Source organism: Amycolatopsis sp. NPDC004625 (genome assembly GCF_040609695.1).
Lineage (GTDB): Bacteria > Actinomycetota > Actinomycetes > Mycobacteriales > Pseudonocardiaceae > Amycolatopsis.
In genome coordinates, this window is sequence record NZ_JBEXKX010000054.1 from 1 (window position 1) to 53,193 (window position 53,193).

Annotated in this window: 45 protein-coding genes; 26 read left to right on the forward strand and 19 right to left on the reverse strand. The window is 71.2% G+C overall.

Going from position 1 to position 53,193, the window contains the following annotated elements:
- Positions 1-124 precede the first annotated feature (124 nt).
- Positions 125-256: a hypothetical protein gene (locus ABZW17_RS39475; RefSeq protein ID WP_354825846.1), complete on the reverse strand. Its 132-nt coding sequence runs from the start codon at positions 254-256 to the stop codon at positions 125-127.
- 156 nt (positions 257-412) lie between these two features.
- Between ABZW17_RS39475 and ABZW17_RS39480 the strand changes: the two genes are divergently transcribed.
- A complete protein-coding gene (locus ABZW17_RS39480; protein ID WP_354825849.1) occupies positions 413-4,201 on the forward strand; it encodes an AAA family ATPase in 3,789 nt (1,262 codons plus the stop codon).
- 43 nt (positions 4,202-4,244) lie between these two features.
- Here the strand turns inward: ABZW17_RS39480 and ABZW17_RS39485 are convergent, their stop codons facing one another.
- From ABZW17_RS39485 to ABZW17_RS39505, 5 genes are all read right to left on the reverse strand, one after another.
- Positions 4,245-5,867 (reverse strand): alkaline phosphatase family protein, encoded by a 1,623-nt coding sequence (locus tag ABZW17_RS39485; protein ID WP_354825851.1) that lies wholly within the window; start codon positions 5,865-5,867, stop codon positions 4,245-4,247.
- 44 nt (positions 5,868-5,911) lie between these two features.
- Positions 5,912-7,105: a Dyp-type peroxidase gene (locus tag ABZW17_RS39490; protein ID WP_354825853.1), complete on the reverse strand. Its 1,194-nt coding sequence runs from the start codon at positions 7,103-7,105 to the stop codon at positions 5,912-5,914.
- Positions 7,102-8,304 (reverse strand): EfeM/EfeO family lipoprotein, encoded by a 1,203-nt coding sequence (locus tag ABZW17_RS39495; RefSeq protein ID WP_354825961.1) that lies wholly within the window; start codon positions 8,302-8,304, stop codon positions 7,102-7,104. Before ABZW17_RS39495 ends, ABZW17_RS39490 begins: the two co-directional genes overlap by 4 nt.
- 168 nt (positions 8,305-8,472) lie before the next feature.
- Positions 8,473-9,249, reverse strand: coding sequence for a metalloregulator ArsR/SmtB family transcription factor (locus tag ABZW17_RS39500; protein WP_354825856.1), 777 nt, complete (start codon positions 9,247-9,249; stop codon positions 8,473-8,475).
- Positions 9,250-9,327: 78 nt separating this feature from the next.
- The gene (locus tag ABZW17_RS39505; RefSeq protein WP_354825859.1) at positions 9,328-9,690 is read right to left on the reverse strand and encodes a hypothetical protein; all 363 of its coding nucleotides are present in this window, start codon (positions 9,688-9,690) and stop codon (positions 9,328-9,330) included.
- Here ABZW17_RS39505 and ABZW17_RS39510 point away from each other — a divergent pair.
- The 3 genes from ABZW17_RS39510 (at position 9,671) to ABZW17_RS39520 (ending at position 12,961) form a co-directional block, all read left to right on the forward strand.
- Positions 9,671-9,925 (forward strand): hypothetical protein, encoded by a 255-nt coding sequence (locus ABZW17_RS39510; RefSeq protein ID WP_354825862.1) that lies wholly within the window; start codon positions 9,671-9,673, stop codon positions 9,923-9,925. The genes ABZW17_RS39505 and ABZW17_RS39510 overlap by 20 nt on opposite strands.
- A gap of 349 nt (positions 9,926-10,274) precedes the next feature.
- Positions 10,275-11,066, forward strand: coding sequence for a hypothetical protein (locus ABZW17_RS39515; protein ID WP_354825864.1), 792 nt, complete (start codon positions 10,275-10,277; stop codon positions 11,064-11,066).
- Entirely contained in the window at positions 11,063-12,961 is a 1,899-nt protein-coding gene (locus ABZW17_RS39520; RefSeq protein ID WP_354825867.1) for a serine/threonine-protein kinase, read from the forward strand. The genes ABZW17_RS39515 and ABZW17_RS39520 overlap by 4 nt, the downstream gene beginning before the upstream one ends.
- On the opposite strand, the gene ABZW17_RS39525 is transcribed toward ABZW17_RS39520, so the two are convergent.
- Positions 12,939-13,361: a hypothetical protein gene (locus tag ABZW17_RS39525; protein ID WP_354825870.1), complete on the reverse strand. Its 423-nt coding sequence runs from the start codon at positions 13,359-13,361 to the stop codon at positions 12,939-12,941. The genes ABZW17_RS39520 and ABZW17_RS39525 overlap by 23 nt on opposite strands.
- A gap of 273 nt (positions 13,362-13,634) precedes the next feature.
- On the opposite strand from ABZW17_RS39525, the gene ABZW17_RS39530 reads away from it, so the two are divergent.
- From ABZW17_RS39530 to ABZW17_RS39545, 4 genes are all read left to right on the forward strand, one after another.
- A complete protein-coding gene (locus ABZW17_RS39530; protein ID WP_354825873.1) occupies positions 13,635-14,267 on the forward strand; it encodes an AAA family ATPase in 633 nt (210 codons plus the stop codon).
- A 374-nt stretch (positions 14,268-14,641) separates the two neighbouring features.
- Positions 14,642-16,411 carry a glycoside hydrolase family 18 protein gene (locus ABZW17_RS39535; RefSeq protein ID WP_354825876.1) on the forward strand — a complete coding sequence of 590 codons (1,770 nt, stop codon included), beginning with the start codon at positions 14,642-14,644 and terminating at the stop codon, positions 16,409-16,411.
- Between the two features lie 46 nt (positions 16,412-16,457).
- Positions 16,458-17,192: an IclR family transcriptional regulator gene (locus ABZW17_RS39540; RefSeq protein ID WP_354825964.1), complete on the forward strand. Its 735-nt coding sequence runs from the start codon at positions 16,458-16,460 to the stop codon at positions 17,190-17,192.
- Positions 17,193-17,264: 72 nt separating this feature from the next.
- Positions 17,265-18,416 (forward strand): 4-hydroxybenzoate 3-monooxygenase, encoded by a 1,152-nt coding sequence (locus tag ABZW17_RS39545; protein WP_354825877.1) that lies wholly within the window; start codon positions 17,265-17,267, stop codon positions 18,414-18,416.
- On the opposite strand, the gene ABZW17_RS39550 is transcribed toward ABZW17_RS39545, so the two are convergent.
- The 3 genes from ABZW17_RS39550 to ABZW17_RS39560 form a co-directional block, all read right to left on the reverse strand.
- Positions 18,395-20,158, reverse strand: coding sequence for a HAMP domain-containing sensor histidine kinase (locus ABZW17_RS39550; protein ID WP_354825879.1), 1,764 nt, complete (start codon positions 20,156-20,158; stop codon positions 18,395-18,397). The genes ABZW17_RS39545 and ABZW17_RS39550 overlap by 22 nt on opposite strands.
- On the reverse strand, positions 20,148-20,843 hold the full coding sequence (locus tag ABZW17_RS39555) for a response regulator transcription factor (RefSeq protein WP_354825881.1): 696 nt from the start codon (positions 20,841-20,843) through the stop codon (positions 20,148-20,150). The genes ABZW17_RS39550 and ABZW17_RS39555 overlap by 11 nt, the downstream gene beginning before the upstream one ends.
- A gap of 301 nt (positions 20,844-21,144) precedes the next feature.
- Positions 21,145-23,736: an exo 1,3/1,4-beta-D-glucan glucohydrolase gene (locus ABZW17_RS39560; protein WP_354825884.1), complete on the reverse strand. Its 2,592-nt coding sequence runs from the start codon at positions 23,734-23,736 to the stop codon at positions 21,145-21,147.
- Between the two features lie 532 nt (positions 23,737-24,268).
- On the opposite strand from ABZW17_RS39560, the gene ABZW17_RS39565 reads away from it, so the two are divergent.
- Positions 24,269-25,501 carry a pentapeptide repeat-containing protein gene (locus tag ABZW17_RS39565; protein ID WP_354825887.1) on the forward strand — a complete coding sequence of 411 codons (1,233 nt, stop codon included), beginning with the start codon at positions 24,269-24,271 and terminating at the stop codon, positions 25,499-25,501.
- Positions 25,502-25,505: 4 nt separating this feature from the next.
- Here ABZW17_RS39565 and ABZW17_RS39570 read toward each other — a convergent pair whose 3' ends face one another.
- Positions 25,506-25,982 carry an Lrp/AsnC family transcriptional regulator gene (locus tag ABZW17_RS39570; protein ID WP_354825967.1) on the reverse strand — a complete coding sequence of 159 codons (477 nt, stop codon included), beginning with the start codon at positions 25,980-25,982 and terminating at the stop codon, positions 25,506-25,508.
- Positions 25,983-26,116: 134 nt separating this feature from the next.
- Between ABZW17_RS39570 and pdhA the strand changes: the two genes are divergently transcribed.
- The 7 genes from pdhA (at position 26,117) to ABZW17_RS39605 (ending at position 32,430) form a co-directional block, all read left to right on the forward strand.
- The gene (pdhA, locus tag ABZW17_RS39575) at positions 26,117-27,187 is read left to right on the forward strand and encodes a pyruvate dehydrogenase (acetyl-transferring) E1 component subunit alpha (RefSeq protein ID WP_354825889.1); all 1,071 of its coding nucleotides are present in this window, start codon (positions 26,117-26,119) and stop codon (positions 27,185-27,187) included.
- The gene (locus ABZW17_RS39580; protein ID WP_354825892.1) at positions 27,187-28,182 is read left to right on the forward strand and encodes an alpha-ketoacid dehydrogenase subunit beta; all 996 of its coding nucleotides are present in this window, start codon (positions 27,187-27,189) and stop codon (positions 28,180-28,182) included. Before pdhA ends, ABZW17_RS39580 begins: the two co-directional genes overlap by 1 nt.
- Positions 28,175-29,356, forward strand: a complete 1,182-nt coding sequence (locus ABZW17_RS39585; RefSeq protein WP_354825895.1) for a dihydrolipoamide acetyltransferase family protein — start codon at positions 28,175-28,177, stop codon at positions 29,354-29,356. The genes ABZW17_RS39580 and ABZW17_RS39585 overlap by 8 nt, the downstream gene beginning before the upstream one ends.
- Before the next feature lie 55 nt (positions 29,357-29,411).
- Complete coding sequence (locus ABZW17_RS39590; protein ID WP_354825898.1) at positions 29,412-29,960, forward strand: hypothetical protein; 549 nt, start codon at positions 29,412-29,414, stop codon at positions 29,958-29,960.
- On the forward strand, positions 29,957-30,931 hold the full coding sequence (locus ABZW17_RS39595; RefSeq protein ID WP_354825900.1) for a hypothetical protein: 975 nt from the start codon (positions 29,957-29,959) through the stop codon (positions 30,929-30,931). Before ABZW17_RS39590 ends, ABZW17_RS39595 begins: the two co-directional genes overlap by 4 nt.
- Positions 30,932-31,018: 87 nt before the next feature.
- A complete protein-coding gene (locus ABZW17_RS39600; RefSeq protein WP_354825903.1) occupies positions 31,019-31,564 on the forward strand; it encodes a hypothetical protein in 546 nt (181 codons plus the stop codon).
- Positions 31,561-32,430 (forward strand): hypothetical protein, encoded by an 870-nt coding sequence (locus ABZW17_RS39605; RefSeq protein WP_354825905.1) that lies wholly within the window; start codon positions 31,561-31,563, stop codon positions 32,428-32,430. The genes ABZW17_RS39600 and ABZW17_RS39605 overlap by 4 nt, the downstream gene beginning before the upstream one ends.
- Here ABZW17_RS39605 and ABZW17_RS39610 read toward each other — a convergent pair.
- The 6 genes from ABZW17_RS39610 to ABZW17_RS39635 all read right to left on the reverse strand — a co-directional run bounded on the left by ABZW17_RS39610 (position 32,420) and on the right by ABZW17_RS39635 (position 39,323).
- On the reverse strand, positions 32,420-32,917 hold the full coding sequence (locus ABZW17_RS39610) for a putative immunity protein (RefSeq protein WP_354825908.1): 498 nt from the start codon (positions 32,915-32,917) through the stop codon (positions 32,420-32,422). The two genes, ABZW17_RS39605 and ABZW17_RS39610, sit on opposite strands and share 11 nt — an antisense overlap.
- Before the next feature lie 37 nt (positions 32,918-32,954).
- Complete coding sequence (locus ABZW17_RS39615; protein ID WP_354825910.1) at positions 32,955-34,085, reverse strand: FAD-dependent oxidoreductase; 1,131 nt, start codon at positions 34,083-34,085, stop codon at positions 32,955-32,957.
- A complete protein-coding gene (locus ABZW17_RS39620; RefSeq protein WP_354825913.1) occupies positions 34,082-34,402 on the reverse strand; it encodes a bifunctional 3-phenylpropionate/cinnamic acid dioxygenase ferredoxin subunit in 321 nt (106 codons plus the stop codon). Before ABZW17_RS39620 ends, ABZW17_RS39615 begins: the two co-directional genes overlap by 4 nt.
- Positions 34,403-34,585: 183 nt before the next feature.
- A complete protein-coding gene (gene betA, locus ABZW17_RS39625) occupies positions 34,586-36,244 on the reverse strand; it encodes a choline dehydrogenase (protein WP_354825916.1) in 1,659 nt (552 codons plus the stop codon).
- Positions 36,245-36,252: 8 nt separating this feature from the next.
- On the reverse strand, positions 36,253-37,821 hold the full coding sequence (locus ABZW17_RS39630) for an amino acid permease (protein WP_354825920.1): 1,569 nt from the start codon (positions 37,819-37,821) through the stop codon (positions 36,253-36,255).
- 35 nt (positions 37,822-37,856) lie between these two features.
- Positions 37,857-39,323 carry an aldehyde dehydrogenase family protein gene (locus ABZW17_RS39635; protein ID WP_354825922.1) on the reverse strand — a complete coding sequence of 489 codons (1,467 nt, stop codon included), beginning with the start codon at positions 39,321-39,323 and terminating at the stop codon, positions 37,857-37,859.
- A 40-nt stretch (positions 39,324-39,363) separates the two neighbouring features.
- Between ABZW17_RS39635 and ABZW17_RS39640 the strand changes: the two genes are divergently transcribed.
- Entirely contained in the window at positions 39,364-39,951 is a 588-nt protein-coding gene (locus ABZW17_RS39640; protein WP_354825925.1) for a TetR family transcriptional regulator, read from the forward strand.
- A gap of 97 nt (positions 39,952-40,048) precedes the next feature.
- Positions 40,049-41,170, forward strand: coding sequence for an aromatic ring-hydroxylating dioxygenase subunit alpha (locus ABZW17_RS39645; protein ID WP_354825928.1), 1,122 nt, complete (start codon positions 40,049-40,051; stop codon positions 41,168-41,170).
- Here the strand turns inward: ABZW17_RS39645 and ABZW17_RS39650 are convergent.
- The gene (locus ABZW17_RS39650; RefSeq protein ID WP_354825931.1) at positions 41,167-41,814 is read right to left on the reverse strand and encodes a GntR family transcriptional regulator; all 648 of its coding nucleotides are present in this window, start codon (positions 41,812-41,814) and stop codon (positions 41,167-41,169) included. The two genes, ABZW17_RS39645 and ABZW17_RS39650, sit on opposite strands and share 4 nt — an antisense overlap.
- A gap of 56 nt (positions 41,815-41,870) precedes the next feature.
- Between ABZW17_RS39650 and ABZW17_RS39655 the strand changes: the two genes are divergently transcribed.
- The 7 genes from ABZW17_RS39655 (at position 41,871) to ABZW17_RS39685 (ending at position 51,148) form a co-directional block, all read left to right on the forward strand.
- Positions 41,871-43,082, forward strand: a complete 1,212-nt coding sequence (locus tag ABZW17_RS39655; RefSeq protein ID WP_354825934.1) for a sarcosine oxidase subunit beta family protein — start codon at positions 41,871-41,873, stop codon at positions 43,080-43,082.
- A 10-nt stretch (positions 43,083-43,092) separates the two neighbouring features.
- Positions 43,093-43,371, forward strand: a complete 279-nt coding sequence (locus ABZW17_RS39660; RefSeq protein ID WP_354825937.1) for a sarcosine oxidase subunit delta — start codon at positions 43,093-43,095, stop codon at positions 43,369-43,371.
- Positions 43,368-45,905, forward strand: a complete 2,538-nt coding sequence (locus tag ABZW17_RS39665) for a 2Fe-2S iron-sulfur cluster-binding protein (protein ID WP_354825940.1) — start codon at positions 43,368-43,370, stop codon at positions 45,903-45,905. The genes ABZW17_RS39660 and ABZW17_RS39665 overlap by 4 nt, the downstream gene beginning before the upstream one ends.
- Positions 45,895-46,362, forward strand: a complete 468-nt coding sequence (locus tag ABZW17_RS39670; RefSeq protein ID WP_354825943.1) for a sarcosine oxidase subunit gamma family protein — start codon at positions 45,895-45,897, stop codon at positions 46,360-46,362. Before ABZW17_RS39665 ends, ABZW17_RS39670 begins: the two co-directional genes overlap by 11 nt.
- Complete coding sequence (purU, locus tag ABZW17_RS39675) at positions 46,359-47,201, forward strand: formyltetrahydrofolate deformylase (protein ID WP_354825947.1); 843 nt, start codon at positions 46,359-46,361, stop codon at positions 47,199-47,201. The genes ABZW17_RS39670 and purU overlap by 4 nt, the downstream gene beginning before the upstream one ends.
- A gap of 13 nt (positions 47,202-47,214) precedes the next feature.
- Positions 47,215-49,641 (forward strand): FAD-dependent oxidoreductase, encoded by a 2,427-nt coding sequence (locus ABZW17_RS39680; protein ID WP_354825950.1) that lies wholly within the window; start codon positions 47,215-47,217, stop codon positions 49,639-49,641.
- A gap of 157 nt (positions 49,642-49,798) precedes the next feature.
- Positions 49,799-51,148: a trypsin-like peptidase domain-containing protein gene (locus ABZW17_RS39685; protein ID WP_354825953.1), complete on the forward strand. Its 1,350-nt coding sequence runs from the start codon at positions 49,799-49,801 to the stop codon at positions 51,146-51,148.
- Here the strand turns inward: ABZW17_RS39685 and ABZW17_RS39690 are convergent.
- On the reverse strand, positions 51,145-51,519 hold the full coding sequence (locus tag ABZW17_RS39690; protein WP_354825955.1) for a MarR family transcriptional regulator: 375 nt from the start codon (positions 51,517-51,519) through the stop codon (positions 51,145-51,147). The two genes, ABZW17_RS39685 and ABZW17_RS39690, sit on opposite strands and share 4 nt — an antisense overlap.
- An 85-nt stretch (positions 51,520-51,604) precedes the next feature.
- On the opposite strand from ABZW17_RS39690, the gene ABZW17_RS39695 reads away from it, so the two are divergent.
- A complete protein-coding gene (locus ABZW17_RS39695) occupies positions 51,605-53,062 on the forward strand; it encodes an MFS transporter (RefSeq protein ID WP_354825958.1) in 1,458 nt (485 codons plus the stop codon).
- Positions 53,063-53,193 lie beyond the last annotated feature (131 nt).

Sequence of the window (53,193 nt, forward strand, 5' to 3'; positions counted from 1 at the left end):
CGGGGTCTCGGTGCGTGCGGGGTTGCTGCTCTCCGCGCCGCTCGCGCCGTCTCTGGGGGATTTTTTCTTCTGCTTCATCTTCAAATTCATCACTACCCCCCCACGGCCGCGGCGGCCATGCCTCTCAGGATCGCCGGCGAGCGCGTTTCCGGCGGCGGGCCCGCCACAGCCGGGTGCTCGCCGAGCCGAGCTTGACGGCGAGGTCCAGGCAGGCGAGTGCCTGCGCCGCGATTTCGAGGTGGTCACGGATTCCCATGCCGGTCACATCCTTCGTTCGGGTAGCGATGTATCCGGAGTACGGGCAACGGGCGTTGTTCGGGGCGTTCGCCGAACGTTCGCCGAACGCGGCGCGCCGGCGGCCGGGCCGGGCGTTCGTTCGACGTTCGGCGGCGAACAGGCGAGGGCGGGATTGGTGAAGGGCAACAGACTCGACCCGGTGGACCCGAACGCCCCGCCCGCGATGCAGGAGCTCGCGCACGGGCTGCGCCGGGCCATGGCCGACGCCGGCTACACGGTGCTCGGGGTACTGGCCGAACACGCGCGACTGGCCAAGTCGACCGTTTCGAACGCCCTGAGCGGGAAGATCGTGCCGACCTGGCGCACGACCCAGATCCTCCTGAGGACCTGCGACGTCGAGCCGGACGCCGAGTGGTACCGGATCTGGCAAGCAGCGGAAGACGCCGGAAAGTCGCTGGGCGGCTCGGTCGCCGACGAACCGGAGCAGCGCGAAGCCGTCGTCGCCCGGCCGCCCGGGGCTTCGATCAGGCCGCCCACGGGCACCCTCCCGGCCCGGGTGCGGGGCCGGGACGCGATACTCGCCCACCTGACCGGGCTGGTGGCCGAGCCGAAGCCGATGTTGCAGGTCCTGCACGGTCTTGGCGGCTGCGGCAAGACGACCATCGCCCTGGAGACGGCCCGGCTGGCCCGGGAGGCCGACTGCCCGGTGTACTGGGTGTCGGCCGCCGAACGCGGTGGGCTCACGGCAGGCATGCGGGAGATCGCCCGGGAGCTGGGCGTCCCCGCCGACGAGCTGGAGCAGCCGTGGACGGGCCGGGCCGCCGTGATGGACCTGCTGTGGCGGCACCTCGATGCCGCGCGCCGGCCGTGGCTGCTCGTGGTCGACAACGCCGACGAGCCCGACATCCTGGCCGCGCCCGGCGCAAATCCCGGCGACGGGACGGGGTGGGTCCGGCCGAGCCGCTCCGGGACCACGCTGCTGACGTCCCGGGTCGGCAACCCGGAGGTCTGGGGCAGCCAGGCCGAGCGGCACCAGATCGGCGTGCTGGCCGACGAGGACGCCGCCGACGTCCTCGTCGATCTCGCCGGCCACGCCGGTGACCGGGCGCAGGCGCAGGCCCTCGCCGAACGGCTCGGCGGCCTGCCGCTGGCGCTGCGCTCGGCGGGGAGCTACCTCGGCCGCACCGCGCGCGGGGCGGGCCTGCTGCGCGGGCCGGCCCGCATCGCCACCTTCGCCGCCTACCGCCAGGCCCTCGGTGACATCGGCACGGACCTGCTCGACGAAGGCCTGCCGCGGCCGAGCGAAACCGACCGCCTCGAACGCCTGCACCGCGTGCTGATCAGCCGCACCTGGGAGATGAACCTCGATCTCCTCGACAGCCAGGGAATCACTCAAGCACGTCCGCTGATGCGGTTGATCTCCTGCTTCGCGCCGGCGCCGCTTCCCGCCGAGCTGCTGGTGCAGGACGAGCCGGGCGCGCCGTCGGTGGACGACCTCGAACGGGCGCTGGAGGCGCTCGTGGACCTCCTGCTGCTGGCGGTGCCGCGAAGCCAGGGGACGGACGCGGACGTCCTGGCCACCAGCTGCGTCGTCGTCGGCCACCGGCTGGTCCTGGAAGCCACCCGGAGCCGGCTGCTCAAACTGCCGCCGGCGGAGCAGCGAAGCACCTGGCGGGCGGCAGCGCGGCTGATCACCAAGGCGGCCGAGCCCGCGCCGGAGTCACCGGCGAACTGGAACTGGTGGCGGCTCGTCCTGCCGCACGTGGCCGCGCTGGTGGCCGTCGTGCCCGGCACGGACGAGGACCTGCTCGTGGAGGTGCTGCGGGCCGGGGTGCGCGGGTACGCGTACATGTCGTTTTCGGGCACCTTCGACGGCGCGACGGCCTACGGCGACCTCGTGCTGAACCGGGCCCTGGCGCTGCCGGAAAACCACCCGGTCCGGCTCGCGGCCCGCCACCGCGCCCTGCTCAGCGGGGCGGCTTCGAACGACCGGCTGGTGCGGGAGTTCACGGACATCCTGGCCCGGCAGGTGGCGGTGCTCGGCCCGGACGACCCCGACACCCTCATCACGGACCACCAGCTGGCGGGCGCCCTTTCGGAGACCCTGGGCAAGGCGGTGGGCCTGCGGGAGATGCGGAGGGTGGCGGCACGGCGTGCGGAACTCTTCGGTCCGGCGGACCCCTACACACTCGTGTCGCAGGGCGAACTCGTCTCCATCCTCTTCGCGCTGGATCGCGGGGACGAGGCCGAAGAGCTGCTGCGTGCGGTGGTGAACGACTGCCGGCGCCTGCTCGGCGAGCCGGACCACTACACGATCATGTGGACGGCCCGGCTGGCCCGGGCCCTCATCCGGCGTGGTGCCCCCGACGCCGACCTGGAACAGGTGCTGCAGGGGTACGACCGGCGGGCCACGCCGCCGGCCGCGCGGATCGAGGTCGCCGAGGTGATGGGCCTGCTCGGACGGCTGCCGGAGGCGGAACGCGAGTACCGCGAGATCCTCGGCCGGCTCCGGACGGCGGGGCTGGAGGGGACCGACCAGTTCCGGACGACCCTGCGGGCGCTCGCCAGGAACCTGATCGAGCAGGGCCGGGAAGCGGACGGCCTCGAACTGCACGCCCGAGCCGTCGAGGCATCCGGTGACCTCAAGTTCGCCCTGCGCTTCGACCACGCCGTGCTGCAGGGGGACACCGAGCGGACGGACGAGGCCGAGCAGGGGTTCCGCGCGCTGCTGGCGGAAGTCGCCGACGTGGCGGCCGAAGACCCCTGGTGGGAGCTCGAGATCCGCGAAAAGCTCACCTCGATGTTCCTGGGGCAGAACCGGAACGTCGCCGCGGAGCGGGAAGCGCGCATCGTCGTGGAGCAAAGCGAGCAGGCGTTCGGTTCGGCGCACTTGCGCACCCGCACGGCTCTCTGGAACCACGCCCGCTGCCTGGAACGGGTGAGCCGGCCCAGAGCGGCTCTCGACGTCTACCACGACTGCGTTCGCGCGGAATCGCAGGTGCTTCCCGCCGACGACCGCGACCTGCTCATCAGCCGGTCGAAGATCATCAGGCTGCAGGTCGAGCTGGCGGAAGTCGGCGCCGAACGGGCGCTGGCCGGCTTTTCCGCCCTGGCGTGGGGCGAAAAGCACGAGCTGCGCGAAAACCACCACCGGCAACTGGTGGTTGCCATCGCCCATGCCCACACGCGCGCCGGGAACCCGGAGGCGGCGGTGCGCTGCCTCGACGAGCTCGAGACTCGGTACCGCGAACGGGGTGCGACCGGCGCGGACTCGCTGCGCAAGTTGTTGTGGGCCTTCGTACTGCTGCTGGAAGACCTGGACCGCCCGGCGGAAGCGCTCGCCAAGTGCCGTGAGTACCAGGATCTCCTGGCGGCCCTTCCGGAACGCAAGGCGAGCAGCGAACTGCTCGCCGCCCGGCATGCCGCCGGGCTCCAGCTGCAGCTCGGGGAAATCTCCGACGAGGAGGGCGTCCGGCGGTACGAAGACCTGCTCGCGGGGTACCGCGACGAGTTCGGGCCGTTCGGGAACGCCGTGCTGCAGCTCCGGCGGCGCATCGCCCGGCTGCGGGGCGACGTCGAGCGCGCCGAGCGTGAACTGCGCGAGCTGGTCGGAACCTGCCGCGAGCGGCATGCGCCCGAGGACACCGTGAGCCGGGCGATGTCCTGGCACCTGACGGTCTTCCTGATGGAGCACGAGCGGTTCGAGGATGCGCTGGCCGTGCTCGAGGAGTGTCACGCCACCTGGCTGGCCACCCTGGAAGACGCCAAGCACGTGGACATCCTGCGGGCCAGGCAGCGTCTCATCCTGTGCCGGACGAAACTGGGGCTCCTCGACGCCGGTGCCGCGGCCGGCGAGTACCGGGAACTCCTGGCCGACCTGGTCGCCGCCGGTGCCGAAGTCGCCAAGACCGCCGACAAGGTGCGGGCGGCGTTGCGGGACCTGGACGAACAGCCGGCCGCCTGAGCGGCGGGGCGGGCCCGGACCGTGCCGGACCCGCCCCCCGGACTCAGCTGTGCGTGACCGCTCCGGACTTCGGGTCGAGCGTCACCTTCCGGGCCTTCGGCCACCAGAAGTCGAACATCCCGTTCAACGACCCCGCGCGCGCGTCGAACGACGAGTCGCCGATGCGGCCGGCGAACCAGTTGTCCTCGATGAACTTCAGCACCGAGGTCTGGTCCGTCAGCGTGTGGTCGACGTGGTTCACCTTGCTGAACGGCGAGACCACCAGCAGCGGCAGCCGCGGGCCGTAGCCGCAGCGGTCCGCGTACGCGCCCACCGTCGTCGCCTTGGCCGTGCAGACCGGCTGGTCCTGCGCGGCGTCGTGGGAACCGTTGAGGATCGGGGACTTCTGGTGGTCGTACCAGCCGTCCGAGTCGTCGTAGGCCAGCACGACCGCCGTCGAGCGCCAGTCGGGGGACTGCTGGATCTTGTTGATCTCGCTGACCACGAACTGCTGCTCGTCCAGCGGGTCCGAGTAGCCGGCGTGGCCGTCCTGGTACTCCGGGGCCTTCAGGAAGCTGACCGCGGGCATCGAGCCGGCCCGCAGCGCGTCGTCGAAGTCGCTGATGTCGTACTGGTGGTTCGCGCGGTCGGTCTGGCCGATCGCGTGCACCGACGACGGCGGCAGGTGCTTCGGGTTCGCCGTCGACGGGTAGTACTGGAACGGCTCGTGGTGCGGGCTGTAGTCGACGACCGCGTTGCCGCCCACGTTCGTGTGCTTCTGGCCGCACACCGCGTAGCCACCGGCCTCGCCGGTCGGGCGGAAGCCGCCCTGGAACCAGCCCCACGTCACGTGGCGCTGGTTGAGCAGGTCACCGACGTTGCGGCCGTGCATGGTGGCCAGGTTGTCCGTGCTCGTGTGGTTCTTGTCCGAGCAGTCGTCCCACGCCGGGTCCGGGTCGTTGATGACCGTGCCGACGCCGGTGGAGTCCGGCGACTGCACCGCGTAGGCGTCGCTGACCGGCTTGTGCGTCACCGGGTCGACCGCCTGGGCGCCGTGCGTCTGGCCCGAGATCAGGTTGAGCGCGCCCGGCGTCGACGGGCCGAAGACGGTGTTGAACGAGTTGTCGTTCATCGCGTAGTGCTGGGCGTAGTTCCACATGCCCGTGACGGTGTTGCCGTCGTAGTAGTCCATCACCAGGCCGGGCTCGCCGAACAGGATCGGCTGGCCGGTGCATTTGTCCGTCTCGGTCTTCTCGACGAACTTGTCCATCTTGCCGCCGTCGAACGCGGCCTGCTCGGCGCCGTAGTTGTGGTTCTGGTCGCAGGTCATCGCCTGCTCGTGCGTCAGCCGCTTCGGGTTGTACGCGTTCGGGTTGGCGGTCAGCAGCTTGTGGTCGAGGCCGTTGACCTTCGGGGTGCCGTGCGCGGCGGTGAACGGGGTGCCGTCGGTGCCGGCCGCGTCCGGGTAGGTGCCGAAGTAGTGGTCGAACGAGATGTTCTCGCCGAAGATCACCACGACGTGCTTGATCGGGGTCGCCGTGGGGATCCACTGCGCGGGGAACGGGTGCAGCGGCTGGGCTTCCGCGGTGCTCGCCGCGGAGCCGGTGACGACGGCCAGGACGGCCACCGAGGCGAAGGCCCCGGCGCCGAGCAGGCCACGCCGTCGCCGGCGGGTTCTGGTGTCCACTGTGGATTCCTTTCGTGGTGGGGCGGAGATGTTTCGAGAGCGGCTCAGGAGAGCAGGGATCGACCGAAGTGGTCGTCCGGGCCGGTGACGCCCGGCAGCGCGAAGAAGTAGCCGCCGCCGAACGGGGAGATGTAGTCGGTCAGGGGTTCGCCGGCCAGCCGCGTCTGGACCGCTTCGAACTGGCGCTCGAGGTCCTGCTGGTAGCAGACGAAGAGCAGGCCCATGTCCAGGTTGCCGTTGCTGTCGACGCCCCGGTCGTAGTTGACGGCGCGGCGCAGGATCCGGCTGGCGGCCGTCTCCGGCGTGCGCGGGTTGGCCTTCCGGATGTGGCTGGTCAGCGGGATGACGGTGCCGATGGGATCGTCGGCGTAGCGGGGGACGTCGGTCTCGGCGGTGCCGTCGAGCGGGGCGCCGGTGTCGCGGCGGCGGCCGAACATGTTCTCCTGTTCGGCCAGCGAAACCCGGTCCCAGAACTCCACCAGCATCCGGATCAGCCGGACCACCTGGTAACTGCCGCCGGCGGTCCACGCGGGTTCGCCGGTCGTCCACACCAGACTGTCCACTTCGGACCCGGTGGGGTTCGCGGTTCCGTCCTTGAAGCCCATCAGGTTCCGGGGCGTGCCCTCCGGCCGCGGCGGCGAGCTGAAGCCGTTGAGCTTCCAGCGCAGCTGCATCCCGCCCCGGGTGGCGCGGGTGATGTCCCGCAGCGCGTGCAGGACGGTGTCGGTGGAGTTGGCGGAGAGGACGAGGCTGAGGTCGCCGTGGCACTGGGCGGGGTCGAGGGCGTCGTCCGGGAACGTCGTCATCGGCTTCAGCTTGGCGGGCTTGAGCTTCGCGAGCCCGTACCGGTCGTCGAACAGGCTGGCGCCGACACCGAAGATGACACCGAGGTCGCCGCCGGGCACGACGGGCCCGAGCACCCCGGAATCGGCGGGCGGCGCGGTGATGCCGAGCGAGGCCGGGGCCCCGCCGGAGGTGAGGAACCGGGCCCGCTCGGTGACGGCGCGGAAGAGGTCGGCGAGCTCGGCTTTGGACGAGGCGACGGAGTCGAAGGAGGCGACGACGGTCTGGGTGGGCGGCTTGCGCAGGATGGCGGCCTGGTTCCTGCCGTGGAAGGGAACGGGCGAGGTGCTGTCGGTGACGGCGGAGGAGGCCCCGAGCCCGGCCCCGGCAGCAACGGTGAGACCGGCGCCCATGGCGGCCCGGCGGAGGAAGGAACGACGGGGGAGGCCGGTCACGAGGTCCTCCTCGGCTCGGCGATCGCCGCGATCGGGGCCAGCAGCTCCGTCAGCTCGCTCACGTCCGCGTTCAGCTTCTGGCGCTCCGGCCGGCTCAGCTCCGCCGGCCGGACCCACGTTCCGTCCGCTCGGTGCGCCGCGTCCAGCGCCGCCTGGGTCCGGTTCAGCCAGCTGTCCACCTTGGACAGGTCCGGGTACCTCGGCGCCAGCAGCGGCCGCAGCACCTCGAGCACCGCGCGGGTGCCGTCGAGGTTGGCTCGGGCCGTGGCCAGGTTCGTGCCGCTGCCGTAGTCGGTGCGGGCCGTCAGTTCGAACTGCAGCGTGTTCTCCATGATCTCGTGCGCGCGCAGGGCCAGGTCGTTTCCGTCGACCTGGCTGCTGCCGAAGGACGTCTGCAGCGCGTGGGCGTCGGTGTCGAGCTGGTCGGCGACCGCGGCGAGCGCGCCCAGGTCCTCGCCGTGCCACAGGCCCTGCTCCAGGCGGTGGAAGCCGGTGAAACCCGGGTCGGCCGGGCCGGCGGGGAGGCCGTCGGCCGTTCCGTTGAGGGCGCTGTCGGAGTCGCCGAACGCGTCGTACGCCGCTCCGAGCCGCTCGTACGTCAGGTGGGCCGTCAGCCAGGCCGCCTGGCTCGCCGCGCGGTCGCCGCCGTGGACCCGGTCCTTCAGCGCGCCCGTGTTCGCGACCAGCTCGGCGAGCCCCGTCGTGACGTGCTGCTGGTAGGCCTTGAGCGGGCCCAGGAGGTCGTCGCGCGTCACCGGGGCGACGCCCGGGCCGGTGCGCTCGGCGCCGCCGGTGACCTGCACGGCCGGGCCGACGATCGCCGCCGCGTCCTCGGGCAGGCAGCGGAACGCGTAGCTGCCGTTGCCCAGGTTGACCTGCAGCGGCCGGGTCGTCGCCGGGCCGAGGCCCTCGACCTCGCCGTAGACCACGCCGGTCGCCGGGTCGATCAGGTCGACCTCGGCGGTCACCGACCCGGTGTTGTGCAGGCGGAAGGTCTGCGGCCCGGCCTTCGGGTCCGCCCAGCCGGTGCCGCACGCCGAACGCGAGACCGCGATCTCGGGGTCGCCGGCGGCCGCGCTGTCCGGCAGGAACACCACGACGGCACCCGCCCCGGCCGCGAGCAGCACCACCGCGCCCACGATCCAGCGAGCACGTACTGACCCCGGCACACGCACTCTCCCGTCACTCGATCGGACCATCATCGGTCACGGATTATGCGAGCCTATCGCCCGGAAAACCGCATCGGATCCGATCGAAAGAGGGAAGTTCACCCGGACTTCAGCCGGCCGAACACGAAAGAGGGAGAATTCAGACGTAACACTGTGCCAGTTCTGTCTCGTTCGGGATGTTCGACCGGTTTGGCCAGGTCACGGCAGCGGGACGCCCGTCTCGAGCAGCGTCTTCAGGCTGGACAGCAGCGCGGGCCAGCCCTGGCTGCACATCGCCAGCGTCGTGCTGTCGTCGTCGAAACCGTCGTGCAGCACCGTCAGCTTCACCATTTCGCCCTGCGGTTCGAGGGTGAACGTCACTTTCGTCCGGCTTTCCCGCTGCAGTTTCTCGAGCGTTTCCGCGTCGATGTGGTTGGCATTCGCCCACTCGGCCGTGAAAGTGTGCCAGGTGTACGACAGCTTGCGACAGGGGTCCGATTCCAGGACCACCTGCTCGGGGTGTTCCGTTTTCGCGCCGCGCTCGGCCCAGGTCATCGGCGAGCCCGCGGTCCAGTCCGTTTCGAAGGAAACGCCCCAGTACTGGCGGGTGAAAGCCGGATCGGTAAGCGCTTGCCAGAGCTTTTCCGGTGTCGTGTTGATGTAGGTCGTGTAGGCGAATTCGTTCATCGGTGCGGACTCCAAAGCTCGTTTCAGGTCGGCCAGCGCGCCGGCCCGCCGCCGGTCGTAGCGGGTCATCCAGCGCTCGGCGATCGCGTTGATCGGCGCGGCGTCGAGGTGGTGCAGCTTCTCCCGGCCGCGCCAGGTGGTCGTGACCAAGCCCGCCGCTTCCAGTACGCCCAGGTGCTTGCTGACCGACTGGCGCGCCATGGCCAGCCCCGCGCACAGCTCGCGCAGGGTCTGCCCGTTGCGCTCGTTGAGCACGTCCAGCAGCTGACGGCGGCTGGGGTCGGCCAGCGCCTTGAACACCTCGTCCATCGCGCCTCTCCGAAAGACATGCAGCCATCCGGCTGCCTTTCACGATAGGCAGCCGCCTGGCTGCATGTCAACCGGGGGTCACCGGAAGCGGATCACCGTGATGCCGGCGAGGACGAAGAAGACGAGGAACACCAGCGTGCCGGTCTGCCCGCCGGACGAGCGGGTGATCACCTGGTCGACGGCGCCGGTCAGCCGCACGCCGCACTCGGCGACCACGGTGTGCCGCCCGGCCTCGATCCGGGTGAACTCGACCGGTGCGGTGAAGGCGCCCGAGCCGTCGGTGATGGCCGAGCCGACCTCGGTGCCGTCCGACATCAGCGTCACCATCCGGTCCGGCAGGCAGCCCTTCCCGGACGCCGAGAGCGTCTCGCCGGGCTTGATGCTCGGGCGGTCGAGCACCAGTTCGCCGGGTTTCGGCGGGGTGCTCGACGTCGTGGGCACGCCGGGCGTGTCCGGCGTGGTCGTGGTCGGCGGCGCGCTCGAAGTCGTGGCCGGCGGGGTGGTGGCCGGCGTCGTCGGGGTCGTGGTGGTGCCCGGCCGGGTCGGGCGCGTGGTCACCGGCGGGGGCGGGGTGGTCGTCGTCGGCGGCGGGGGTGTGGTGGTGGGGGTGCCGGTGACGACGAAGGTGCCGCTGGCGGTCTGCTTCTGGCTCGTGCAGGTCGCGGTCACGGTGTAGGAGCCCGGCTTCGCGTCGGCGGGGACGGTGGCGGGGAACTGCCCGCTGGTCGCCGGCGCCACCTTCGAGCCGATGCCGGTCCCGGCCCAGAAGAAATTGATGATCCGGCAGGCCGGGAAACCGTTCCAGGAAATGGTGAACGCACTCCCCGCCGGTCCGGTCGACGGTTTCAAACCAACCGACGGCGGAACCTGTGCGTTACCCGTGCCCACGGCCGCGAGCAGAAGCAACGTTCCGGCCACGGCGCCGAAAAACAGCCGAACCACGAATCGCATTGGGACGTCCCTCCCCGGTGTGTGCTCGCTGTAGCATTCCGGACCAGTCGGATAACGCAAGTAGGGGATGCCCAATGGGACGTGTCATCGCGGCGGGGGTTGCGTTGGGTTTGTGCGCGGTGCTGCTGGGTGCGCCGCCCGCCTCGGCGGAGTCCGGCTCGCTCCAGCTCCAGGTGTCGATCGACCGGCGCCCGATCGAGGACGCCACGGTCCCGGTCGACCCGGCGAACCAGGTCGAGCTGCAGGTCGTGGCGACCAACACCGGCACCGCGCCGGTGAAGGTCCGCAGCGTCCGGCTCTCGGGCGTCGCGCTGGCCCTGACGTTCTTCGCCTACGACACGACCGCGCCGTTCGAGGTGCCGGCGCGCGGCTCGGTGTCCCGGACGTTCGTGCTCGACCTCGGCGACCTGAGCGGCCAGGCGACCGGCCTGCTGCCATCGTCGGTCGAGCTGCTCGACGCCCAGCGCGGCACACTCGGCGAAGCGACGACGGTCGCCGACGTCCGCGGCTCCTTCTGGTCGGTCTACGGCGTCTTCGGCCTGGCGATGCTGGTGCTGACGGTGCTGGCCTGGCTGACCGCGCTGCTCGCGCTGGCCCGGCACCGGCTGGCGCCCAACCGCTGGCGCCGCGGCCTGCGGTTCCTGCCCGCCGGGTTCGGCACCGGCCTGGTCGCGGTGATCAGCCTGTCGGTGCTGCGGCTGGTCCCGCCCGAGCCGGCGGTCGAAATCCCGGTGGTGCTCGGCGCCGCGGCGATCGCGTTCCTGCTCGGCTACCTGACACCCCACCCGGCGGCACCGCCGGCGGTCGCGGAGAGTGACGCCACGGTCCGGTTGCCGCTGCCGTCCACGCAGGAATTCACCCGATGAGCGCACCGGCCGAGCTGGTCGCCGCCCTGCCGCAGTACGAGATCGGCGCGTCGATCGGCGAAGGCGGCATGGGAGTCGTGTTCGCCGGCGTGCACCGGACGCTCGGGCGCAGCGTCGCGATCAAGCAGCTGCCGTGGGACGTGCTCAACCACGCGGCGAGCAGCGAGCTGTTCGACCGCGAGGCGCGGGTGCTCGCCAGCCTGGACCACCCGCACATCGTCCCGGTGTACGACTACGTCCGCACCGGCCGCGAGCACCTGCTGGTGATGGAACGCCTCGACGGCGGCACGGTGCACAGCCGGTTCCACGGCGGCGGCGTCAGCGGCGAGCAGGCGTGTGCGATCGGGCTGGCGATGCTGGCCGGGCTGCACGCGGCGCACCGGGCGGGGGTGCTGCACCTCGACGTCAAGCCGCGGAACCTGCTGTTCAGCACGCAGGGCGTGGTGAAGGTGGCCGACTTCGGCATCGCCAGGGTGATCAGCGAGGGCGCGACCCTGGTGACGCACGGCGGCGAGATCCTGGGGACACCGGCGTACATCGCCCCGGAGCAGGCGATGGGCAACGCGCTGAGCCCGGCGGCGGACGTCTACGCGGCGGGCACGGTGCTGTACGAGCTGCTGTCGGGCCGCCTGCCGTTCGACAACACCCGCGGCGCGATCAGCATGATGCGCCAGCACATGTTCACCGACCCCCGCCCGATCGCGGGCGTGCCGACCCCGATCGCCGCGGTGGTGATGCGGAGCCTGGCCCGCGAGCTGGACGCGCGCTACCGGGAGGCGGAGTCGTTCGCGGCGGACCTGGCCGCGGCCGCGACGGCGGCGTACGGGCCGGGGTGGCTGGAGCGGTCGGGGGTGCCGGTGCTGCACCTGACACCGCGGGTGATCGCGGGCCTGAATTCGCCGACGGCACCGCCCGCGGAGGCCCGGACGCGGCCGGTGGCCCGCCCGGGCGCCACGCTGGTGGGGACGCCGGCGGAGGTGGCGGATCCGGGCCGGCCCGGCGGCGGGCCGGGGATGGCCGGCGCCGGGCGGGCCGGTGGTCAGGCCGGTCCGGGTGCGGACGCGGCGGGCGCCGGGTGGTCCGGCGGTGCCGGGCCGGGCGGCGAGGCGGCGGGCGCCGGGTGGTCCGGTGCTGCGCCGGGTGGTGAGGCGGCGGGGTCCGGGTGGCCGGGTGGCCCGGCCGATTCCGCGTCCGCTTCTCAGGCCGCGGTGCTCTGGCTGCGGCTGGCCGCCGCCGCGGCTGCGGTCGTCCTGGTCGTGCTCGCCCTGCTCAACCCCGCCCGGCTGCCGCACGATGCCCCGGCTGCGCTGAACCTCGGTGGGGCCTCCGTTGCCACCCCCGTCGAGGTCGATCTCAGCAAGCCGCTCACGCTCACCGGGCCCGGCAATCCCGGGCGCGTTGCGCTCGACCTGTCCGCCGCCGGGATTCCGCTCGGGTCCGCCGCCGCCGAGGCCAAGCCCGACGGGAACGGCTTCACCGCGCAGCTCACCCTGCCCGCCGTCGCCCGGTGGATCGTCGGGGGCGCCGTCACCGCCGATGTCCGCACCGGTTCCGTCACCCGGACGTTCACGCTGCTCACCAGCCAGCACCCGCTCGCCAGCGCCATGGGTGCGGGCAGCCTGATCCTGGCGTTGTTCGCCCTCGCCTACCTCGAGTCGGGGCTGCGCACGATCCGCAACGGCCACCGCTGGCGGGGTGCGGCCGTCGGCGGGCCCGTGCTGGGCGTCCTGTTCGGCGCCGCGGTGTGGCTGTGCGTGTCCGTGTTGCGGGTGCACGAGCCGTCGCCCGGGTTCGGGGCCGGGTGTGCCGTGGCGGGGGCCGTCGCGGCCGGGCTGGTCGTCGCGGCCGCGCGGCGGCGGGCGTCCACAGTGGTCAGTCGACCATCCGGACGGTGACGTGCGGGCTGTAGCTCTTGCGCCGGTTCCACCCCTGTTCGGCGCACAGGCTCAGCTGGATCGCGCGGTCGGCGGGCGCCCAGTAGCCGGTGCGGACGAAGTAACCCTCCATCGTGTTCAGCGCGCCGAGGGTCTTGCGGGCCGAGCACATCTCCCAGCCCCACTGCCGCCCGGACTTCTCGACGCCGTTGCGGCGCACGGAGATCCGCGGGTTCCCGACCGCGCGGATGTCCGCGTCACCCTCGGCGACGTAGACGACGCCGTCGATCTTGTAGAACCGGTTGTTGTCCAGCAGCGACACCTGCCCGGACACGGTGACGGCGACCCGCGCGCCTTCGACGCCGGTGAGCGTCCAATCGAGACAGAATTCCTGGACCGGGAGTTCCAGCGACTGGGTCATGGCGTGTTTCCCCTGTTCTAGCCGAGCGTCACCTACCGAAGATAAGGATTTCCCGGGCGCGGGGAAGGGGGTGGGCCGATCTTCACCCGAAGCGGTTGACGGTGCCGGATGCCTTGGGGTGCAGGGGTTTTCAGGCTCTTGGGTGACGGCTGGCACGGGCTGTGACGGCGCCGCGTCCGGGCGGGTGGTGTTCGGTGCACGGGTGGTTGGCCGTCACTTTGCGTGAGCTTAAGGTAAAGGAACCATTACCTTTGGCGGGACGTTGGGGTGGGCATGAGCGAGCCCACGGTCATCGAACTCGGGCCGCGCGACCTGCTCGTTGTCGCGGGGTTGCCCGGGGCGGGGAAGACGACGATGTTGCGTCGCGCCGTCGCCGGGGTGCCGGTGCTGGATTCGGACCAGGTGCGGGAGCGGTTGCGGGCGGTGGTGCCGGGGTTCCTGGCGTACCGGTGGTACCGGCCCGTGGTGCACGGTTGGCATCGGCTGCGGATCGTGCGGTGGGCGCTGGGGGTGGCGGGGCCGATCGTGGTTCACGAACCGTGTACGCGGGCGTCCACCCGGGCGCTGTTCGCGCTGGTGGGGGTGGTGAGCGGGCGGCCGGTTCGGTTGTTGTTCCTGGATGTGCCCGCTGGGGTGGCTCTCGCCGGGCAGGTTGCGCGGGGGAGGGTGGTTCGGGGGCGGGGTTTCGCCCGGCATGTTCGGCGGGTGGGGAAGTGGCGGGGGGCTTTGGCTGCCGGGCGGGTTCCGGTGGGGTGGTGCAGTGTCCGGGTTGTCGATCGGGGGTTGGCTGGGCGGGTTCGGATCGTCGCCCGGGCGGGGGCGGGAAAACCGGGTGCCTCCGCCGGCCCGAACGCTCGATTGTTCAACGGCCGTCAGGCCGCGTCAAGGCGGGAAAGCGTGCCTTGACCCGGCCTGACGGCCGCTGATGCCGCTGCGTATCGGGTCGGCTGGGGGGTGTGGCCGGTCGGGCTGAGGTTTGCTGGGCCGCTCCGGTTCTTCGGTGGTTGCGCGGGTTGGGTGCGGGGCTGAGTTCTGCTGGGCCGCTCCGGTTCTTCGGTGGTTGCGCGGGTTGGGTGCGGGGCTGAGTTCTGCTGGGCGGCGCGGGTTCTCCCGTGGTTGCACGGGTTGGGTGCGGGGCTGAGTTCTGCTGGCGGCGCCGGTTCTCCCGTGGTCGGCAGCGCGCGGGCGGGGCTGAGTTGCGTCCCGGGACCCACCTTTTGGTCTGGACAAATTACACATTGGTCCAGACAATTGAGTCCTCCCCTGGACTGGAGGACCCGATGAGGCGTTTCCGACTCTCCGCACTCCTCGCCGCGCTCGTGCTGGCGCTCTCTGCCCTCTCCGTCGGCCCTGCCGGGGCCGCCAACCTTCTGGTCAATCCCGGCTTCGAAGCCGGTTCGCTCTCCGGCTGGACCTGTGCCAACGGCTCGGCCGTCGGCACTCCCGTCCACTCCGGGGGGTTTGCCCTGGCCGGTACCCCCGTCGGTGCTGACTACGCTCAGTGCTCGCAGACCGTTTCCGTTCAGCCGAACACCACCTACTCGCTCTCCGCGTGGGTGCGGGGGAACCCCGTCTACCTCGGGATCTCCGGTGGGCCCTCGACCTGGTCCGGCAACGCCGGTGCCTACAACCAGCTCCAGCTCGCCTTCACCACCGCCGCGACCCAGACCTCCGCCCAGCTCTACCTCCACGGCTGGTACGGAGCCGGTACCTACTACGCCGACGACGTCGTCCTCGACGGCCCTGGCGGGAACACGCCCGGCACCCCGAGCGCTCCCGGCGCCCCGCAGATCGCGTCCGTCACCAGCAGCTCCATCGCCCTGAGCTGGGGCGGGAGCGCCGGGACCGTCACCGGGTACCGCGTCTACGAAGGCAGCACCGTCGTCGCCACGAGCAGCGGGACCAGTGCCACCGTCGGGGGCCTGGCCGCCTGTACCACCCACAGCTACACCGTCGCCGCCTACAACTCCGCCGGGGAGTCGGCGAAGAGCGCCGCCGCGACCGGGAGCACCTCCGGGTGCGTTGACACCGGCCTGCCCAAGCACGCCCTCGTCGGGTACCTGCACTCCAGTTTCGCCAACGGCTCCGGCTACGTGCGGATGGCCGATGTGCCCGCCGCCTGGGACATCATCGATCTCGCCTTCGGGGAACCGACCTCCGTCACCTCCGGCGACATCCGCTTCAATCGGTGCACCGCCGCCGAATGCCCGAACGTCGAGAGTGATGCCGACTTCGTCGCCGCGATCAAGGCGAAGCAGGCGCAGGGCAAGAAGGTCCTCATCTCCATCGGCGGGCAGAACGGCCAGGTCCAGCTGACCACCACCGCGGCCCGGGACAAGTTCGTCAGCTCCGTCTCCGCCATCATCGACAAGTGGGGCCTCAACGGCCTCGACGTCGACTTCGAGGGCCACTCGCTGTCGCTCAACGCCGGGGACACCGACTTCCGGAACCCGACCACGCCCGTCATCGTCAACCTGATCTCCGCGCTCAAGTCGCTCAAGGCCAAGTACGGCTCGGGGTTCGTCCTCACCATGGCGCCGGAGACGTTCTTCGTGCAGGTCGGCTACCAGTTCTACGGCGGCACCAGCGCCGGTGACGCGCGGACCGGCGCCTACCTGCCCGTCATCCACGCCCTGCGGGACTCGCTCACCGTGCTGCACGTCCAGGACTACAACTCCGGCCCCGTCATGGGGCTCGACAACCAGTACCACAACATGGGCGGCGCGGACTTCCACATCGCGATGACCGACATGCTCAAAGCCGGCTTCACCGTGGCGAACACCGGCCAGTTCTTCCCCGGCCTGCGGCCCGACCAGATCGCGATCGGCCTGCCCGCCGCGGTCAGCGCCGGCAACGGCTACACCTCGCCCGCCGATGTCCAGACCGCGGTGAACTGCCTGGTCAAGGGCAGTGGCTGCGGCTCGTACACGCTCCGCGGCGGGACGTCGCCGGCGCTGCGGGGCCTGATGACCTGGTCGATCAACTGGGACAAGTACTACAACTGGGAGTTCCAGAACAGCCACGAGCCGTTCCTGAACGCCCTGCCGTGACGCCGGGCGGTGTGCCCCGCTTCGGTGGGGCACACTGCCTGACGTGGTGAAACGCGATTCCGTGCTGACGCGTGTCGTCCGCATCTACGAGGCCTTCGGGCCGGACACCCCGGCGCTGCGCGTCACGGACATCGCGCACCGCGCCGGGCTGCACGTCGCCACGGCGTCCCGGCTCGTCGACGAGCTGGTCGGGCACGGCTGGCTGCACCGCGACCCCGACCGTCGGATCCGCGTGGGCGTCCGGCTCTGGGAACTCGCGTCGCGCGCGTCGCCGACGCTCGGGCTGCGTGAGGCCGCCATGCCGTTCATGGAGGACCTGCACGCCGTCGTCGGGCACCACACCCAGCTCGCCGTGCTGGAGGACCGCGAGGTGCTGTTCGTCGAGCGGCTCTCGGCGCCCGGCGCGGTCGTCAACGTGACGCGGGTCGCCGGGCGGCTGCCGCTGCACGCGTCGTCGTCCGGGCTCGTGCTGCTCGCCCACGCACCCGCCGACCTGCAGGAACAGGTCCTGTCCGGTCCGCTCGAGGCGTTCCGCCGCACGACGCTGACCGAGCCGGCGCGGCTGCGGCGGTTCCTCGCCGACGTCCGGCGCACCGGCTACGCCTTCTGCGCCGGGTTCATCGACGAGGAGACGACCGGGATCGCGGTACCGCTGCGGGGCCGCGGTGACACCGTCGTCGCGGCCCTGTCGGTGATCGTGCCCAACGACCGGAACGCGCGGATGCCGATCCCGGCGCTGCGGGCGGCGGCGCGCGGCATCTCGCGGACGCTCTCTCACTGAATGAGAATGCTCTGGTCGGCGCCGGGGTCGCCGGGGGATGCTCGGGGCTCGGTCGCGGGAAAGGACGTCGAAGTGCGCACCCAGGTCGTCATCGTCGGCGCCGGCCCGGCCGGGCTGCTGCTGTCCCACCTGCTCGGACTCGAAGGCATCGACTCGGTGCTGCTCGAACGGCAGACCGCGGAGTACGTCCAGGCCCGGATCCGCGCGGGCATCCTCGAGGCGGGCACGGTCGAGCTGCTGCGGCAGGTCGGCCTCGGCGAGCGGCTCGACGTCGAGGGCATGGAACACCGCGGCATCCACCTGCAGTCGCCGGGCGAGCGCCACCACGTCGACTTCACCGGCCTCATCGGACGGTCGGTGACCGTCTACGGGCAGACCGAGGTGACCAAGGACCTCATGGCCGCGCGGGAAAAGGCGGCCCGCCCGGTGTACTACTCCGCCGCCGACGTCACCCTGCACGACGTCACCGGGCAGCCGTACGTGACCTTTGTGGACGGTGACGGCAGGGCGCGGCGGATCGAGGCGGACGTCGTCGTCGGGTGCGACGGGTTCCACGGGCCGAGCCGGGAGTCCGTTCCGGCCCCGCGGGTCTGGGAACGGACGTACCCGTTCGCGTGGCTGGGGGTGCTGGCCGACGTCGCGCCGTCGACCGACGAGCTGATCTACGCCTGGCACCCGGACGGGTTCGCGATGCACAGCATGCGCTCGCCGCGGGTCAGCCGGTTCTACCTGCAGGTGGCGCCGGACGAGGACATCGCGCGGTGGAGCGACGACCGGATCTGGACGGCGCTGTCCGAACGGCTCGGCGTTCCCGGCTGGACCCTCGAAACGGGACCGATCACGGAGAAGAGCGTGCTGCCGATGCGCAGCTTCGTCGCCACGCCGATGCGGCACGGCAACCTCTACCTCGCCGGGGACGCGGCGCACATCGTGCCGCCGACCGGGGCGAAGGGCCTGAACCTGGCGGTGGCGGACGTTTCGCTGCTGGCTCGCGCCCTGACGGCGTCGTTCCGCGGGGACGACCGGCTCGTGGACGCGTATTCGGAGACGGCGCTGCGGCGGGTCTGGCGTTGCACGCACTTCTCGTGGTGGATGACGTCGATGCTGCACCGCCACGGCGACGACTTCGACGCCCAGCTGCAGCTGGCCCAGCTCCGCCGCACGGTGACGTCCGAGGCCGCGGCGACCGAGCTGGCGGAGAACTACGCGGGCTTGCCGCTGTAGCGGGCGGGAAGCCGGACGGTGAACGTCGACCCGGTGTCCACTTCGGACTCGACCGTCACCGTGCCGCCGTGGGCCTGCACGAGGTGGCGGACGATGGCCAGGCCCAGCCCGCTGCCGCCGGTCTGGCGGCTGCGGGACTTCTCGGCCCGCCAGAACCGATCGAACACGTGCGGCAGGTCCGCCGCCGCGATGCCGGTGCCCGTGTCGGCCACGGCGAGCGTCACATCGTCCACAGTGGACGACACGCGGATCGTCACCCGGCCACCCGGCGGGGTGTGCCGGATCGCGTTGGTCACCAGGTTGCCGACCACCTGCCGCAGCCGGACGGGATCGGCCTCCACCACGGTCTCGCCGTCGGCCGAGACGGTGAGCGTGACGCCGCCCGTGGCGGCCCGGTCGGCGTGCGCCGCGGCGACGTGGTGGGCCAGCTCGGCCGCGTCGAGCAGCTCGGGGTGCAGCCGCAGCTGCCCGGCGTCGGCGGCGGCGAGGTCCTGCAGGTCGTCGACGATGTGCTGCAGCAGCACGGTCTCCTCGAGCAGTGAAGCGGTCAGGGCGCGGTCGAACGGCAGGTGCCCGTCTTCGGCGGCCTCCAGCCGGCCGCGGATGACGTTGAGGGGGTTGCGCAGCTCGTGCGCGATGTCGCTGACCATCGCCTTGCGCTGCTCCTCGATGCGTTCCCGCCGCGCGGTGAGGTCGTTGAACGCGGCGGCGAGGTAACCGACCTCGTCCCGGGTCTTCACCGGCGCCGGACGATCCTGCTGCGCCGCCTCGGTCAGCGCCCGCAGCGGGCGCGAAAGCCGGGTCGCGACCAGCACGGTCAGCGCGACGGCCAGCAGCAGCACGCCGCCGGTCACCGCGAGGATCCGCGCCAGGTTCTCCCGGGACAGCGTGAACGTCGGCAGCTGCGAGCCGCCCGGGCCGAGCGTGAAGAGCAACGCGGGCGGCGCGACGTACGGTGTCAGCTGCTCGCGGCGGGCCGAGTCGAGGCAGCCCTGGGTGGGCCGCTGGTCGGGGACGCCGAGCACCTCCAGGTCGAGCCCGAGCTTGACGGCCTCGCCGCCCTGGCCCTGCAAGCAGCGGTTGACCGCGTCGTTCAGGCTGACGAGCGCGGCCTGCTCGGTGTCCGTGGGCTCGGCCAGCTCGTACAGCCCGCACTTGCTCGCGAAGTAGCGTGCCGACAGCGGGTCGAGCCCGGTGAGCTGCGGGCGCCCGCTCGGCGAGTCGCGCACCTGGCTCGGCAGGCCGACCACGGCGAGGCAGGCGGCGGCCTTCGTGGCCAGCGCGGTGAGCGTCTCGCGTTCGGACGGCGGCAGCTTGAACGGGCCGGCCGCGCGCGGGTCGATGCCGCTGGTCCCGGCCTCGGGCAGCAGCACCGGGTCCACGTGCAGCGGGTCGACCGACGCGGTCGCCTTGACCGGCAGGGTGACCGGCTCGCCGCCGGAGTCGCCCAGGACGCGGCGGTCGACGGTGGTCAGCACGATCCGCCGGCCCGTCTGCTCCGACAGCGTCCGCAGCCGGGGGCCGACCTGGCCCCACGTGTGGTTCACCGCGGCGAAGCCGAGCAGCTCGGTGTAGATCGTGGCGTCGCCGGAGAGCGCCTGGCCCTGCTCCTGCTGGATCGCCCGGGTGGTGGTCTGCACGGCGAGCCACGCGGTCGCGGCGATGGAGGCGAGCGCGATGAGCAGCGACACGGCGGTGAGCCGGACGACCAGGCTGCGCCGCCGGGGGAAGCTACGTGTCATTTTCCGCCGTCAGCTTGTAGCCGACACCGAAGACGGTCCGCAGGTAGACGGGCTTCTGCGGGTCCGGTTCGAGCTTCTTCCGCAGGTTGAGCACGTGGACGTCGATGATCCGGGTGCTGACGAACCGGTCGTCGCCGCGGGTCAGCTCCAGCAGCTGCCGTCGCGTGAACACCCGGCCGGGCTGCCGGATGAGGGTCTCCAGCAGCTGGAACTCCCCGGGCGTCGTCTCGACCGGGCGGCCGCCGACCGACACCTCGTGCCGCACCGGGTCGAGCCGCAGCTCACCGGCGCGCAACGCGGTGTCGGGCGGTTCGCGCCGGCCGGCGGTGCGCCGCAGCAGCGTCCGCACCCGCGCCATCAGCTCGCGCGGGCTGTAGGGCTTGGTCAGGTAGTCGTCGGCCCCGAGGTCGAGGCCGAGCAGCAGGTCGTCCTCGGTGGCGCGGGCGGTGAGCATCAGCACGGCGACATCGGACTCCCGCCGCAGGATCCGGCAGACGTCGAGCCCGTCGACGTTCGGCATCATGACGTCGAGAACCAGCAGGTCGGGCCGCTCCCGCCGGGCCGCGTCGAGGGCAGCCCGGCCATCCGGGGCGAGCACCACGGAGTGGCCTTCGCTTTCGAGGTAGAGCCGGAGGACTTCAGCCTGCTTCTCATCGTCCTCGGCGACCAGTACACGTGCGCACACGGCACCGAGGTTAGGCGTCCTGACACGGTGGTCACCCGATCCTGACCGGATCTTCACACCTCCGGGCCGCCGGCCCAGCCCCGGACGGCATGTCGGAGGCGTCCCCGAGCCGTACCGCAGGCCACCGACCACCAGCCGGGCGGAGCGGACCGAGTCGTCGCCCACCATGCCCAGGCGTGGCGGTGTGCCCACCGCCGGGCCGGCCTGAACCGGAACGGCGTGCCGGCCCGGCGACCCCCGGCGTGAACCGGGCCGAAAACGAACCGGGCCGGGAGCACTGTGCTCCCGGCCCGGTCGCTCATCAGGTCAAACTCGAACAGGGTCTTGCGTCAGGATCCTTCGCCGCGCCGGGTACCCAGCGCACGTTTGCGAACGACGCCTGGAACTTCCCGTCCGTGTACACCAGGAACGGCGTGTTGATGTGCTCGAAGTCCAGCCCGTTGTTGAAGCAGGACACCGGGATCTTCACCGTCGTCTTCGCGCCGCCCGCCAGGTCGGTGAACAGCTTGGTCGCGTTCACCTCGGAGAAGCACGGGTACACGCAGTGCATGCTGATCACCGTCCGGTTGGCCGGGGCCTGCTGCACGATCGTGTCGAACTCCAGCGCCGCGTCCGCGTTCAGGTAGCCGCGCAGGTCGTTCGTGCCCGCCGTGTTCTGCATGTACAGCTGGGCCGCGCCCGCTCCCGTCCACGTCGTCTTGAGGCCGTCGCCCTGGACGTTGACGTCCGTCGGGACGACGTTGATCTCGCTGTGCGACGCCGTGCCGTCCGGGCCGATCACCGTGCCGCCCCAGTTCTCCGCCGAGCCGATCTGGCTCGTGTACGGCGGGACGTCGGTGCGGTCGAAGATCGACAGGTCCTCGGTCGCCGTCCCGCCGCCGCCGGTCGAGCCGCACGCCGCCGGGCCGGGCGTCTCGTCCAGAACGCCGACCGTGGCGCGCTGGCCGGTCTTCAGGCCGTAACCCAGCTTGAACAGCGGGTCGTAGTCCGGCGACCACGGGTTGAGCGGCGACTGGCACGCGCTCTTCGGCCACGAGTACGACAGCGTGCCCTGGTAGCCGTTGCCGTCCTTGCCCTTGACCAGCATGTCCGCCACGCCGCCGCCCTCGGTGCCGGGCAGCCAGGCCGCCACGAAAGCGTCGGAGCGGTTGATCTCCTTGTTCATGTACAGCGGGCGGCCGCCGACGTACACCGTGACGACCGGGGTGCCCTTGCCGCTGACCTTGTCCAGCACGGCCAGGTCCTCGGGGTAGAGCTTCGACGCCTCGAGGGTCTTGCGGGTCAGGTCGCCGACGCCCTCGGCGTACGGCGTCTCGCCGATGACGGCGATGACCGCGTCGAAGCCCTTCGGGTCGACGGTGCCGGTGGCGTCGAAGGTGACGTTCGCGTCGCCGAGGTCCTGCTTGATGCCGGTCAGGATCGAGGTGGCGTTGGGGAAGTCGGCGTTCGTGTTGCCGGTGCCCTGCCAGCTGAGCGTCCAGCCGCCGGTCTGGTTCTGGATGTTGTCGGCGCTCTTGCCGACGACCAGGACCTTCGAAGACGGCTTCAGCGGCAGCACGTTGCCGTTGTTCTTCAGCAGCGTCTGCGACTCGCGCGCGGCGTCGCGGGCCAGCCAGTTGTCCTTCAGCGCCTCGTCGGAGTTGGCGTAGGAGCGGTCGGACGGCTTCTGCGACTCGAACAGGCCGTCGCGGATCTTCACGCGCAGGATGCGCGTGACGGCGTCGTCGATGCGCGACATCGGGATCTGTCCGCTCTGGACCTGGGCGATCGTGTTGGTGATGAACGCCTTCCAGTCGGCGGGCACCATCACGATGTCGATGCCGGCGTTGATCGCCTGCGGGCACGAGGAGTTCGTGCAGCCGGTGACCTGGCCGATGCCGTTCCAGTCGGACACGACCAGGCCGTCGAAGCCCATCTTGCCCTTGAGGATCTGGTTGAGCGCCTTGTCGCTGCCGTGCAGCTTGCCCTCGTTGATGCCGAGGTCGGCGTTGGTCCAGCTGTTGAACGACACCATGACGGTCTGGGTGCCGGCGGCGAGCGCGCCGTAGTAGCCCTGGCCGTGGATGTTGATCATGTCCGCTTCGGACGAGGGGTTGACGCCCTGGTCCTGGCCCTTGATCGTGCCGCCGTCACCGATGAAGTGCTTGGCGGTGGCGATGACGCCGTTGTAGCCGATGCGCTTGGTGGCGCCGTCCTGGAGGCCGTCGATGGCCTCGAAGCCGTAGGAACGCGTGATGCGCGGGTCCTCGGAGAAGCCTTCGTAGGTGCGGCCCCAGCGGTCGTCCTGCACGACGGCGAGGGTGGGCGAGAAGGCCCAGTCCTGGCCGGTGGCGCGGATCTGCCGCGCGGTCGCGCCGGCGACGTCGCGGACGAGGCACGGGTCGTGCGCGGCGCCGAGGCCGATGTTGTGCGGGAAGACGGTGGCGCCGTAGACGTTGTTGTTGCCGTGCACCGCGTCGATGCCCCAGATGACGGGGATCTTGGTGCGGCTGGTCTTCGAGGCGTTCCAGTAGGCGTCGGCGAGGTTCAGCCAGTCCTGCTGGGTGGCGTGCTTGTTGCCGCCGGGCCACGCGCCGCCGCCGTTGAGGACGGAGCCGATGGCGTACTGCTTGACCTCGTCGGGGGTGATCGAGGTGATCTCGGGCTGCGTCATCTGCCCGACTTTTTCCTCCAGCGTCATGCCCGCGAGGATCTGGGCGATGCGCGCCTCGTCATCGGCCTTGCCCTTGAACCGGCTGTCGACCTTCGGCCAGTCCGCGAGGGTCGGCAGGGTCTTCTCGATCTTGGCGCAGCCGTTCGCGTCCTTGGCGGGCTGCCCGATGACGGGCTGTGCCGGGGCATCGGCTTGGGCCGGCGTGGCTTGCGCCGCGGCCCCCAGCAGGCTGAGGCTCATCAGGGTGACGAGCGAACTTCGGCGCGCACGTGACCACGCGCGGGATCTTCTGGCCATGGTCTGGTCCATTCTGCGATGAACGGCGGACCGGCCGATCCTCACCGCGGCGCGGGGGCGCCGTCAATAGGTTTCGGGGTAGTTATTTCTCGACATAAAATAAGAGTCGTCCGGCGACCTGGTGACGTGGTGTTCTGTCTAGCTCCCCGGGTTCGGCGGGGCAAGGGTGCTTGCGGGCAGGGGTTCTGCCCGTTCGTCAGGGGTGCCGGAGGAGCTCGGCGAGGGGATGCCCGGTCGGTTCGAGTTCGATCAGCGGCCGTTCGCCCGGTGGCCGCGTGCGCAGGTGGGTCTTGAGGTTCAGGGTGCCGGACTGTCCCAGAGTTCCTCGGCGCGGAAGAAGTGGTGCTGTCCGCCGATCACGCAGCGTTCCTCGCCGCAGCAGGTGCAGGTGTAGCCCATTTGCGCAGCGTGGGGGTTCCCGGGGCCGACCGGGTGAACTTCCCGGATGTGCCGGCGGAACTGCGATCCTGGGTGGATGGGGGATGGTCAGGGGACGAACCGGCTGCTCTCGAACCGGACGATCGCCGTTTCGGCGGTTGCCCTGCTCCTGGTTGCCGCGGCGGGGTGCTGGGTGTTGCTGTCGCTCTACGGGCGCGGCACGGACGCGGACAAGGCCCGGCTGGAGAGCGTCCGGACCGTGGGCACGATCGTGCTGGGTGCGGGCGGGTTCATCGCCTTGCTGCTGGCCGCCCGGCGGCAGCAGACGGCGGAGCACGACCTGGCCACGAAACGCCACGACCTCCTGCTGCGCGAGCAGGCCAACGAGGACGCCCGGCACGATGCCGCGGAGCGGCGGATCAGCGACCTCTACCTCAAGGCCGTCGAGCAGCTCGGTGCGGAGAAGGCGCCGGTCCGGCTGGCCGGCCTCTACGCGCTGGAGCGGCTGGCGCAGGACAACCCGGCGCACCGGCAGACCATCGTGAACGTGATCGGTGCCTACCTGCGCATGCCGTACGACCCGCCGGAGGAAGACACCGACCGGGAAAGGTATCGCGCCTGCTTGGAGGAGCGGGAGGTGCGGATGACCGCGCAACAGATCCTCACCGGCCACCTGTCGCCGACCGGGTCCGACCGGGCACGGCACTGGCCGGATCTCGATCTCGATCTCCGCGGAGCCGTCTTGATCGATCTGAAGTTCCACGATTGTTCGTTGCGGAACGCGAACTTCGCGCGAGCCAGGTTCATCGGGCAGACGTCGCTGCTGGGCATCAGGTTCCGGGGAAGCACGAGGTTCGACGACGCGACCTTCGAGGGGGAGGCATGGTTCGCGGAAGCGGAGTTCTCGGACAGCACCCGGTTCGACCGCGTCACGTTCCTCGCCGACGCGAGGTTCGACGAGGCCACGTTCCTGGGGGCGACGGTGTTCCGCCGTGCGCGGTTCCGGCGTGACGCGCGGTTCGAGAAGACCCGGTTCGCCGGAAAGGTCATCTTCAGCGAGGCCGCGTTCGACGGCCGTGCCGACTTCGCCCGTGCAGCGTTCTCGGACGCGGCTTATCTGCCGGGGGTGGACTTCGGGCGCGATGCCCGGTTCGTGGAGGTGACCTTCGCGAGGGACGGCTGGTTCCTCAACGTCCGGTTCGGCGGGGACACCGACTTCAAGGAGGTGACCTTCAGTGAGGACGTCCGGTTCGTGGGTTGCACTCTGGACGGCGTTCCGTACGCGCCGCCGGAGTGGAAACCGCGGCCCGAGTACGAGGATCTCGATTGACCCCTCAGCTCAGCACCGAGCCCGGCAGCTCCTCGAAGATCAGCCAGGTCCGCGTCGAACGCACCCCCTCCAGCGCCTGCAGCCGCTCCAGCACCACGTCCCGCAACGTCGAGTTGTCCGGCGTCCGCACCAGCAGCAGGATGTCGAAGTCGCCGCCCACCAGGGCCACGTGGTCCACGTACGGGATCTCGTGCAGGTCCGTCGCCATCGTGCGCCAGGACGTCTGCTCCACCGTCACCATGATGTACGCCGATGTCCCCAGGCCCGCTCGGCGCGGGTCGATCCGGGCGCCGAAACCCGTGATCACCCCCTCCGCCATCAACCGCTCCAACCGGGCGTACGCGTTCGTGCGCGAGATGTGCAGGCGCTCCGCCAATGCGCGTACCGCCAGGCGGCCGTCCGCGGACAGCTCCGCCAGCATCGCGCGGTCGACCTCGTCCAAGGTCGGGACCGTTCGTCCTGCCAGCGGGCCGTGAGCCAGGACACCGCTGGACGTTTGGTCCGAGGGACCCGCAGCGAGAGGCCGTTTGTCGCTCATTTCCGGCAACCCTTGAACACAACACCGCCGAGAACCACCATTTCAGCATCATATGTCTGCGAGAGGTGGTGTGCGTCATGGCCGCTGGGACCCGGTTGCCGTCCGCGACCCCGGTGCGGTTCGTCGCCGAAGACGGGAGCCGTGCCGGCCGGCACGGCGCCTATCGCGAGCCCGCCGGGGAACGGCTCAAGGAGGCCTACCGGCTGATGGTCCTGGGCCGCCGGTTCGACGTGCAGGCGACCGCGCTCACCAAGCAGGGCCGCCTCGCCGTCTACCCGTCCAGCGCCGGGCAGGAAGCCTGCCAGGTCGCCGCCGCGCTCGCGCTCGAAGCGAACGACTGGCTCTTCCCCACCTACCGCGACTCCGTCGCCCTCGTCGCCCGCGGCCTGAAGCCCGGCGAAGTCCTGACGCTCCTTCGCGGCGACGCGCACTGCGGCTACAACCCCGTCGAGACGCGCGTAGCGCCGCAGTGCACTCCGCTCGCGACGCAGACACTGCACGCTGTCGGCCTGGCGCACGCGATGCAGCGACGCGGCGAAGACGCCGTCGCGCTCGCGCTCATCGGGGACGGCGCCACCAGCGAAGGCGACTTCCACGAAGCGCTCAACTTCGCGGCCGTCTTCAAGGCGCCCGTCGTCTTCTTCGTGCAGAACAACCGCTTCGCCATCTCGGTGCCCTTCGAGAAGCAGAGCGCCGCCGAAGCGCTGGCGTACAAGGGCATCGGCTACGGCATGCGCTCGGAGCAGGTCGACGGCAACGACGCCGTCGCCGTCCTGGCCGTCCTCGACGACGCTGTGCAGCACGCGCGCGAAGGCCGTGGACCCGTTCTCGTCGAGGCGCACACCTACCGCATCGACGCTCACACCAACGCCGACGACGCCACCCGCTACCGCGACGCCGACGAAGTCGCGAAGTGGCGCGAAGCGGACCCGCTCAAGCGGCTCGAGACCTACCTCGGTGACGTCCTCACCGAGCAGGAGATCGCGCGGTACCGGGAAGAAGCCGAGGTGTTCGCCCAGTCCGTCCGCGACACCCTCAACGCCGAACCCGAGCTCGACCCGCTGTCGCTGTTCGACCACGTCTACGCCGAACCGACCCGCCAGCTCCAGCAGCAGCGGGCCGCTCTCGAAGCCGAACTGGAGGCCTGATGACGACCACCATGGCGCAGGCGCTCAACGCGGCCCTGCGAGACGCCCTCAAGGACGACGACCGCGTTCTCGTGTTCGGCGAAGACGTCGGCACGCTCGGGGGCGTCTTCCGCGTCACCGACGGCATCACCGCCGACTTCGGCGAGGACCGCTGCTTCGACACGCCCCTGGCCGAGTCCGGCATCGTCGGGTTCGCCGTCGGGATGGCCATGGGCGGCTTCCGCCCGGTCGTCGAGATGCAGTTCGACGCCTTCGCCTACCCCGCGTTCGAGCAGATCACCTCGCACGTCGCGAAGCTGCGCAACCGCACGCGCGGCGCGCTGGAACTGCCGATGGTCATCCGGATCCCGTACGCCGGCGGCATCGGCGGCGTCGAGCACCACTGCGACTCCAGCGAGGCGTACTACACGCACACGCCGGGCCTGCGCGTCGTCACGCCGGGCACCGCGCAGGACGCCTACGACCTGCTCCGCGACGCCATCGAGTCGCCCGACCCGGTGATCTTCCTCGAGCCGAAGTGCCGCTACTGGTCGAGCGAAGAGGTCAGCTTCACGCGCAGCGGGCCGGCCATGGACCAGGCCGTGGTCCGGCGGCACGGCAAGGACGTCACGCTCATCGCGTACGGCCCGATGGTCGCCACCGCGCTGGAAACCGCCGAGGCCGCGACCGCCGAGGGCTGGGACGTCGAGGTCGTCGACCTGCGCTCGCTGTCGCCGTTCGACGACGAGACCGTGACGGCGTCGGTGCGCCGCACCGGGCGCGCGGTCGTCGTGCACGAGGCCGCCGGCTTCGGCGGCTACGGCGCCGAGGTCGTCGCGCGCGTCACCGAGCAGTGCTTCCACCAGCTGCACGCGCCCGTCCTGCGGGTCACCGGGCTCGACATCCCGTACCCGGCGCCGAAGCTCGAGCGCCACCAGCTGCCGGACGTCGACCGGATCCTCGACACGATCGCGCGCCTGCAGTGGGCCGACACGCCGGTGGTGACCGGTGCCTGACTTCCTGCTGCCGGACCTCGGCGAAGGCCTGACCGAGGCGGCGATCGTGGACTGGCGGGTCAAGGTCGGCGACACCGTCGACGTCGACCAGGTCGTCGTCGAGGTCGAGACGGCGAAGGCGGCGGTCGAGGTGCCGGTGCCCTTCGCCGGCGTGGTGTCCGCGCTGCACGGCGAGCCGGGGCAGCTGCTGCCGGTCGGCGCGCCGCTGCTGAGCGTCGGCGGGTTCGCCGAGCCCGGCGTCACGACGTCGGCCGGGAGCGGCAACGTCCTGATCGGCTACGGCACCGCGCCCGCGACGCGCCGCAAGCGCGCACGGCGCCCGGTGAGCGTCACGCCGCCCACCCGGCCGAAGCAGCCGGGCGTGATCTCGCCGTTCGTCCGGAAGCTGGCCGCGGACAACGGGATCGACCTGGCGAAGGTCGACGGCACCGGCCCGGACGGGATCATCCGCCGCGCCGACGTCGAGGCGCTGCTGCGCAAGCCCGCCGGGGGCGGCAGGCGGATCCCGCTGACCGGGGTGCGCAAGGCCGTCGCCGCCAAGCTGACGACCTCGCGGCGCGAGATCCCCGAGGCCACGGTGTGGGTGGACGTCGACGCGACCGGGCTCGTCGCCGCCCGGGCGGCGCTGAACGCCAAGTCCGACCGGCCGGTGAGCCTGCTCGGGCTGATCGCGCGGTTCGCCGTCGCGGGCCTTCGCCGGTACCCGGAGCTGAACTCGCGGGTCGAGGGCGACGAGATCGTGCTGCTCGACGAGATCCACCTGGGGTTCGCCGCGCAGACCGACCGCGGCTTGGTGGTGCCGGTCGTGCGGGACGCCGGTGCGCTGTCGACGCGGGACCTGTCGGCGGCGATCGGCGACCGCGCCCGGACCGCGCGGGAGGGCAGGCTCGCGCCGGCGGACCTCACCGGCGGCACGTTCACGGTCAACAACTACGGCGTCTTCGGCGTCGACGGCTCGGCCGCGATCATCAACCACCCGGAGGCGGCGATCCTCGGCATCGGCCGGATCATCGACCGGCCCTGGGTGGTCGACGGGGCACTGGTGGCCCGCAAGATCTGCGAGCTGACGCTGGCCTTCGACCACCGCGTCTGCGACGGCGGCACGGCCGGCGGGTTCCTGCGGTTCGTCGCCGACTGCGTGGAGTCGCCGGTCACCGCCCTCGGCGACCTGTGACGACTCACCGGCCGCGTTGGCCGGTGGTGACGGCGGTCGCACTTAAAGTGGTCGCGTGACGACTCCGGCGCAGCACGACCGCGACCTGGCGGAGGGGCGCGTCGCCCGGCTCAAGCAGGACCTGCGGGACGGGCTCGCGCCCCCGCCCGGCGACGTCGAGGCGATGGACGAGCTGGTGGCGACGGCCCACCGCCTGCTCGACGCCGAGCAGGCGTTCGACGAGGCGAAGCGGCGGCTCGCCGACGCCGAACTGGAGTCCCGGCACGCGGCGACCCAGCGCGCGGTCGTCTGGTTCGCGGCCGCGCCCGTGCTGGTGCCGCTGGTGGCCGCGGCGCTGGTGTTGTTCGAGGTGCTTTCGCCGGTGTGGCTGCTGGTGCTGGTGCCGCTGTTCGGCGCGGGGTCGTGGATCGGGTTCGCCCCGGTCCGCCGGGCCGCCGCGGTGATCCGCGAGCGGACGCGGGCGGCGTGGGCCGGCAGCGTCACGGCGCTGGTGCTGGTGGGCGCGCTGCTGCCGTGGCCGGCGGCGGCCGGCTGCACGATCGCGGCGGCGCTGGGCGTCGCGGGCACGATCGCGCTGCTGTGGCGGGAAAGCCGGATCCCGTGAGCCACGGCTACGCGACCTACGGCGACGACCCGGAGTTCACGCAGGAGTACGCCGAGCCGGTGGATCCGGCACGCCGCGACCTCGACGAGCTGTTCGCGGCGGTGGACGGCCTGCGCGCCGCCGACGACCGCCTGGGCCAGGACGTCGCCGACCTGACCGAGCGGCTCGAGAGCGGCGTCCCGGACCGCGAGGACGACCGGATCGAACGTCTCGGCAGACAGCTGGAGCGCCTGCAGCAGCAGGTCAGGGTTCTGGAGCGCGCGGTCCGCGTCGCCGACGGAGTACCGCAGGCGGACCTCGACGACGTCGGCCCGGAGACGCGCGCCCTCGCGGCGGAGGCGGCGCGGTGGGACGACCTGCACAAGGAACTGGTGACGAAGGAGCAGCGGGCCCGGTACGCGGAGGAGATCGCGCACCTGGATTCGGTGGGGTCGGCGCTTTCCCGGTGCGACGCCGACCTGCTGGAGGTGGTGCGCGTCCTGGCGTCGACGGACCGTGGTTCTCGCGGGCGCGGGGACGCGGAGTCGTCGTTGCGGGCGTTGTCGACCCGCCGCCGGACGTTGCTGGACGAGGAGATCCCGGCGGCCACGGCGTCGGCGGAGACGGCCCGCCTGGCGGTGCGCGAGGCGGACGCGGTCGAGGCCCGGGTGGTGCCCCAGCTGGAGCGCGCCGAGCGGGCATGGCACGACCTGCAGGTCCGGCTGCGAACGCGGATCACGGACGCACTGGGGTCGAGCGCGCTCCTGCCGATGTGGTTCGGCAACGCGCTGGGCGTGGCCCCGCCGTCGGGGACAACGGGAGACGCGTGGATCCGGACGGCGGCGTCGGTGCTGGCGTACCGGGTGACGTTCGGGGTGACGGACCCGGCGTTGCCGTTGGGGCCACCGCCTGCGGAGGGCGTGGATACGGGGGAGCGTAGGTGGACCTGGCGGGCGCGGCTTGAGTCCGATTTGGACGATCTCGCGCTCTGACGCTCAGTCGTTCGGCCGTTCGGCTGAATTCGGGTACCGCCGCGCCGGCCACGGAACATCGCCGGGTGCCCCGGCGACTGTAGGGCCATGGAAGAGCCCGGGGAGACCACCCGCAACACCGTGAGCGGGACCGTGCACGGCAATATCGTCCAGGCCGGCCGCGTCGGGGACGTCTACCTGGGGGAGGTGCACCACCACGGGCCGGCCGAGCCCGATTACCTGGCCGAAGGGGTCCGGGCGCTGGACCGCAAGGACTACGAGACGGCCGTGGCGCAGCTCGGGCAGGCGCGCCGGACGGCCGCGGACCCCGAGCTGGACTTCCTCTTCGCCCTCGCGCTCCTGCGCGGCCGGCGGCCGCACCGGGTCAGGTCGAACGGCGAGCTGACCGCCGTCCGCGACTGTCTCCGGCGTGTGGTGCTCCTGCCGCACGCGCGGATCCTCCTGCTGCTGATCGACGAAGACCGGGGCCGGGGCTGGCAGCGGGGCGGCGCCCTCCCCGACCTCGTGCCCGCGCTCGTGGCCGCTGCCGATCCGGAGCAGCTCCGGCGGATCGTCGACCACCTCAGCGCCCCCGAGAACCGGGTGTGGCAGCTGCTCGCGGCCGCGCACCGGGGATGGGAGGCCGGACGATGACGCTGTCCGAGGCCGCCGACGACCGCCGCGAGCTCGTCGACCGCTATTTCGCGCGGGTGCCCGGCGCGGAGGAACGGAACCGCATCTGGCTGTACGCCGGTGGCGGTGCGGCGGTGGTCGTGCTCGGTGTGCTGATCACCGTCGCCGGTCCGTGGCTGCTCGGGATCGTCGTCATCGCACTCGGTGGGGCCGGCTTGGTGCGCGGCCTCCCGCTGTACGAGGCCTACCGCGACGCCTGCGAGGCGGCGCTGCCCAAGCCGCGGGACGTGATCATCGACAAGATCCGCGACCACGAGCTCGCCAAGGTCCGGCGGCGCGCGATGGAGCGGCTCGACCTGACCGTCGAAGACCTCGAGCTGGCGCCCGCGGACTGGGACCCGTTGGCCGAGCCCGGAGCCGGTTCGGTGCCGCGCGAGCCGCTCGTCGTCACCGGGCCGGTTCCGACGTCCCGCGCGACGGTCGGCGGTGACGGGGTCTGGCGGTTCTCGCGGTACGCCGTCCTGGCGCTCTGCCCGACCGACTACCACCTGGCCCTGTACCGCTGCGTGATCGACCTGCGCGTCGCCGGGCTGTTCCAGGAGGAGACGCACGAGTACCACTACGCGGACGTGGTCGCGGTCCTGACGGCGATCCGGGACGGCGGCACCCTGCCCGTGAACGGGGCGGGCGGCCGGTTCGAAAAGGTGCTGCTGCACGAGTTCCAGCTGGTCGTCGCCAGCGGCGATCGGAGCCGGATCGTCTTCGGCATCTCCGACGAGCGCCATCCCGACCGGCAGGTCAAGCTGCCGCCGTCGAGCATCGACGACGTCGTCCGCGCGGTCCGCACCATGCTTCGGGACAAGAAGGCCCCGGAGATCAGCGGTTAGCCGAACGCAGGGCGGATTCCAGCTGCCGGTGCAGTTCACCCGGGCGGCTCTTGCCCGGCTTCCCCTCCGGAAACTTCCGCAGGATCCCCCGCACCTCCGGCGGAACCTCCGACAACGCCCACGCGATCTCCGCCGCCGCGGAACCGCCCGCCAGCTCGCGCGCCAACGCCGCCTGCTGGGCCGGGCCGACGATGTGCTTCACCTGGTGCGGTGACTCCACCGGGTGCAAGTACGCCGCTCCGGCCGCGCCGACCGCTGCGCGGGCCGCGGCTGAGGCGGCGGGGTCGGTGGCCTCGGCCGCGGCCGCCAGTGCGCTCCATGCGGCCGTGCGGAGGGCCTTCGTTCGCGGGCCTCCCGCGGCGAACTCGCGCGCCGCCGTGATCGCCGCCGCTGGGCGGGGGTCGTCCGGGATCAACGGCAGGACCCGGGCCGCGCACGCTGCCGCCCAGCGCGTCAGGGCCCGGAGTTCGTCGAGGCTCAGCTCCATACCCCTGAAGCGTATCCTTGAAAGCCCGGTTGAGACTTCAGACCGCGGCGGCCTGGCGGAGCGGCCGGCGCAGCCGGTTGAACAGCTTCGCGTTGTTCCACGCGCACACCCCGACCGTCACGCCGTCGCGGGTGAACGTCGCCGCGAACGACGGGGACGAAGCGTCGCCCTCGACGAACGTCAGCGTGTCGTCCGGGCGGGGGTGGCCGGCCAGCTGCAGTGTCCCCGAATACTGGTCCGACCACACGTAACCGCTGGGAACGTAGGTGCGCGTGGTGTGCCCGGCCAGCAGGTTGGCCACCGCGACCGGCGCCTGCTCGGACGCGTTCGTCCAGTGCTCGTGCCGCCGTCCGCCGTACCGGGCCACGTCGCCCACCGCGACCACGGACGGCAGCGAGGTGACCAGTCCCTCGTCCGTGTGCACGCCGTTGCCGACCTTCAAACCGGACCCGGCCAGCCACGCCGTCGCCGGGGTCATCCCGACGCCCGTCACCACCACGTCGGCCGGGACCACCTCACCGGACGCCAGGGAGACGCCGGCCGGGGACAAGCCCGCGACCTGGACGCCGCAGCGCAGGTCCGTGCCGTGGTCGCGGTGCAGCCGGGCGCACACCCCGGCCAGCGCCGGCCCCAGCACCGGCGCCAACGGCGCCTCCAGCGCCTCGAGGACGACCACGTCGAGGCCCAGCGAACGGCACGTCGAGGCCACCTCGGCCCCGATGAACCCGGCCCCGACCACGACCACGCGCGCCCCCGGGAGCAAGGCGGCGCGCAGCGCAAGAGCGTCGTCGACCGTTCGCAGCACGAAAGCGCCCTCGAAACCCGGCAGCGTGCGCGCCCGGCCGCCGGTGGCGAGCACCACGCCGTCCGCGTGGACCGACGTGCCGTCCGACAGCACCACGCGGCGGTTGGCCGGCTCCAGCGCCGTGGCCTCGACGCCCAGCCGGAAGTCCAGGGCCAGCGAAGCCAGGTCACTCGTGTCGAGGAGGTCCAGCGACTCCCGCGACGCTGTCCCGGCCAGGAAGCCCTTGGACAGCGGCGGCCGGTCGTAGGGCAGGTGCGGTTCCGCGCCGATCAGCACGATCCCGCCGTCGTACCCCTGCGCGCGCAGCTCCTGCGCCGCGCGGACCCCGGCGAGCGACGCGCCGACGACCGCGATGCGCTTCACGCGGCGTCCTCGTCCGCCGCGTCCTGGACATAGATGACGCCTTCGGTGACGACCACGGCGTACGTGCGCACCGGGTCCTTCGCCGGCAGGCAGGTCGGCCGGCCCGTGCGCAGGTCGAACAGGGCCGCGTGCAGCGGGCACTCGACGAAGCAGCCCTCGAGCCAGCCGTCGGCCAGGGAGGCGTCCTGGTGGGTGCACGTGTCGCCGATGGCGTACAGCTCGCCGTCCTCGGTGCGGAACACCGCGATCGCGGGCGGCCCGGGCAGCCGGACCGACTCACCGGGGGGCAGCTCGTCCACCGTGCACGCGCGAATCATGACGCCTCCGAGAATGTTGCGCATGGGGGAACATCAACTGTGATACGCAACAAAGTCTGAGTCTCGCGGAGGACGCCGTCAAGGGGGTACGCCCGGGTAGTTTTTGTTACCCGATAACGGGTATCCCGGGCGCGCCGACGCGCCCGTACCGAGGATGGCGGCACGGGCGCGACGACACGGGAGCTAGTTCTCCCCGTGCCGGTAGAACGGCGTCTTGATCGGGGCGAGCGGGGTGTTGCCGAGGATCAGGTCGGCGGCCTTCTCGGCGGTCATCATCACCGGGGCGTAGATGTTGCCGTTGGTGATGTAGGGCATCACCGACGCGTCGACCACGCGCAGGCCGTCGGTGCCGTGCACCCGCATGGTCTGCGGGTCGACGACGGCCATGTCGTCCACGCCCATCTTCGTCGTGCACGACGGGTGCAGCGCGGTCTCGGCGTCCTTGGCGACCCAGTCGAGGATCTCCTCGTCCGTCTCCACCGACGGCCCCGGCGAGATCTCCCCGCCGTTGTACGGGTCCAGCGCGTTCTGGTTGAGGATCTTCCGCGCCACCCGCACGGCCTCGACCCATTCCTTCCGGTCGGTCTCGGTCGACAGGTAGTTGAACTTGATGGCCGGGTGCTGCCGCGGGTCGGTCGAGGTGATCTTCACCGAGCCGCGGGTGTCGGCGTACATCGGGCCGACGTGCACCTGGTAGCCGTGCCCTTCCGTGGGCGCCGAACCGTCGTAGCGGATCGCCACCGGCAGGAAGTGGAACATCAGGTTCGGGTACTTCACCTCGTCGTTGGACCGGACGAACCCGCCGCCCTCGAAGTGGTTGGTGGCGGCCGGCCCGGAGCGCAGGAACAGCCACTGCGCGCCGATGTAGGGCCGCTTCCACTTCGCCAGCGACGGCTGCATCGACACCGGCTGCTTGCAGGCGTACTGGATGTACACCTCCAGGTGATCCTGGAGGTTCTCGCCGACGCCCGGCAGGTCCTTGACGACGTCGATGCCGAGCTTCTCCAGCTCCGCGGCGTTCCCGACGCCGGAGAGCTGCAGCAGCTGCGGGCTGTTGATCGCGCCGCCGCAGAGGACGATCTCCTTGCCGTACACCTCGGCCGGGGCGCCGCGGCCCTGCTCGTACTCGACGCCGACCGCGCGCGTGCCGTCGAACAGGATCTGCGACACGAACGCGTGTGTCTTCACCGTCAGGTTGGGCCGGTCCAGCACCGGGTGCAAATAGGCTCCCGCCGCGGACAGCCGCCGTCCTTTTCGGACGTTGCGGTCGAAGGCCGCGAAGCCCTCCTGCCGGTAGCCGTTGACGTCGTCGGTGCGCGGGTAGCCCGCCTGCTCGGCGGCGTCGAAGAACGCCTGGAACAACGGGTTCGACGCCGGGCCGCGTTCCAGTTCGAGGGGCCCGTCGTGCCCGCGCCACCTGCCGTCCGGCGGATCCGCGAGGCAGTTCTCCATCCGGTTGAAGTACGGCAGGCAGTGCGCGTAGTCCCAAGTGGACATCCCGGGGTCGGCGCCCCAGCGCTCGTAGTCCATCGGGTTGCCGCGCTGGAAGATCATCCCGTTGATGCTGGAGGACCCGCCGAGCACCTTGCCGCGCGCGTGGTAGATGCGGCGGCGGTTCATGTGCGGCTCGGGTTCGCTGCGGTAGCCCCAGTCGTAGAACTTCGACCCGATCGGGAACGTCAGCGCGGCCGGCATGTGGATGAAGACGTCCCACTTGTAGTCCGACCGGCCCGCCTCCAGCACGAGGACCTTGTTCGCCGGGTCGGCCGAGAGCCGGTTCGCCAGCGCGCAGCCCGCCGAGCCACCGCCGACGATGACGAAGTCGTAGGTATCGGAACTCATGCGTCCTCCTAGCCGGGCAGGGAATCCGGGGCCGCGTCGGGCATGTGCTCGGGGCTCGTGTGGGACGAGCCCCACGTGCGCCGCCGGACGTACAGCATGATCGCACCGATGATCACGATCAGCGCGGTGACGATCACCGCGCCCCACTGGAAGTACCAGTGGTCGGAGCCGTAGACCTCGGCGCGCGGCCAGATCAGGTTGATCGTCATCCCGGCGCCGTAGACCACCGCGACCAGGTTCACCAGCGTGCCCCAGCGGCCCAGCTTGAAGTACGGCCCGTGCTCCGGGCGCGGCCAGTGCCCGCGCAGGCGGCGCACCAGCATCGGGCCGGTGACCATCAGGTAGGGGATGTAGAACAGGATGATCGCCGTCGAGGTCAGGATGAAGAACGCCCGCTGGTTGCCGAGGTTGATCAGCAGCACCACGATGGTGAGGCCGCCGGTGAGCAGCGCGGGCAGCACCGGCGTCTTCGACCGCGGCGACACCTTCGCCATCGCGCGGCTGAACGGCAGCCGGCCGTCGCGGGCCATCGCCCAGGTCATCCGGATCGCCGCGGTCTGCACGGCGAGGCAGCAGACGGTGATGGCGATCGCCGAGCAGATCAGGAACGCGTCGCCGAGCCCCTCGCCGAGGGTGCTCTTCAGCAGGTAGGGCATGCCGGACGTGCTGAGTTCCTTGGCGCTCAGGTCGCCGACGGCCATCATGCCGAACAGCATGATCAGCCCGCCGACGATGAACGCCGCGGTGATCGCCCGCAGGATCGCGCGGGGCGCGTGCCGCCGCGGCTGGGTCGTCTCCTCGGCCAGCGAGCCCGCGGTGTCGAAGCCGTAGAAGACGTACGCGCTCATCAGGGACGCCACCAGGAACGCCCCGAGGTACCCGAACGACTGACCCTCACCGGTGCCGGCCGTGTCGAAGACCAGACCGGGGCCGCGCTTGATGTGGATGGCCAGCGCGATCACCAGCAGGACGCTCGCGCCGAGCTCGACCGCGACGCCGAAGTTGTTGATCTTCGCCATCAGCTTGACGCCGATGATGTTGACGATCGTGGCGAACACGACCAGCACCAGGGCCAGGATGATGGCGTTCTGCGCGCCGCCGGGCGTCGACGTCAGGCCGGCGTCGTCGGGACTGCCGACTATCTGGAAGGCGGTCGAGACCTGCGGCAGGATGATCTGGTAGGCCACCGCGACGGCCGCCGCCGTGACGATCGCGCCGATGATCATGATCCAGCCGGCCAGCCACGACGTCGCCGGTTTGGCGATCTGCTTGGCCCACTGGTAAACCGAGCCGGCGAGCGGGAACTGCCCGGCCAGTTCGGCGAAGCAGAGCGCGACGGCGAGCTGGCCGATGAAGACCAGGGGCCAGGTCCAGATGAACGCCGGGCCCCCCGACCCGAAGCCGAAGAAGAAGAGCTGGAACACGCCGGTCAGGATGGAGATGTAGCTGAAGCCGGCGGCGAAACTGGAGAACGACCCGAGCGAGCGCTCGAGTTCCTGGCGGTAGCCGAACTTCTCGAGTTCGGAGGAGTCGTCGGCAGCAGGCCCCCCGCCCGCCGGTATTTCCTGAGTGGTCATCGCGTGCGTCCTCACGTGGTGGGGGAGGGAAAGGTTCAGCCCTTGAACCAGTGCTGCGGAACGGGATCGATGTTCTGGTAGATGTGCTTGCTCTCCTGGTATTCGGCCAGCCCGGACGGCCCGAGTTCGCGGCCGATGCCCGATCTGCCGTAACCACCCCACTCCGCCTGGGGCAGGTAGGGGTGGTAGTCGTTGATCCACACGGTGCCGTGGCGCAGGGCCCCGGCGACCCGCTGGGCGCGCGACGCGTCCGACGTCCACACGGCCCCGGCGAGCCCGTATTCGGTGTCGTTGGCCAGCGCGATCGCGTCGGCCTCGTGCGCGAAGCGTTCGACGGTGACGACCGGGCCGAAGACCTCTTCCCGGACGATCGTCATCTCCCGGGTGCAGTCCGAGAACACGGTCGGCCGCAGGAAGAAGCCGTTGCCGTACTCCGGTCCCTCGGGCCGCTTCCCGCCCGCGCGGAGCGTGGCGCCTTCCTTGAGAGCGCTTTCGAGGTAGCCCTCGACCTTGGCGAGGTGCTGTGCCGAGACGATCGCGCCCGTTTCGGTGGCGGGGTCGAGCGGGTCGCCGACGCGGATCCGGTCGGCGCGCGCGGCGAGGTCCGCGACGAACCGGTCGTGGATCCCGTCCTGGACGATCAGCCGCGCGCCCGCCGAACAGACCTGTCCGGAATGGACGAACGCGGCCATCAGGGCGTAGTCGAGGGCGGTGTCGTACTCGGCGTCGTCGAACACGACGTTGGGGTTCTTGCCGCCGAGTTCGAGGGCGACCCGGCGGACGCCCTTCGCGGCGGCCGTCATGATCTTCTCGCCGGTCGAGTAGCCGCCGGTGAAGGAGACCAGGTCGACGCCCGGGTGCTCGACCATCGCCGCGCCGACGCGGCCGTCGCCGAGCAGCAGGTTGACCACACCGGCCGGCGTCCCGGCTTCTTCGAGCAGTTCGACCAGCTTGATCGTGGTCAGCGGGGTGACCTCGCTGGGCTTGAGCACCATCGTGTTGCCCGCGGCCAGCGCGGGCGCGACCTTCCAGGACATCTGGAGCAGCGGGTAGTTCCACGGCGCGATGAGCGCGCAGACCCCGACCGGTTCGTGCACGATCCGGCTGACCACGGTCGCGCTGCCCGCGTCGACCAGCCGCCCGGCGTCCTTGTCGGCGAGGTCGGCGTAGTAGCGGAAGACGTTGGTCACGTCGTCGATGTCGATGCGGCCTTCGCCGAGCGTCTTGCCGGTGTCGAGGCTCTCGGTGCGGGCCAGCTCCTCGCGGTCGCGGACCAGGAGGTCGGCGGTCCGGCGCAGCAGCGCGCCGCGCTCGGTGGCGGTCGTCCGCCGCCACGGGCCCTCGTCGAAGGCCCGTCGCGCAGCGTGCACGGCGGCGTCGACCTCCGCGCGGCCCGCCTCGGCGAGGGTCGCGATGACCTCGCCGGTCGCGGGGTTCAGCACAGCGAACATGCGGCCCTTCCCGGATCGGTAGTGGCTGCCTGGCGTCCAGAGTGCGTACATTTGTACGCGAAACATGTACAGATGTCCACAAGGGGGCTCGATGGTGAAGAGCGAACCCGGCGCGACGCGGCGCCGCGGTCCGAACGACCCCGAGCGGCGGGCCCGGATCGCCAAGGCGGCGATCGAGGTGGTCGCGCAGCGGGGGATCGACGGCGTCACGCACCGGTCGGTGGCGGCCGCCGCGGGGGTGCCGCTGGGCTCGACGACCTACCACTTCGCGACGCTGGACGACCTCCTGGAAGTCGCCCTGCACGAGGCGGCCGAGAAGAACGTCCACGCGCTGAAGGAGTGGGAGTCGGCGCTCGCGCCGGACGCCGACTTCGCCGCGGCGCTGGCCGACCTGGTGATGGGCTACATCAACGAGCAGTACCGGGACACCGTCGTCGAGTACGACCTGTACGTCGCGGCGCTGCACCGGCCGGCCCTGCGCAAGGCGAGCGCGGCGTGGGACGACGCCCTGATCGCGTTCTTCGGCTCCCGCACCGACCCCCTCACCGGCCGGCTGCTGGCCGGGTTGTTCTGCGGCCTCCTGATGCAGGCCGCCCTGGCCGACCCGCGGCCCACCCGCGAGGAGATCGAAACACTGTTCCGGCGGGCGATCGAGGGACCGGCGGACCGAACTTGTTGACAGCCGCGCGGGGCGGCAGTCACTCTGTTCCGGAGTGAGCAACAAGACGCGTTCTGCGCAACTACTCCCGTCCTGAACCGCGGAGAGGACCACGCCGGTGACCGCTATCGATCTCCCGCCGAGCCTGCTCGCCACGTTGCCCGGCAGCTCCTACACCGATCCGGCGATCTTCGCGCTGGAGCAGGCGAAGATCTTCGAGGCGGACTGGTTCTGCGCCGTGCGCAGCGCCGACCTCACCGGGCCGGGTTCGTTCGAGACCGTCCAGATCGGCAAGGAAAGCGTGCTCGTCTCCCGCGGCCGGGACGGGAAGCTGAACGCCTTCCTCAACGTCTGCCGTCACCGCGGGGCCCGGCTCTGCACGGCCGGAACCGGTACCGTCAAGCGCGCCTTCCAGTGCCCGTACCACGCCTGGACCTACGGCCTGGACGGCAAGCTGATCGCCGCGCCGAACCTCACCGGCATGCCGGACGTCGACCGGACCGAGTTCGGCCTGACCCGGCTGCACCTGCGCGAGTGGCTCGGCTACGCCTGGGTCTGCCTGGCCGACGAACCGCCGTCGTTCGAAGAGACGGTGATCGGCGCCGTCACCGAACGGCTCGGCGGCCCGGCGGAGATCGACGCCTACGGCATCGACGGCCTCGCGCTGGGCAAGCGCATCGAGTACGACGTGAAGGCGAACTGGAAGCAGATCATCGAGAACTTCATGGAGTGCTACCACTGCGCGACGATCCACCCGGAGCTCACCGAGGTGCTCCCGGAGTTCGCCGACGGCTACGCCGCGCAGTACTACGTCGGGCACGGCGCCGAGTTCGGCGGCGACATCAAGGGGTTCACCGTCGACGGCAGCGAAGGCGTCGACCGCCTGCCGGGTGTCACCGAAGCCCAGGACCGCAAGTACTACGCGATCACCATCAAACCGGGCGTCTTCGTCAACCTCGTCCCGGACCACGTGATCCTGCACCGGATGTTCCCCCTGGCCCCGGATCGGACGCTGGTCCGCTGCGACTGGCTGTACCTGCCCGAGGTCGTCGAATCCGGCACGGACCTGACCCGGTCGGTCGAGCTCTTCCACCGCGTCAACCTGCAGGACTTCGAGGCGTGCGAACGCTGCCAGCTGGCGATGGACTCCCGCTCGTACGCGCGGGGCGGCGTGCTGGTGCCCAGCGAGCACCACATCGGCGCGTTCCACGACTGGGTCCGCGCCCGCCTGGCGGCTTAGATCAGCGCCCGGATGGCGGCCTCGAACCCGGTGACGTGCGCGTGCGTCAACGCGGCGGCCTTCTCGCCGTCGCCCTCGATGATCGCGGTGAGGAGCGGGACGTGCTCGTGGACGTGGCCGGCCATCCCGGACAGCCGGGGCACGAACACGCACCAGATCCGGGTGGCCAGGTTGTCGTACCGGATCAGCGTGTCCTCGAGGAACGGGTTGTGCACGCACCGGTAGATCGCCCGGTGCAGGGCGAGGTCGGTGCGCAGCAGCTCGTTGTTGTCGACACCGGCGACGTCGGCGTCGAGCTGCGCGCGCAGCTCGGTCAGGGCGTCCCGATCGGCCGCGGTCGCCCGCACGGCCGCGGCGGCCGTCGCCATCGGTTCGAGCGTGCGCCGGACCTCGGAGATGTGCGCGAGGTCGGAGATGTTGACGTCGGTGGCGAAGGTCCCACGCCGCGGGTAGGCGACGACCAGGCGTTCGGACTCCAGCCGTTTCAGTGCCTCGCGGATCGGCGTCCGGCCCATGCCGAGCTGGGTGCCGAGCTCCTCCTCGTTGAGCGGAGAGCCCGGCGGGATGTCCAGCATGACCAGGCGATCACGGACGAAGAGGTACGCCTGTTCGGCCAGCGACGGGGGATTGACCTGCGGGTGCATGACGCCTAGTCTACATCGACGATTGATATATCAGAAGTCGACCAGATGGGTTCCCGATGACCGACCTGCCGGAGCACCCGGACTTCCTCTGGGACAACCCCGACCCCCGCAAGAGCTACGACGTCATCGTCGTGGGCGGTGGCGGGCACGGCATCGCCACCGCGTACTACCTGGCCAAACAGGGCATCACCAACGTGGCCGTGCTGGAGAAGGGCTGGCTCGCCGGCGGCAACATGGCCCGCAACACCACGATCATCCGCTCCAACTACCTCTGGGACGAGAGCTCCGGCATCTACGAGCACTCCCTCAAGCTCTGGGAAGGCCTCGAAGAGGACCTCGGCTACCCGATCCTGTTCAGCCAGCGCGGGGTGCTCAACCTGGCGCACAGCCTGCAGGACGTCCGCGACAGCGTCCGCCGCGTCGAGGCCAACAAGCTCAACGGCATCGACGCCGAATGGGTGGACGCCGACGGCGTCAAGGAGATCTGCCCGATCGTCAACACCTCGCCGGACGTCCGCTACCCGGTGCTCGGGGCCACCTTCCAGCCGCGCGCGGGTATCGCGAAGCACGACTACGTGGCCTGGGGGTTCGCCCGCGCCGCGCACCGGCTGGGCGTCGACCTCATCCAGAACTGCGAGGTCACCGGGATCTCCACAGTGGACGGCCGGGTCACCGGCGTCGAGACGTCCCGTGGCCGGATCGCCGCGGGCAAGGTGGCGCTGTGCGCGGCCGGGCACACCTCCGTGCTCGCGAAGATGGTCGGCCTGGACCTGCCGCTGACGTCGCATCCGCTGCAGGCGCTGGTGTCGGAGCTGCTGGAGCCGGTCCACCCCACGGTCGTCATGTCGAACGCCGTGCACGTCTACGTTTCCCAGGCGCACAAGGGCGAACTCGTGATGGGCGCCGGCATCGACAGCTACAACGGCTACGGCCAGCGCGGCTCGTTCCACATCATCGAGGACCAGATGGCCGCCGCGCTGGAGCTGTTCCCGGTGTTCGCGCGGGCGCACCTGCTGCGGACCTGGGCCGGAATCGTCGACACGAGCCCGGACGCCTCGCCGATCGTCGGCCTGACGCCGGTGGAGAACCTGTTCCTCAACTGCGGCTGGGGCACCGGCGGGTTCAAGGCCACCCCCGGCGTCGGTGACGTCTTCGCGGCGACCATCGCGCGCGGGAAGCCGCACGAGTACGCCGAACCCTTCACCCTCGACCGGTTCACCACCGGTGCCCTCGTCGACGAGCACGGCGCCGCCGCCGTCGCGCACTAGGAGTTCCCTCATGCACCTCATTCCCTGCCCGTGGTGCGGGCCGCGCGAGGAAGCCGAGTTCCACTACGGCGGCCAAGCGCACGTCGCCTACCCGCCGGACCCGGCGGCACTGTCCGATGAGGACTGGGCGAAGTTCGTCTTCTTCCGGGACAACCCGAGCGGGCCGCTTTCCGAGCGGTGGTCCCATTCCGCGGGCTGCCGGCGGTGGTTCAACGCGGTCCGCGACACCCGGACCCACGACCTCTTGGCCGTCTACCGCCTCGACGAGCCCCGGCCGGTGATCCCATGACCCGGCTGTCCGGCGTCCCGCTCAAGTTCACCTTCGACGGCCGCGAGCTGACCGGCTACCTCGGCGACACCCTGGCGTCCGCGTTGCTGGCCAACGGCATCCACCGGGTCGCGACCAGCATCAAGCACGGCCGGCCGCGCGGCATCTTCGCCGCCGGTGTCGAGGACTCGAACGCCCTGGTGCAGATCGAAAAGCCGTTCCCGGAGCCGATGCTGTCGGCCACCACCGTCGAGCTGTACGACGGCCTGGAGGCCCGTGGCCTGCGGGGTCAGGGCCGGCTCGCCACCGAACCGGACCCGGCGCGGTACGACGCCAAGCACGCCCACTGCGACGTCCTGGTCATCGGCGCCGGTCCGGCCGGACAGGCCGCCGCCCGCGCCGCCTCCGGCCGCGTCCTGCTCGTCGACGACCAGCCCGGCGGCCAAGCTCCGGACGGTGTCCGGTTCCTCTCGCGCACCACGGCGTTCGGCGTCTACGACGACGGGTTCGTGCTCGCCCTGGAACGCCGGGGCGAGCCCGCCGCGCCCGAACGGATCTCCCGGCAGCGGGTGTGGCGGATCCGGGCGAAGCGGATCGTCCTCGCGACCGGCGCCCACGAGCGGCCGATCGTGTTCCCGGACAACGACCGGCCCGGCATCATGCTCGCGTCGGCCGCCCGCACGTACCTGAACCGGTACGGCGTCCTGGCCGGACAGCGCGTGGTCGTGTTCACCACCAACGATTCCGCGCTCGAGGCCGCCTCCGACTTGGCGGCGGCCGGGGCCGAGATCGTGCGGATCGTCGACGCCCGCGAGGGCCACGGCGTGATCGGCACCGACGGCGACACCCACATCACCGCCGCTCACGTGGCGAAACTGGGCGAGCTGGAGGGTGAGCGGGTGCCGTGTGACCTGCTGCTCGTGTCCGGCGGCTGGAACCCGGCCGTGCACCTGTACAGCCAGGCCCGCGGCACCCTGCGGTACGACGGCGGGCTGGGCGCATATGTCCCAGCTGGTGACCTGCTGAACGTGACCGTCGTCGGGGCCGCCGCGGGCGAGGGACTGCCGGAGACCAAGGTGCTCTGGCAGGTGCCCGCGCCGGAGTCCGAAGTGGACACCCGGTTCGTGGACCTGCAGCGCGACGCGACCGTGTCGGACGTCCTGCGCGCGACCGGCGCCGGCCTGCGCTCGCTGGAGCACGTCAAGCGGTACACGACCATCGGCACCGCGCACGACCAGGGCAAGACGTCCGGCATGCTCGCCGCCGGTATCACCGCCGAGGCCCTCGGCGTCGACCTCGCCGACCGCCGGCCGACGACGTTCCGCCCGCCGTACACGCCGGTGCCGTTCGCCGCGCTGGCCGGCCGGAACCGCGGCGAGCTACACGATCCGGTGCGCGTCACGACGATCCACCCGTGGCACGTCGGGCACGGCGCCGAATTCGAGAACGTCGGCCAGTGGAAGCGGCCGTGGTACTACCCGCGGCCCGGCGAACCGATGGCCGACGCCGTCCGGCGCGAATGCCGCGCCGCCCGCAACGACGTGGCCGTGATGGACGGGTCCACTTTGGGCAAGATCGACGTCCAGGGCCCGGACGCCGGCTGGTTCCTCGACATGCTTTACACGAACATGATGAGCACTCTGCGCGTGGGCCGCATCCGCTACGGCGTGATGTGCGGGGTCGACGGCATGGTGCTCGACGACGGGACCGTGATCCGCGTCGGCGAGGAGCGGTTCCTCGTCACCACGACCACCGGCAACGCGGCGAAGATCCTCGAGTGGATGGAGGAGTGGCTGCAGACGGAGTGGCCGCACCTGCGCGTTTTCGCGACGTCGGTGACCGAGCACTGGGCCACGATCCCGCTGGTCGGCCCGCGATCGCGGGAGGTCCTCGGCCGCCTGGCGCCGGATCTGGACGTCTCCAACGAGGCTTTCGGGTTCATGACCTGGCAGGACGCCGAGGTCGCCGGTCTGCGGGCCCGCGTCTGCCGGATCAGCTTCTCCGGCGAACTGGCGTACGAGATCAACGTCCCGTCGTGGCACGGGCCCGCGCTCTGGCAGTCCATAGTGGATCAAGGGGCGACACCGTACGGCACCGAGACCATGCATGTCCTGCGGGCCGAGAAGGGCTATCCGATCATCGGGCAGGACACCGACGGCACGGTCACCCCGCAGGACCTCGGGATGTCCTGGGCGGTGTCGAAGAAGAAGGCCGACTTCATCGGCAAGCGGTCGTTCGCCCGCGCCGAGAACAACCGGCCCGACCGCAAGCACCTGGTCGGCCTGCTCCCGGTCGATCCGGCGGTCCTGCTGCCGGAGGGCTCGCAGATCATCGAATCCGAGACCGTGCCGGAACCGCCGGTGCGGATGCTCGGCCACGTCACGTCCAGCTACGACAGTGCCGCCCTCGGCCGCACTTTCGCCCTCGCGCTGGTGCGGTCCGGCCGGGAGCGGATCGGCGAAACGCTGTACGTCCCGGTCGGCGACGACGTGGTGCCGGTGACCGTGACCGAGTCCGTGCTCTTCGACCGGGAAGGAGCCCGCCGTGACGGTTGAGGTCGTCGAAGAAAAGTTCCGCACCCAGCTCACCGTCCGTCTCCGGGGCGGGGAGAGCCTACTCGGCGTCGACCTGCCCGGGCCGTGCGCCTTCACCAGCGGCAACGGCGTCGACGTGCTGTGGATGGGCCCGGACGAGTACCTGGTGCTCGCCGAACCCGGCCGCCAAACGGAGCTGGAAGCCGCTCTTTCGCGGGAAAGCGACGCCGTGGTGGACGTCTCGGCGCAGCGGAACGTCTTCCGGCTCACCGGGTCGCGCCGGGCCGACGTGCTGGCGCACGGGTGCTCGATCGACCTGGAGACGGCACCGCCGGGTACCTGCGTGCAGACCCTGCTGGCCCGGACCGGCATCGTGCTGCTGGTCCGGGAAGACGCCTTCATGCTCCTCGTGCGACAGTCCTTTTCGGACTACTTCGAGGCGTGGCTGGCGGACGCGAGCCTGGAGTACGTCCCGTGACCTTCACCCTGACGCTCAAGTGCCCCGAACGCGCGGGCATCGTGCACGCCGTCACGACGTTCCTCGTCGGGCAGGGCTGCGACATCGTCGAGCACCAGCAGTTCGACGACGACGTCCGCGGCTCGCTGTTCCTGCGCACGTCGTTCACCCGCACCGAAGAGACCACTGTGGACGACCTGACCCGGACGTTCGCGCCGGTGGCCGGCGACTTCGGCATGGAGTTCGGGTTCTCCGACGGCACCCCGCCGCGGATCCTCGTCATGGTGTCGAAGTTCGGGCACTGCCTGAACGACCTGCTGTTCCGCTGGCGCGCGGGCGGCCTCGGCGCCGAGATCGCCGTGGTCGTGTCGAACCACGAGGACCTGCGGCCGATGGCCGAGGCGGCGGGGGTGCCGTTCGTGCACGTCCCGGTGACGCCGGAAACCAAGGCGGAGGCCGAGCAGCGGCTGCTGGACCTGGTCGGGGAGTACTCCGCGGATCTGGTGGTGCTGGCCCGGTACATGCAGGTGCTGTCCAACGAGCTGTGCCAGAAGCTCGAGGGCCGCGCGATCAACATCCACCACTCGTTCCTGCCCGGTTTCAAGGGCGCCAAGCCCTACCACCAGGCCTACGACCGCGGCGTGAAGTACGTCGGCGCGACCGCGCACTACGTCACGCCCGACCTCGACGAGGGCCCGATCATCGAGCAGGAGGTCCAGCGCGTCGACCACACGTACTCGCCGCGCGAGCTGGTGACCGTCGGGCGCGACGCCGAGGCCCTCGCCCTCTCGCGCGCGGTTCGCTGGCACTGCGAACGCCGCGTCCTGCTCAACGGCAACAGCACCGTCGTCTTCCGGTAGAAGGAGTTCCGCCATGAGTGCACCGAAGGTCGTGATCATCGGCGCCGGCATCGTCGGCGCGAACCTGGCCGACGAGCTGACCGCCCGCGGCTGGACCGACGTCACCGTGCTCGACCGGGGCCCGCTGCCGCGCACCGGCGGGTCGACCTCGCACGCGCCCGGCCTGGTGTTCCAGACCAACGCGTCCAAGGCGATGACGGACTTCGCCCGCTACACCGTGTCGAAGCTGAAGGAGCTGGACTGCTTCCTCCAGGTCGGCGGCATGGAGGTCGCGACCACCCCGGCGCGCTGGGAGGACCTCAAGCGCAAGCACGGCTGGGCGACGTCGTGGGGCGTCCCCGGTGAGCTCATCGACGCCTCCGAGTGTGTCGAGCGCTGGCCGCTCCTGGACGGTTCGCGGATCTTCGGCGCCTTGTACGTCCCGACCGACGGGCTCGCGCGGGCCGCCAAGGCCGTCGAGGTGCTGGCCTCGCGCGCGACCTCGCGGGGCGCCCGGTTCCTGGGGTCCACAAAGGTCACCGACGTCCGGCAGGAGGGCGGCCGCGTCACCGGCGTCCGGACCGACCGGGGCGACTTCCCGGCCGACGTCGTCGTGTCGTGCGCCGGGTTCTGGGGCCGCGAGATCGGCGCGATGGTGGGCATGGACGTCCCGCTGCTGCCGCTGGCCCACCAGTACGTCAAGACCGGGCAGGTCGCGGAACTCGCCGGGCGCACCACCGAGGACGTCGAGGCGAGCCTCCCGATCCTGCGCCACCAGGACCAGGACCTCTACTTCCGCGAGCACGTCGACCGGCTCGGCATCGGCTCCTACGCCCACCGGCCGATGCCCGTCGACGAGTCCACTCTGGACCCGACGGTCACCGAAACGGCCATGCCGTCGATGCTTCCCTTCACCGAAGACGACTTCGCGCCGTCGTGGGAACAGAGCCGGCTGCTGCTGCCCGCGTTGCGCCAGACCAAGGTCGAAGAGGGCTTCAACGGCATCTTCTCCTTCACCCCGGACGGCCAGTCGCTGGTCGGCGAGTCGGCCGACGTCCGCGGGTTCTGGCTGGCCGAGGCGATCTGGGTGACGCACTCCGCGGGCATCGCGAAGGCCGTCGCCCAGCTGCTCGTCGACGGCCATTCCGAAGTGGACACCCACGACATCGACGTCCACCGCTTCGAGGAGGTCCAGCTCGCGCCCTCGTACGTGAGCGAGACCGCGCAGCAGAACTTCGTCGAAGTCTACGACATCCTGCACCCGTTGCAGCCCAAGCTGTCCCCGCGCGACCTGCGGGTGACACCGTTCCACGCGCGGCAGCGAGAGCTGGGCGCGGTGTTCCTGGAGGCGGGCGGCTGGGAGCGGCCGCACTGGTTCGAGGCCAACGCGCCGCTGCTGAAGAAGCTCCCGCACGACGCGCTGCCGCCCGCGCGGGACGCCTGGTCGGCGCAGTTCCACTCGCCGATCGCGGCGGCCGAGGCGTGGCAGACTCGCAACGGCGTCGCGCTGTACGACATGACACCGTTGAAGCGCGTCGAGATCAGCGGGCCGGGATCCCTGGAGCTGCTGCAGTCGCTGACCACGAACCAGCTGGACAAGTCGGTGGGTTCGGTGACGTACACGCTGATGCTGGATTCCGCGGGCGGGGTGCGCAGTGACGTCACGGTCGCGCGGCTGGAGCCGGAGGTGTTCCAGGTCGGGATCAACGGCACCATCGACGTCGACCACTTCGTCAAGCACGCGCCGGCCGGGGTGCGGGTCCGGGACATCACCGGTGGGACGTGCTGCGTCGGCGTCTGGGGACCGCTGGCGCGGGACCTCGTGCAGCCACTGTCCCGTGAGGACTTCTCGCACGCAGGCCTGAAGTACTTCCGGGCGCGCAAAGCGCGGATCGCCGGGGTGCCGGTGGTCGCGATGCGACTGTCCTATGTGGGCGAGCTCGGCTGGGAGATCTACACCGGCGCGGACAACGGCCTGCGGCTGTGGGACGCGCTGTGGGCGGCCGGGCAGCCCCTGGGCGTCATCGCGGCCGGGCGGGCGGCGTTCAACAGCCTGCGGCTGGAGAAGGGCTACCGGCTGTGGGGCACGGACATGACCACCGAGCACGACCCCTACGAGGCCGGCGTCGACTTCGCGGTGCGCCTCGCGAAGGGGGACTTCCTGGGCCGGGAGGCGATCGAAGGGCGGACACCGTCGCGGCGGCTGCGGTGCCTGACGATCGACGACGGCCGCACGGTCGTGCTGGGCAAGGAACCGGTGTTCGTCGACGGCGTGCCTTCGGGGTACGTCACGAGCGCCGCGTACGGGTACACCGTCGGGCGGCCGATCGCCTACGCGTGGCTCCCGGCGTCGGCGGACGTCGGCAGCAGCGTGGAGATCGAGTACTTCGGCCGCCGGGTCGCGGCCACCGTGGCCGCCGAGCCGCTGGTCGACCCCGGCATGGAGCGGATCCGGCGGTGACCGCCGGGTGCGCGCGCACGTAACGCCGGTCACGTCGGGTCACGCTTCGCTCTCGAACGGGTAATCCACAGCAAGTCCATGGAAGCGCACCAGGAAATTCTCAGGAACGGGGCGTTTCCTGGAGAGGCCGGAGGCTTGTCGAGAGCTGGAGCTGTGCATGAGCGAGTACGACCGAGGGCCGCAGGGCGGCGGCGAGTACCCGTACGGCTACGGCCAGGGCGGGTACTCGCCGGACTACTACGGGCAGAACGGCTATCCGCAGGACCCCCACCCGGGCTACCAGCAGCAAGACCGCTACGGCCACTACCCGCCGCCCCAGGACCAGTGGGGTCGCCCGTACCCGTCGCCGTACACCCAGCCGACCTACGCCTACCCGCCGCCCGCCTACCAGCCCCCGCCGCGCCGCCGGCACCCGCTGCGCGCGCTGACCGTGGCGGTCGTCGCGATCGCGCTGGCCGTGGTCGCCGGGCTCGGGATCGGGCACCTGATCTCGGGGGCGAACGCGCCCACCGCGGGCGGCAACCAGAACTTCGGCTTCTCCGGGCAGCCCAGCGAGGCCAGGACGGTCCTCGACGTCGACGCCGTGTCGGCGAAGGTCAACCCGGCCATCGTGAACATCAACACCGAGCTGGGCCTGCAGGGCGCGGCCGCGGCGGGCACCGGCATCGTGCTCACCGCCGACGGCGAGGTGCTCACCAACAACCACGTCGTCGCCGGCGCGACCAGCATCAAGGTCACCAGCATCGGCACCGGCGACACCTACACGGCCGACGTGCTCGGCTACGACCGCACCGAGGACGTCGCCGTCATCCAGCTGCGGGGCGCGTCCGGGCTGCCCACCGCGGCCATCGGCGACTCGTCGAAGGTCGCGGTCGGCGACCAGATCCTCGGCCTCGGCAACGCGGGCGGCAAGGGCGGCGACCCGGTGCCCGCGCCGGGCACGGTGACGGCGCTGGACCAGTCGATCACCGCCTCCGACGAGTCCAGCGGCTCGTCCGAGCAGCTCACCGGGCTGATCCAGGTCCGGGCGAACATCGAGTCGGGCGACTCCGGCGGCCCGCTGGTCAACGCGGACGCGCAGGTCATCGGCGTCGACACGGCGGCATCGACCGGCTACCAGCTGAACGGCCGCCGCAGCGGCGGCGCCGGGCAGGGCTTCGCCATCCCGATCAACCAGGCCGTCGACATCGCGCACAAGATCGTCGCGGGCACCGCGACGGACAAGATCCACATCGGCAAGACGGCGTTCATCGGCGTCTCGGTCTCCGACGGCCAGGGCGGGGCGAGGGTCCGCGAGGTGGTCCCGCGCGGGCCGTCGCAGAAGGCGGGTCTGGCGGCCGGGGACGTGATCACGGCGATCGACGGCCGGCCGGTGGACTCGGCGACTTCGTTGACGAACGTGATGGACACCCACCACCCGGGTGACCAGCTGACGCTGACGGTGACCAGCGCGGCCGGGGGGCAGCGGCAGCTTCAGGTGAAGGCGATCGAGGGGCCGGTCGGTTAGCGCAGGATTTCCCGCAGTACTTCGCGGTGGGTCTGCTTCGCCGCGAGGTACTTCTCGCGGCCGGCGTCGGTGATCGTGACGAAGATGCCGCGCCGGTCCACCTCGCACAGGGCGCGCTCGACCAGGCCCTCCTTCTCCAGGCGGGCGACCAGGCGGGACGTGGCGCTCTGGCTGAGGTGGATCGTGCTGATCAGGTCGGCCGAGCGGCACTTGAAGTCGCAGGTCGCGAGGCGCTCGAGGGCCTCGAACTCGTTCGCGCCGATGCCGTGGCTCTCCTGCAGGCGGCATTCGAGGGTGCTGAACACGGCCGAGTAGCGGGCCAGCAGCTCGTGCCACTCCTGGACCAGTTCCTTCTCGGCGACGTCGCTCACGGCGCCAACTTAGCATGCACGAGCATCAGATGCAAACACATTAAATGCTTGGACATTAGATGCGCGTGCATGTAATGTCGCCGCCATGAGCTCTTCCGTGTCCTTGTCCACCACCTCGACCCGGTGGGACGCACGTCTCTGGGGTGTCCTGCTCACCGTTTCGATCGTCATCGGCCTCGACGCGCTCGACGTGTCGATGGTCGGGGTCGCGCTCCCGGCCATCCAGGCCGACCTCGGCCTGTCCACCAACGCGCTGCAGTGGGTCGTCAGCGGCTACGTCCTCGGGTACGGCGGGCTGCTGCTGCTCGGCGGCCGCACCGCCGACCTGCTCGGCCGCCGGCGCGTGTTCCTCGTCGCCGTCGCGATCTTCGCGCTCGCTTCGCTGCTCGGCGGCCTCGTCGACGACGGCGCCCTGCTCATCGCGAGCCGGTTCATCAAGGGTCTGGCCGCCGCGTTCACGGCGCCGGCCGCGCTGTCCATCATCACCACGACGTTCCAGGAGGGCCCGGCCCGCAACAAGGCGATCAGCATCTTCGCCGTGTTCGGCGCCAGCGGCTACTCCGCCGGTCTCGTGTTCTCCGGCCTGCTGACCGAGGTCGGCTGGCGCTGGACGTTCCTGCTGCCCGCCCCGATCGCGCTGGTCGCGCTGGTGGCGGCGTGGAAGCTGATCCCGTCCTACCGGCGCGAAGAGGGCAGCGGGTACGACTTCCCGGGCGCCGTCACCGGCGCCGCCGGTTCGCTGCTGCTGGTGTTCGGCGTGGTCGAGGCGCCGGAGGTCGGCTGGGCCGCCCCGCGCACGCTGATCACGTTCGTGGTCGCGCTGGCGCTGCTGGTGACGTTCGTGGTCATCGAGAAGCGCAGCCGCCACCCGCTGCTGCGCCTGGGCATCCTCCGGTCGGGCCCGCTGGCCCGCGCAAACCTCGGCGGCGCGCTGTTCTTCGGCGCGTACATCGGCTTCCAGTTCGTGGTGATGCTGTACCTGCAGCGGGTCCTGGGCTGGTCGGCCCTGCAGACCGCGCTGGGCTTCCTGCCCGCGGCCCTGATCGTGGCGTTCGGATCCCCGCGCATCGAGCCGCTGATCGACCGGGTCGGCACGCCCCGCACGATCTTCGCGGGCGTGGTCGCGCACGTCATCGGCTACGCGCTGTTCCTGCGCATCGACGAGCACTCGGGCTACGCGGGCAGCGTGCTCCCGAGCATGATCCTGCTGGGCATCGGCTTCACGCTGGCGTTCTCGTCCCTGAACATCCAGGCGACGGCGGGCATCGCGGACGACGAGCAGGGTCTGGCCGGCGGTCTGCTGAACACGTCCCTGCAGGTCGGCGGCGCCATCGGCCTGGCGGTGGTGACGGCGGTCCTGACCGCGAACGGCGGCCGCGAGGCCTCCCCGGCGGCGCTGCTGACGGGGTTGACGCCGGCGCTGAGCGTGGTCACCGGAATCGCGGTACTGGGCCTGCTGGTCGCGGCAAGCGGCCTGGTGGCCCGGAAGCGGCCGGCCGAGGAGCCGGTCGTCGCGGAGGATCTGCTGGCCCTCGCGGACTGAACCGCTACCCGGGGACACCGCCGCGGCCGGTCGTGAGTGAGAAACAGGGTTAGATAAAATGTTTTTGAGGGAAACAAGCCCCGCCGCACAGGTGAGGCCCGCCCCCCCCCCCGCCCCGCCCCCACCCCCGC

Coding starts and splice junctions, on each gene's coding strand:
- pdhA (WP_354825889.1), top strand. CDS start 26,117: ATGGCCGCTGGGACCCGGTTGCCGTCCGCGACCCCGGTGCGGTTCGTC.
- ABZW17_RS39475 (WP_354825846.1), bottom strand. CDS start 256: ATGGGAATCCGTGACCACCTCGAAATCGCGGCGCAGGCACTCGCCTGC.
- ABZW17_RS39500 (WP_354825856.1), bottom strand. CDS start 9,249: ATGGACGAGGTGTTCAAGGCGCTGGCCGACCCCAGCCGCCGTCAGCTG.
- ABZW17_RS39610 (WP_354825908.1), bottom strand. CDS start 32,917: ATGGAGCTGAGCCTCGACGAACTCCGGGCCCTGACGCGCTGGGCGGCA.
- ABZW17_RS39685 (WP_354825953.1), top strand. CDS start 49,799: ATGAGCGAGTACGACCGAGGGCCGCAGGGCGGCGGCGAGTACCCGTAC.
- ABZW17_RS39655 (WP_354825934.1), top strand. CDS start 41,871: ATGACCGACCTGCCGGAGCACCCGGACTTCCTCTGGGACAACCCCGAC.
- ABZW17_RS39550 (WP_354825879.1), bottom strand. CDS start 20,158: ATGACACGTAGCTTCCCCCGGCGGCGCAGCCTGGTCGTCCGGCTCACC.
- betA (WP_354825916.1), bottom strand. CDS start 36,244: ATGAGTTCCGATACCTACGACTTCGTCATCGTCGGCGGTGGCTCGGCG.
- ABZW17_RS39695 (WP_354825958.1), top strand. CDS start 51,605: ATGAGCTCTTCCGTGTCCTTGTCCACCACCTCGACCCGGTGGGACGCA.
- ABZW17_RS39640 (WP_354825925.1), top strand. CDS start 39,364: ATGGTGAAGAGCGAACCCGGCGCGACGCGGCGCCGCGGTCCGAACGAC.
- ABZW17_RS39520 (WP_354825867.1), top strand. CDS start 11,063: ATGAGCGCACCGGCCGAGCTGGTCGCCGCCCTGCCGCAGTACGAGATC.
- ABZW17_RS39660 (WP_354825937.1), top strand. CDS start 43,093: ATGCACCTCATTCCCTGCCCGTGGTGCGGGCCGCGCGAGGAAGCCGAG.
- ABZW17_RS39580 (WP_354825892.1), top strand. CDS start 27,187: ATGACGACCACCATGGCGCAGGCGCTCAACGCGGCCCTGCGAGACGCC.
- ABZW17_RS39680 (WP_354825950.1), top strand. CDS start 47,215: ATGAGTGCACCGAAGGTCGTGATCATCGGCGCCGGCATCGTCGGCGCG.
- ABZW17_RS39630 (WP_354825920.1), bottom strand. CDS start 37,821: ATGACCACTCAGGAAATACCGGCGGGCGGGGGGCCTGCTGCCGACGAC.
- ABZW17_RS39515 (WP_354825864.1), top strand. CDS start 10,275: ATGGGACGTGTCATCGCGGCGGGGGTTGCGTTGGGTTTGTGCGCGGTG.
- ABZW17_RS39530 (WP_354825873.1), top strand. CDS start 13,635: ATGAGCGAGCCCACGGTCATCGAACTCGGGCCGCGCGACCTGCTCGTT.
- ABZW17_RS39495 (WP_354825961.1), bottom strand. CDS start 8,304: ATGGTCCGATCGAGTGACGGGAGAGTGCGTGTGCCGGGGTCAGTACGT.
- ABZW17_RS39620 (WP_354825913.1), bottom strand. CDS start 34,402: ATGATTCGCGCGTGCACGGTGGACGAGCTGCCCCCCGGTGAGTCGGTC.
- ABZW17_RS39565 (WP_354825887.1), top strand. CDS start 24,269: ATGGGGGATGGTCAGGGGACGAACCGGCTGCTCTCGAACCGGACGATC.
- ABZW17_RS39535 (WP_354825876.1), top strand. CDS start 14,642: ATGAGGCGTTTCCGACTCTCCGCACTCCTCGCCGCGCTCGTGCTGGCG.
- ABZW17_RS39665 (WP_354825940.1), top strand. CDS start 43,368: ATGACCCGGCTGTCCGGCGTCCCGCTCAAGTTCACCTTCGACGGCCGC.
- ABZW17_RS39635 (WP_354825922.1), bottom strand. CDS start 39,323: ATGTACGCACTCTGGACGCCAGGCAGCCACTACCGATCCGGGAAGGGC.
- ABZW17_RS39560 (WP_354825884.1), bottom strand. CDS start 23,736: ATGAGCCTCAGCCTGCTGGGGGCCGCGGCGCAAGCCACGCCGGCCCAA.
- ABZW17_RS39600 (WP_354825903.1), top strand. CDS start 31,019: ATGGAAGAGCCCGGGGAGACCACCCGCAACACCGTGAGCGGGACCGTG.
- ABZW17_RS39525 (WP_354825870.1), bottom strand. CDS start 13,361: ATGACCCAGTCGCTGGAACTCCCGGTCCAGGAATTCTGTCTCGATTGG.
- ABZW17_RS39650 (WP_354825931.1), bottom strand. CDS start 41,814: ATGCACCCGCAGGTCAATCCCCCGTCGCTGGCCGAACAGGCGTACCTC.
- ABZW17_RS39605 (WP_354825905.1), top strand. CDS start 31,561: ATGACGCTGTCCGAGGCCGCCGACGACCGCCGCGAGCTCGTCGACCGC.